45 protein-coding genes and 1 pseudogene (1 of these 46 running past the window's edge) are annotated in these 53,177 nt (G+C 52.9%); 5 read left to right on the forward strand and 41 right to left on the reverse strand.

Features of this window, described 5'->3' with window-relative positions:
• Nucleotides 1–778, forward strand: the 3' end of a protein-coding gene (gene fusA / locus ACMTNU_RS05090; protein WP_413934149.1) for an elongation factor G. The gene continues 1,346 nt to the left of window position 1, outside the view; the window shows 778 of its 2,124 coding nt (coding positions 1,347–2,124); the start codon falls outside the window, past its left edge; the stop codon is at nucleotides 776–778.
• Nucleotides 779–938: 160 nt separating this feature from the next.
• Here fusA and ACMTNU_RS05095 read toward each other — a convergent pair whose 3' ends face one another.
• Nucleotides 939–2,249, reverse strand: coding sequence for a Do family serine endopeptidase (locus ACMTNU_RS05095; RefSeq protein WP_413934150.1), 1,311 nt, complete (start codon nucleotides 2,247–2,249; stop codon nucleotides 939–941).
• 105 nt (nucleotides 2,250–2,354) lie between these two features.
• Nucleotides 2,355–3,023: a TrkA C-terminal domain-containing protein gene (locus ACMTNU_RS05100; RefSeq protein WP_413934151.1), complete on the reverse strand. Its 669-nt coding sequence runs from the start codon at nucleotides 3,021–3,023 to the stop codon at nucleotides 2,355–2,357.
• A gap of 442 nt (nucleotides 3,024–3,465) precedes the next feature.
• Between ACMTNU_RS05100 and ACMTNU_RS05105 the strand changes: the two genes are divergently transcribed.
• The 4 genes from ACMTNU_RS05105 (at nucleotide 3,466) to ilvD (ending at nucleotide 8,229) form a co-directional block, all read left to right on the forward strand.
• A complete protein-coding gene (locus ACMTNU_RS05105; protein ID WP_413934152.1) occupies nucleotides 3,466–4,404 on the forward strand; it encodes an ATP-binding protein in 939 nt (312 codons plus the stop codon).
• Nucleotides 4,405–4,490: 86 nt separating this feature from the next.
• A complete protein-coding gene (locus tag ACMTNU_RS05110; protein ID WP_413934153.1) occupies nucleotides 4,491–5,540 on the forward strand; it encodes a DnaJ C-terminal domain-containing protein in 1,050 nt (349 codons plus the stop codon).
• Between the two features lie 338 nt (nucleotides 5,541–5,878).
• Entirely contained in the window at nucleotides 5,879–6,538 is a 660-nt protein-coding gene (locus tag ACMTNU_RS05115; protein ID WP_413934154.1) for a Spy/CpxP family protein refolding chaperone, read from the forward strand.
• Between the two features lie 17 nt (nucleotides 6,539–6,555).
• Nucleotides 6,556–8,229 (forward strand): dihydroxy-acid dehydratase, encoded by a 1,674-nt coding sequence (gene ilvD, locus ACMTNU_RS05120; RefSeq protein ID WP_413934155.1) that lies wholly within the window; start codon nucleotides 6,556–6,558, stop codon nucleotides 8,227–8,229.
• Nucleotides 8,230–8,243: 14 nt separating this feature from the next.
• Here ilvD and ACMTNU_RS05125 read toward each other — a convergent pair whose 3' ends face one another.
• The 39 genes and pseudogenes from ACMTNU_RS05125 to ACMTNU_RS05315 form a co-directional block, all read right to left on the reverse strand.
• A complete protein-coding gene (locus tag ACMTNU_RS05125; RefSeq protein WP_413934156.1) occupies nucleotides 8,244–8,885 on the reverse strand; it encodes a class I SAM-dependent methyltransferase in 642 nt (213 codons plus the stop codon).
• A 188-nt stretch (nucleotides 8,886–9,073) separates the two neighbouring features.
• Nucleotides 9,074–10,252, reverse strand: a complete 1,179-nt coding sequence (locus ACMTNU_RS05130; protein WP_413934157.1) for a glycosyltransferase family 4 protein — start codon at nucleotides 10,250–10,252, stop codon at nucleotides 9,074–9,076.
• An 11-nt stretch (nucleotides 10,253–10,263) separates the two neighbouring features.
• Nucleotides 10,264–11,592 (reverse strand): protoporphyrinogen/coproporphyrinogen oxidase, encoded by a 1,329-nt coding sequence (locus ACMTNU_RS05135; RefSeq protein WP_413934158.1) that lies wholly within the window; start codon nucleotides 11,590–11,592, stop codon nucleotides 10,264–10,266.
• Nucleotides 11,589–12,635, reverse strand: a complete 1,047-nt coding sequence (locus ACMTNU_RS05140) for an MraY family glycosyltransferase (protein WP_413934159.1) — start codon at nucleotides 12,633–12,635, stop codon at nucleotides 11,589–11,591. Before ACMTNU_RS05140 ends, ACMTNU_RS05135 begins: the two co-directional genes overlap by 4 nt.
• 51 nt (nucleotides 12,636–12,686) lie before the next feature.
• Nucleotides 12,687–13,817 (reverse strand): glycosyltransferase, encoded by a 1,131-nt coding sequence (locus ACMTNU_RS05145; RefSeq protein ID WP_413934160.1) that lies wholly within the window; start codon nucleotides 13,815–13,817, stop codon nucleotides 12,687–12,689.
• Entirely contained in the window at nucleotides 13,807–15,174 is a 1,368-nt protein-coding gene (locus ACMTNU_RS05150) for a glycosyltransferase (protein ID WP_413934161.1), read from the reverse strand. Before ACMTNU_RS05150 ends, ACMTNU_RS05145 begins: the two co-directional genes overlap by 11 nt.
• A gap of 32 nt (nucleotides 15,175–15,206) precedes the next feature.
• The gene (locus ACMTNU_RS05155) at nucleotides 15,207–16,115 is read right to left on the reverse strand and encodes a glycosyltransferase family 2 protein (protein WP_413934162.1); all 909 of its coding nucleotides are present in this window, start codon (nucleotides 16,113–16,115) and stop codon (nucleotides 15,207–15,209) included.
• Nucleotides 16,116–16,120: 5 nt separating this feature from the next.
• Nucleotides 16,121–16,945: an FkbM family methyltransferase gene (locus ACMTNU_RS05160; RefSeq protein WP_413934163.1), complete on the reverse strand. Its 825-nt coding sequence runs from the start codon at nucleotides 16,943–16,945 to the stop codon at nucleotides 16,121–16,123.
• Between the two features lie 55 nt (nucleotides 16,946–17,000).
• The gene (locus ACMTNU_RS05165) at nucleotides 17,001–17,879 is read right to left on the reverse strand and encodes a class I SAM-dependent methyltransferase (protein ID WP_413934164.1); all 879 of its coding nucleotides are present in this window, start codon (nucleotides 17,877–17,879) and stop codon (nucleotides 17,001–17,003) included.
• A complete protein-coding gene (locus ACMTNU_RS05170; protein ID WP_413934165.1) occupies nucleotides 17,876–18,649 on the reverse strand; it encodes a TylF/MycF/NovP-related O-methyltransferase in 774 nt (257 codons plus the stop codon). The genes ACMTNU_RS05165 and ACMTNU_RS05170 overlap by 4 nt, the downstream gene beginning before the upstream one ends.
• Nucleotides 18,650–18,679: 30 nt before the next feature.
• Entirely contained in the window at nucleotides 18,680–19,360 is a 681-nt protein-coding gene (locus ACMTNU_RS05175) for a class I SAM-dependent methyltransferase (RefSeq protein ID WP_413934166.1), read from the reverse strand.
• Between the two features lie 19 nt (nucleotides 19,361–19,379).
• Complete coding sequence (locus ACMTNU_RS05180; RefSeq protein ID WP_413934167.1) at nucleotides 19,380–20,336, reverse strand: hypothetical protein; 957 nt, start codon at nucleotides 20,334–20,336, stop codon at nucleotides 19,380–19,382.
• A gap of 59 nt (nucleotides 20,337–20,395) precedes the next feature.
• A complete protein-coding gene (gene asnB, locus ACMTNU_RS05185; RefSeq protein ID WP_413934168.1) occupies nucleotides 20,396–22,372 on the reverse strand; it encodes an asparagine synthase (glutamine-hydrolyzing) in 1,977 nt (658 codons plus the stop codon).
• A gap of 6 nt (nucleotides 22,373–22,378) precedes the next feature.
• Nucleotides 22,379–23,338 (reverse strand): glycosyltransferase family 2 protein, encoded by a 960-nt coding sequence (locus ACMTNU_RS05190; RefSeq protein WP_413934169.1) that lies wholly within the window; start codon nucleotides 23,336–23,338, stop codon nucleotides 22,379–22,381.
• Nucleotides 23,325–24,383, reverse strand: a complete 1,059-nt coding sequence (locus ACMTNU_RS05195) for a glycosyltransferase family 2 protein (RefSeq protein ID WP_413934170.1) — start codon at nucleotides 24,381–24,383, stop codon at nucleotides 23,325–23,327. The genes ACMTNU_RS05190 and ACMTNU_RS05195 overlap by 14 nt, the downstream gene beginning before the upstream one ends.
• 117 nt (nucleotides 24,384–24,500) lie before the next feature.
• On the reverse strand, nucleotides 24,501–25,286 hold the full coding sequence (locus ACMTNU_RS05200) for an FkbM family methyltransferase (protein WP_413934171.1): 786 nt from the start codon (nucleotides 25,284–25,286) through the stop codon (nucleotides 24,501–24,503).
• A gap of 33 nt (nucleotides 25,287–25,319) precedes the next feature.
• Complete coding sequence (locus ACMTNU_RS05205) at nucleotides 25,320–26,171, reverse strand: glycosyltransferase family 10 domain-containing protein (protein ID WP_413934172.1); 852 nt, start codon at nucleotides 26,169–26,171, stop codon at nucleotides 25,320–25,322.
• 56 nt (nucleotides 26,172–26,227) lie between these two features.
• On the reverse strand, nucleotides 26,228–27,409 hold the full coding sequence (locus ACMTNU_RS05210; protein ID WP_413934173.1) for a glycosyltransferase: 1,182 nt from the start codon (nucleotides 27,407–27,409) through the stop codon (nucleotides 26,228–26,230).
• A 10-nt stretch (nucleotides 27,410–27,419) separates the two neighbouring features.
• Nucleotides 27,420–28,799, reverse strand: coding sequence for a glycosyltransferase family 4 protein (locus ACMTNU_RS05215; protein WP_413934174.1), 1,380 nt, complete (start codon nucleotides 28,797–28,799; stop codon nucleotides 27,420–27,422).
• 81 nt (nucleotides 28,800–28,880) lie between these two features.
• A complete protein-coding gene (locus tag ACMTNU_RS05220) occupies nucleotides 28,881–30,497 on the reverse strand; it encodes a glycosyltransferase (protein ID WP_413934175.1) in 1,617 nt (538 codons plus the stop codon).
• Nucleotides 30,485–31,438 carry a glycosyltransferase family 2 protein gene (locus ACMTNU_RS05225; RefSeq protein WP_413934176.1) on the reverse strand — a complete coding sequence of 318 codons (954 nt, stop codon included), beginning with the start codon at nucleotides 31,436–31,438 and terminating at the stop codon, nucleotides 30,485–30,487. Before ACMTNU_RS05225 ends, ACMTNU_RS05220 begins: the two co-directional genes overlap by 13 nt.
• Nucleotides 31,439–31,521: 83 nt before the next feature.
• Entirely contained in the window at nucleotides 31,522–32,238 is a 717-nt protein-coding gene (locus ACMTNU_RS05230) for a hypothetical protein (protein ID WP_413934177.1), read from the reverse strand.
• A gap of 137 nt (nucleotides 32,239–32,375) precedes the next feature.
• Entirely contained in the window at nucleotides 32,376–33,554 is a 1,179-nt protein-coding gene (locus tag ACMTNU_RS05235) for a glycosyltransferase family 9 protein (RefSeq protein WP_413934178.1), read from the reverse strand.
• 111 nt (nucleotides 33,555–33,665) lie between these two features.
• Nucleotides 33,666–34,421 carry a class I SAM-dependent methyltransferase gene (locus ACMTNU_RS05240; protein WP_413934179.1) on the reverse strand — a complete coding sequence of 252 codons (756 nt, stop codon included), beginning with the start codon at nucleotides 34,419–34,421 and terminating at the stop codon, nucleotides 33,666–33,668.
• Nucleotides 34,422–34,437: 16 nt separating this feature from the next.
• Nucleotides 34,438–35,328: a hypothetical protein gene (locus ACMTNU_RS05245; RefSeq protein WP_413934180.1), complete on the reverse strand. Its 891-nt coding sequence runs from the start codon at nucleotides 35,326–35,328 to the stop codon at nucleotides 34,438–34,440.
• A gap of 205 nt (nucleotides 35,329–35,533) precedes the next feature.
• Nucleotides 35,534–36,232, reverse strand: coding sequence for an O-methyltransferase (locus ACMTNU_RS05250; protein ID WP_413934181.1), 699 nt, complete (start codon nucleotides 36,230–36,232; stop codon nucleotides 35,534–35,536).
• Nucleotides 36,229–37,515 (reverse strand): ABC transporter ATP-binding protein, encoded by a 1,287-nt coding sequence (locus tag ACMTNU_RS05255; RefSeq protein WP_413934182.1) that lies wholly within the window; start codon nucleotides 37,513–37,515, stop codon nucleotides 36,229–36,231. The genes ACMTNU_RS05250 and ACMTNU_RS05255 overlap by 4 nt, the downstream gene beginning before the upstream one ends.
• Nucleotides 37,516–38,391, reverse strand: coding sequence for an ABC transporter permease (locus tag ACMTNU_RS05260; RefSeq protein WP_413934183.1), 876 nt, complete (start codon nucleotides 38,389–38,391; stop codon nucleotides 37,516–37,518).
• A gap of 15 nt (nucleotides 38,392–38,406) precedes the next feature.
• A complete protein-coding gene (locus ACMTNU_RS05265) occupies nucleotides 38,407–39,552 on the reverse strand; it encodes a glycosyltransferase (protein WP_413934184.1) in 1,146 nt (381 codons plus the stop codon).
• 30 nt (nucleotides 39,553–39,582) lie between these two features.
• Entirely contained in the window at nucleotides 39,583–40,347 is a 765-nt protein-coding gene (locus tag ACMTNU_RS05270) for an ABC transporter permease (RefSeq protein WP_413934185.1), read from the reverse strand.
• A gap of 1 nt (nucleotide 40,348) precedes the next feature.
• Nucleotides 40,349–41,281: an ABC transporter ATP-binding protein gene (locus tag ACMTNU_RS05275; RefSeq protein ID WP_413934186.1), complete on the reverse strand. Its 933-nt coding sequence runs from the start codon at nucleotides 41,279–41,281 to the stop codon at nucleotides 40,349–40,351.
• A 35-nt stretch (nucleotides 41,282–41,316) separates the two neighbouring features.
• Nucleotides 41,317–42,213 carry a hypothetical protein gene (locus tag ACMTNU_RS05280; RefSeq protein ID WP_413934187.1) on the reverse strand — a complete coding sequence of 299 codons (897 nt, stop codon included), beginning with the start codon at nucleotides 42,211–42,213 and terminating at the stop codon, nucleotides 41,317–41,319.
• An 11-nt stretch (nucleotides 42,214–42,224) separates the two neighbouring features.
• Nucleotides 42,225–44,168 (reverse strand): O-antigen ligase family protein, encoded by a 1,944-nt coding sequence (locus ACMTNU_RS05285; RefSeq protein ID WP_413934188.1) that lies wholly within the window; start codon nucleotides 44,166–44,168, stop codon nucleotides 42,225–42,227.
• 583 nt (nucleotides 44,169–44,751) lie between these two features.
• A pseudogene (locus ACMTNU_RS05290) lies at nucleotides 44,752–44,908 on the reverse strand (type IV pilin protein); the annotation flags it as partial.
• Between the two features lie 325 nt (nucleotides 44,909–45,233).
• Complete coding sequence (locus ACMTNU_RS05295; RefSeq protein ID WP_413934189.1) at nucleotides 45,234–47,057, reverse strand: tetratricopeptide repeat protein; 1,824 nt, start codon at nucleotides 47,055–47,057, stop codon at nucleotides 45,234–45,236.
• Between the two features lie 304 nt (nucleotides 47,058–47,361).
• On the reverse strand, nucleotides 47,362–48,714 hold the full coding sequence (gene dnaB / locus ACMTNU_RS05300; RefSeq protein ID WP_413934190.1) for a replicative DNA helicase: 1,353 nt from the start codon (nucleotides 48,712–48,714) through the stop codon (nucleotides 47,362–47,364).
• Entirely contained in the window at nucleotides 48,711–50,105 is a 1,395-nt protein-coding gene (gene hisZ / locus ACMTNU_RS05305) for an ATP phosphoribosyltransferase regulatory subunit (RefSeq protein ID WP_413934191.1), read from the reverse strand. Before hisZ ends, dnaB begins: the two co-directional genes overlap by 4 nt.
• A 22-nt stretch (nucleotides 50,106–50,127) precedes the next feature.
• Nucleotides 50,128–51,726, reverse strand: coding sequence for a phosphoglycerate dehydrogenase (serA, locus tag ACMTNU_RS05310; protein ID WP_413934192.1), 1,599 nt, complete (start codon nucleotides 51,724–51,726; stop codon nucleotides 50,128–50,130).
• A 17-nt stretch (nucleotides 51,727–51,743) separates the two neighbouring features.
• The gene (locus ACMTNU_RS05315) at nucleotides 51,744–52,886 is read right to left on the reverse strand and encodes a pyridoxal-phosphate-dependent aminotransferase family protein (RefSeq protein WP_413934193.1); all 1,143 of its coding nucleotides are present in this window, start codon (nucleotides 52,884–52,886) and stop codon (nucleotides 51,744–51,746) included.
• Between the last annotated feature and the right edge of the window lie 291 nt (nucleotides 52,887–53,177).

A 53,177-nucleotide genomic window follows, 5' to 3' on the forward strand; every position in this document is an offset into this window, starting at 1 on the left:
CCTCAGTGGGATGGGGCAATTCCATATCGATCTTGCGCTCGAAAAGCTCCACCGAAAGTTTGGAGTTGATGTCATTCTCCATACTCCGAAAATCCCTTATCGAGAAACCATCAAGACACTCTCTCAGGCGCAGGGGAAGTACAAAAAACAGACGGGTGGGCACGGACAATACGGCGACTGTTGGCTTGAGGTGGTACCGTTAGCCCGGGGACAGGGCTTTGCCTTCGAGAATCGAGTGGTCGGAGGGGCCATTCCTCGGAATTTTATACCGGCGGTTGAGAAGGGCGTGCATGAAGCGATGCATGAAGGTCCACTGAGCGGCTGTCCGGTGGTCGATGTTCAGGTCGCTGTATATGATGGGTCCTACCATGTAGTTGATTCTTCAGAGATATCATTCAAGATCGCAGGTTCGATGGCCTTTAGAAAAGCGATAGAGAGTGCCCATCCGGTACTGTTGGAGCCGATCATGACGATCGAAATCGACACACCGACCGAGACGGTTGGGGCCGTGATGGGAGATTTGAATGCCCGTCGAGGACGTATCCTCTCCGTGAATGCCCAGGATCATGTGGAGCAGATTACGGCGTTGGTGCCGCTGGCGGAATTACTTCGGTACGCCACTGCGTTGCATGCCATGACTGCCGGTCGAGGAAGTTATGCCATGGAGTTTGCGCAGTACGACGAAGTGCCACGAGATCTCGTGGGAAAGATTCTGGAGAAGCGGAAAGCTGAAGGACAGGCTGTTGCGTCCATGCAGCACACTAGCCCGCATTCGTAATGGGTGAACTGTGAAGCGTCTCGACCAAGGGTTTCACGTTTCATCTTTCAGGTTTGAGGTTGTGGTCTCTGCACAACGTGAAACCTGAAACTCATGATCAAAGGAACATATGACGATTCGTGGAGTACGTTGTCTGGGAAGGCTGTCTGAACAAAGCGGACTAGTCTGAGGTTTTCAAGACGACATAGAATGCGCGTGTTTCACGGAGTACACGGAGCAAGATCGTGTCGCCACGTCGTGATCGAGAAATGGCTGCACTATAGTCGGCGAGCGTAGCGGTTTCCGTACGGTTGACTTCTTTGATCAAGTCACCCTCGCGCAGTCCTTCCGCGTGAGCCAAGCTGTTTGACTCGACTCGCACAATCATGACGCCTTTCGTTTCTCGAAGCTTGAATTTTTCAGCAAGACTTGGTGTTAACTCCTGAACCTCCACTCCAAGTTTTACTTCGGCTCGCGCGTGAGGAGCCGTGGGTACGGCTGCCGCGTCGCGGCGTTCCGTGAGGAGAATGGTGAGCGTCACGTGTTTGAGATCTCGGATCACATCAATCTTGGCCTGCGCTCCAGGAGTCAGTGTTCCGATCAGTCGAGAAAGCTTGTTCGGTGAATCAACGATCGCGCCATCGATCCGGACGATGACATCACCAGGTCGTATTCCGGCCACGGCGGCAGGATCATTTTCAAACACTTCGTTGACCAAGACCCCTTCACCATCGGAGACGCCGAATTTCTTGGCGAGCTCGGTCGTCAGAGGTTGAATGCCGACCCCAAGCCATCCGCGAATGACTTTTCCTTTGGCCAGCAGTTGTTCAATGACGTGTTTGGCCATGTTCGAGGGAATGGCAAACCCGATGCCTTGAGCAAAATTGATGATCGCCGTATTGATTCCAATCACTTCACCTCGAAGGTTGAACAACGGTCCACCTGAGTTTCCAGGATTGATCGATGCATCGGTCTGAATAAAGTTTTCGTACCGGGAGAGATTCATGTTTTCACGACCGATGCCGCTGACGACGCCGAGGGTCACCGTACGGTCCAAGCCAAAGGGGTTTCCGACAGCCAGGACCCATTGGCCCACTTTGACCATGGAAGAGTCACCGAAATGCGCGCTAGGAAGTGGTCGATCGGCTGTTACTTTGAGCAGTGCCAAATCCGTATCCGGGTCCTTCCCGATCACTTGTGCAATGAGCTTGGTCTTGTCTGAGAAACGAACTTCAATCTCCGTGGCATCGCCGATGACGTGATTGTTGGTCACGATGTGTCCGTCACGATCCACGATGAGGCCTGAACCGGAGCCCGATGTATTCGGCGTCCGGTCTCCGGAGGTGTCGCGCAGCCTTCCTGCCGTGGTGATGGGGAAGAGGTTTACGACGGATGGCTTGGTCTGTTCAGCGAGTTCAGTAATGACGGTTTGAATTTCTTCGAGCACCCGAAGGCCCGGCGAGTCGGCGGAGACGGCTTCGACCGTCGGCACGAAGGAGGTTGATACCAGGAGGACGAGGAGGAACAGGGGGCCACCAGATAGAAGACGCGCTGTACGGAACGGCAGCAATCTCATGTCCGAAGATTGTAACTGATCTTAGGTCGGTGTGCCTACTACCTGCGGCGAACGTGTCAGCGCGGGGGTGAGGGGGCGCTGACCGGTCAACCAGTGCGTGAGTTGATCGAGTTCACCTTGAGGACCGATTGCGATCACGATATCGCCCGGGCGGAGGACGAGGTCACTCGTTGGCGCCAAGAGGAAGGGACCTCGCAGAACGGTCGCCACATAACGTACGAGTGGTTGAGGAATGGCACTCATGGGTTGTCCGGCTGCCTCGGCTTCACGCATGACGGTGAGCCGCTCAATCCCGGCCGATCGGACGGTCAAGTCGTGGTGCAGTAAGAGCAAATCTTGATGAATCGTTTCAAGTTTGAGTTCGCGGATTTGTGCGTCGACTTGCAGGAGGGAGCGCTTGAGTTCATGCACGCGGGCTCTGGCATCAGTCAAGGCCTCATCAACCGCGTACACAATTGAATCCGACTGAAGTCTGGAGTGGAGTCGATCGGATACCTGCACGGCAATGAGTCGTCCAACTCGAGCGGTCACATCGTCGATGCGTTGGAGCAAGGAGGACGCTTGCCAATGCAGTCGGATAATTTCAACCTTGCGGTTGACGACTTCAGAAATCGACAAGATGCCTTCATAAAAGGCATGTCCGGTAATCGAAAGTTCTTTGTGGACCCGGTCTAGCAGTTCAAATGCCATGTTCTGATAACGTATATTATGTCAACTTATAGATTATTCCGTCCACCTGTAAGTATCTATCGAGTTCCTACTCCAGGGCTCCAGGAACTGGAGTTACGTAGACGCTAATCGGACTATAGCACATTACTTCGCAAGAGCGGTGCGCGATCCTATCACCACGTCCCTTTGCATCAACAGCCGACCAATGCCGTTATTGAGCTATCAAAAATTCAAAGTTCTGTCATGAAGCAGCTGCGCCGTGCACCTTGCTGAAAAAGTTCATGCTATTGTTTGAGATATTGAGGCTGGGTGGTCCACTCGTCTCATTCTTGAGCCGGTGGAAATTAATTCGCTACTAAAGAATGGGGTGAAGGAATTCTCTGCCGAGTTTCGGGTTCCTACTCCCCCTTCAGCGGGACAACCTTATTTGCAATCGGTCGGCTTCGTCCGTATGATCAGGCCAATGAACTGCACGAAATGTAAGACTAAAGCCGTGCTGAAATTGCCGCGTCACAACGCGGCGTTCTGTAAGATCTGCTTTAACTCTTTCACGCAAGATCAAGTGGTACGGGCGATCAAGTCGCAAGAGATGTTTAGGAAGGATGACCGCATTCTTGTGGCTGTATCAGGAGGAAAGGATAGTCTGGCCTTGTGGGATATTCTCATGAAGCTCGGCTATAAGGCCGACGCGCTCTATGTGAATCTCGGTATCCCGGACTATTCGGATCGCTCGAAAGACAAAGTTCAGCGCTATGCCGAAACGGTCGCCGTACCCTATGGCGCTACACTGCACCTCCACACGGTTGAGCAAACCGAAGGCGCCGGGATCAAAGAATTGGCGCAGCTTGTGCGTCGCCCGACCTGTAGTACCTGCGGCACCATCAAACGCTATCAATTTAATCGCGTTGCGATCGAACAGGATTACGACGTGATGGCGACCGGCCACAATCTCGATGATGAGGCTGCTCGGCTGCTCGGCAACGTGCTCCATTGGCAAGAAGAGTATCTTGATAAACAGAGCCCTAACCTTCCTGCCTCAATCGAAGGCTTTGCCAAAAAGGTGAAGCCCCTCTATCGATTGACGGAGCGGGAACTCGCCGCCTACTGCGTGCTCAACGGCATTGATTACATCGTGGATGAATGTCCGATGGCGCAGGGCGCGCGCACCCTCCTCTATAAGGAGGTGCTCAACCGGCTGGAGACGGAATCCCCCGGAACGAAACAATACTTCTATTGGGGGTTTTTGGAGAAGCAGCGCAAGAAGGCACCGACCAACGCGACCATGACGGAGAAAGACCAAGCCTCGCTCCATCCCTGCCCCACTTGCGGGCAACCCACCACTGGCGAAACCTGCTCCTATTGTAAACTGATGGCGCGGGCCAAGGCCGCACCGGCACGCTGACCCATTCGGCTCTTGCAAACCTTGTGCGCACTCCGTAAGCTGACTAGCAACGACAGCTTTTTGAATTCTCCACTAACGGACATTGTATGGGGACGGCTCCGCAAGATTACTATCAGACACTCGGTGTTTCCCGCACGGCTTCAGCTGACGAGATCAAGAAAGCGTTTCGTCGGCTCGCCCGCCAATACCATCCCGACCTTCATTCTGGTTCGAAGAAGGCCGAGATGGAAAAGAAATTTAAAGAGTTGAATGAAGCGCAGGAGGTCCTCACCGATCCTGAAAAGCGAAAGAAGTACGATCAGTATGGGAGTGAGTGGGATCAAGCTCAAGCATTTGAAAAGGCGCGTCAGCAAGCTTGGACCAGGGGTGCGAGCAGTCCGTGGGATGTTGACCAAGACCCCAACAGTCGTGGTGGTTCGGGGGAGCACTTCTCAGATTTCTTTGAGAGTCTCTTTGGCAATCGCAAACAGGGGACGGGAGGGCGCGGTGAGAGCGGACGAGCTGGGCAGGATTTAGAGACGGAAGTGCAGTTAACCTTACGTGAAGTCCTGACCGGTGTCGTGAAGCGGGTGAATCTTCGGGAACCTCAAACCTGTTCCCCTTGTCAAGGGCATGGCACCGTTCGAGGGCGACCGTGCGGAGCCTGCCAGGGAACCGGGCGAACGATCGGTCACAAGACGATTGAAGTGCGAATCCCCGCTGGTGTGCAGGACGGAACTCGTGTCCGAGTCGCGGGGAAAGGTCAGCTGGGGAGCGATGGTGGCAAGCGTGGCGATCTCTATCTGCTGGTGAGTATGGCCACTGATCCGATTTTTCGTCGGCAGGGTTCGGATCTCCATGTCACCCTCCCCATCTATCCGTGGGAAGCGATTCTCGGCGCGGATGTGACGGCCCCCACCTTGACGGAGCCGGTGAAAGTCAAAGTGCCGCCTGGAAGCAAGGCTGATGCAAAACTTCGACTCAAGGGGAAAGGACTTCCCTCGGCTACCGGTGGAGCAGGAGATCTCTTCCTGGCATTGCAGATTGTGATGCCGACGATGGCCACGGAAGAAGAACGAATCCTCTACGAACGGTTGAGCAAACAACGGCATCCGGATCCCCGCGCAGAACTCCTCCATCAGGCACAACGCTATTAGCCGCATTCGCGTGAAGTGTATCTCGTGAAGCGTCATACGTTTCTTTAATTCCAAGTTTCAGGTTTCACGTTCAATGTTTCACCTTGTACGGAGACCTGAAACCTCAAACATGAAACGTGAAACCGTTGACCGAGGCGCTTCACGTTTCACGAACACCAGCTAGTGTTCTGGATGTGAAGCGACGGCCATCGAGGTCAAGAGGCGTGTCCCGCATCCTGTGAGAGACACGACAGGGCCACCACTTCGACACGCATGATGAAGTCGAATCGGTCGCTTGCGTTGGAGCGCGTGCTGTGGCAAGCTTCGGGCGAGGGGCTTCCAAACCAAGGAGGAAATGCATGAGGTCAGTTATGAAGACGGCAACGGTTACGGTTCTGTCGGCCTGTCTGTTGGTGTTGGGTGTACCCAGTCTGTGGGCGAATGATCCAAGCTATGGCCATGCAGGCGGTGGGCATGGTGCCGGTGGCAGTCATGGGTACGGGAAAGGGATGATGCATTCCGGGACCGGCCATTTGATACGACATTTGTTGAAGCATGAGAAAGATATTGGACTCAGTGCGGATCAGGTTACAAAGCTCAAAGAGCTGCAGTTGAACCTTGACCGTGTCCGGATCAAGACAGAAGCGGATATTCAGATTGCTGAACGCGAGGTCAAAGCGCTGACTGATGAGGAGAAGTCGGATTTGGGAGCGATCGAGGCCAAACTGAGACAGAGCGAAGACCTTCAAATCGGATTACGCATGGCGGCCATTAAGGCTCGCCGCGACGTGATGGCGGTCTTGACCCCGGAACAGCGTGCAAAGGAAAAGTCCGAGCATGAGAAAGTGATGGACCAACATAAAGGCTCAGGGATGCATCATGGCGGGGCCATGTCCTATGGGAGCAATCCCCACGGTGCGAGCCCTCATGGTGCCAATCCCCATGGGAGCAACCCTCACGGGAAGAATCCGCATGAGGTAGCACCTCCGACATCGCCGAACAACATGTCTGTGCAGTAAGAGGACCTCAACGACCGATGAAAAAACAAGTGAAGCTTCAGAGTCATGATCTCTTGGTGGGGCCCGGACGTGCCCCGGCTCGAGCAATGTTGAAAGCCGTCGGCTTTACGGACGACGACTTGACAAAACCAATTGTAGGCGTCGCTAACACGTGGATTGAGGTCATGCCCTGCAATTTCCATCTGCGCCGGCTGTCAGAACGAGTGAAAGCCGGTATCCGAGCTGCCGGTGGGACTCCAATTGAGTACAATACCATCGCCGTGTCCGATGGAATTTCCATGGGGACCGAGGGGATGAAAGCCTCACTCATCAGCCGTGAGGTCATCGCTGATTCAATTGAACTCGTTGCACGTGGGCATTTGTTTGATGCGGTCGTGGCACTGTCCGGCTGCGATAAGACGATCCCCGGCACGGTCATGGCCCTCGCCCGGTTGAACGTGCCGTCGCTCATGCTGTATGGCGGGTCGATTATGCCGGGGCAGTTTCAGGGGCATGATGTGACCATTCAAGATGTCTTTGAAGCCGTCGGCAAGCATGCCTCAGGAAAAATGACCGATGTCGAACTCAAAGATTTGGAGGACCACGCTTGTCCGGGGCCTGGAGCCTGTGGCGGCCAGTTTACGGCGAATACCATGGCCATTGCCTTCGAGTTTCTTGGGATTTCGCCCATGGGCCGCAATGGAGTACCCGCCATGGATGGGCGGAAGGATGACGTGGCGTTTGAGTGCGGCAAGATGGTGATGGAGCTGGTGAAGCAGGACCTTCGTCCTCGCCAGCTGATTACTCGCAAGTCACTGGAGAACGCCATTGCCGCGGTCGCCACGACCGGTGGCTCTACGAATGCCGTGCTGCATCTTCTCGCGATCGCTCGGGAAGCCGGAATCAAGCTGAGCATCGACGACTTCGACAGGATCAACCGCAAGGTTCCCCTCTTAGCTGATCTGAAACCTGGCGGTCGGTTCGCCGCGGCGGATCTCTATGCGGCTGGGGGTACGACCTTAGTTGCCAAGCGATTACTCGATGCCGGGTTACTCCACGGGAATCAGCCGACTGTCACCGGTCGGACGATCGGTGAAGAGGCGTCGCAGGCTCGTGAAGCCTCCGGGCAGCAAGTGTTGCGTCCCCTCACCCATCCGATCAAGCCAACCGGCGGCCTTGTCATCTTGAAAGGAAACTTGGCGCCGGAGGGCTGTGTGGTCAAAGTGGCCGGCCATTCGATGACGAAGTTTCAAGGACCGGCGAAGGTCTACGATCAGGAAGAAGACGCCTTTGTGGCGGTCAATGCCGGGCAAATCAAGGCCGGTGACGTCGTCGTCATTCGGTACGAAGGCCCCTCAGGTGGTCCCGGGATGCGCGAGATGCTCGGTGTGACGGCGGCGATCGTCGGCGCAGGGCTCGGTGATTCTGTTGCCTTACTCACCGATGGCCGTTTTTCCGGTGCCACGCACGGACTCATGGCCGGTCATGTAGCGCCTGAGGCGGTGAAGGGCGGACCTATTGCGGCAGTCAAGAACGGCGACATCATCACCTTTGATATTCCCAAACGCCGCCTTGATGTGAAGCTCTCGCAAAGGGAGATCACGGCTCGATTGAAGAAGGTCAAACGACCGACTCCTCGATACACGTCCGGAGTCATGGGAAAGTATGCCAGACACGTCTCTTCTGCTTCGGAAGGTGCCGTGACGAGTTGAGCACCGGGGAAGGCTCAAACTTGTGGTTTTTTGAGCCAGAGTGTGATGACACTGGTTACGGCATCCTCATATGTATATCGCTGTAGGTATGGAAGTGAAGGAAGCGCTTCGGCAATAACATGGCTCACCGTGGATTCTTGGTGTTCAATCACGAATCCCGCCCCGGTAAACAGTCTGATCCAGTCTGATTTTCTTAGCCTATTGGTGTAAGAGCTGCGGTTCGACTTCATCAGATTCCAGAGCCACTCAGGATAACGGAGGCAATCGAATAGCTTCAGTGGTTGTGGGGGGTGCAACCCGTAGTACGAATGGTCGCCGAGATCAATCAGAGCAACGAGGTGCCCACCGGTGCGTAGTACCCGAAAGCATTCTGTGACAGTCATAGCTGGGTGGCGCACATGCTCAAGAGCGGTATGGGACCAGATACAATCGAATCGACAAGAATCGAATGGGAGCCGCCGGCCATCATAGATGATATAACGAATCCGTTTTCTCTTCGCCAGCATCTCAGGAACGTACCTCAACACATCCACAGCCGTAGAATTGGCCGCTCCTGCCGTGAGTGCTTTTTCCAAGACATCCAAGGTCTGTCCGGGCCCAATCTCCAATACCTCCTTTCCAAGAGGCGGATCAAATCGGCTGTATATCTTAAACACTTCATCTACCTTTCCTGAATCGGAGTTGATTCCTGTCAGGTGGTATCGCTGAATCAAGTGAGAAATTGGCTTCAATCCAAGAAGCAGATTATGAAGGATCTCAAATGGGACAAACGTCATGATTCAATGGCGTCGAGGCGTGACGTGCGTGAGGAGGTCCATTTAAGTTGGTGTTCGCTGAATTATGCTCAGGCGGCTAGCCTGTGAGTCATTCCATCATGATCGGGATTCAGTAAACGATCATATAATTGTTCGTATTGCAGAACCGTTTCACTGATGTGAAACTCGCGTGGGAGCAAAGAGGGGTCTGCTCGACGAGATTCCGATGGTTTCACTGGAGATGACAATATGCGGATGAGGGTATTGGCCAATCCGGTAATGTCGCCTGCTTGACAGAGCTCTCCGATCGCCGGCCCCACCACAACCTCATCGGCCCCTCCGACGTTTGTGGCGACGATGGGTAGACCTACGACACGTGCTTCAAGTAATACTCGAGGTAGTCCTTCCCAATGAGATGTTGAGAGGAATACATCGAACGCGTGCATCACCGCCGGAATGTCACGTCTCCACCCGGTTAAGTGCACACAATCGTGAAGGTGATGCCGTACGATTATCGATTCGATCGTTGCGCGCAATTCTCCGTCTCCGACGAGGACGAACCGGATATTTGGTAGTGATTGGGTGACCAGCTTTGCCACCTCGATAAAATCCTCCGGAGCTTTTTGTGGTTTGAGACATGCTACGGTTCCAATGAGACGTGTTCCTGGCTCTGCGCCAAGTTCCCTCCTCAGCCGTTCACGGTCTGTGCTTACCAGCCCTTCCTGAAATGGTCTAGGATCAATACCCGGTCGTACCAACAAGACGTTGTTCCTGAACAGACGCCAGGCCCGTCCTTTCTCGATATCTGCCTGTGAGACGGCAATCCACTGGGTCGTGATCCATCCCGTGATTCGTTCCACCATGAGCAAGAGATGTCTCAACCAGCGAGGCTGTACAGGCGTGATGCCATATCCGTGAATCGTGTGAACGATGACCGGAACGTCGGCGAACCATGCGGCCCATCGGCCAAGAATGCCTGCTTTTGAACTATGCGTATGGACGATGGATGGGCGAACCCGGCGAAGGAGTTTGGTTAACTGAATGAAAGCGACGAGATCTGCGAACGGATGAATTGTCCTGCCTAATGCAGGAACAATAGTGACCTCGACGTGAGGTAACCGCTGGGCTTCCTCTGTGAGCAGTCCCCCTGGTCCGCTGATCAAAACTGCCCGATATCTCGTCGGATCGAGATGTGACACGACATGGAGTGCTACTTCCTGTGCCCCTCCGAGTTCAAGCTTGGTGATGATATGGCAAATCGTGTCCACGACACCTGCGACTATGCAGAAAGGGCGTGATCTTGTTCCAATCGGAGTCGTTCCGCCAGTTGCTTTCCCTGCCCGATGGCATCTTCCATTGAGGTATGTTCCCAACGGCCATACCGCCCGATGGAATAGATGCCACGCCGCTCGAGCTCGGAGAGAATGGCGGGAATGGCGGTCGCGCGATGGCGATCGAAGTAGACATAGGCGTAGTGCAAATCCTTCACATCTGAGACGACGATCTCGTCACTGCGCTGTAGGATACCAGCCTGCTCTAATCCGGCCCTGGCCTGGGCGGCAAGCTGGTCAGCCGATTGATGCTCCATCGGTCGGTGCGAGATCTCAACATACATCGAGCTACAGCCAGGTTGTCCCAACGACGGGGAAAAATTCATAGGAAATCCGACGCGATAAAAAGGAAATTCGGGTTCGGGGAAATAGAGCCAATGTTTGTCCGACACCTGCTCCCGTGCCACGGCCATGTTGAGGTTATACACCGACACCCACCGCAGTTCCTCAGCGGCTTCCTTGAGATACAGGGGCATATCGAGGCACCTGCGCACAAGTTCAGGAACCGGAATCGTCGAGACGAGCGCCTCGTAGTGTTCCGTTCGCGTCGTGCCGCTGAGCCGATCGTGGAATCGCGCGAGCCGACGTTTCGTATCGACCTCAAGGAGTTCAATATTGGCTGTGACATTGGTAATGCCAGGCAGGAAGGACTCCGGTAGGATGCTGATCCCGCTGGATGCAGGATAGAGGAACGATGGATTGTAGCCGAATGCCTTGTCCTTGATACCCAACGCCCCATTGATCACGTCCTTCAGCTCGGGCTTCGGCACCAGCCATGACACCCAATCGGATGTGAGCTCGTCCAGTGACACTTTCCACAGCTTTTCGTTGAATGGAACCATGAAATGCTTGGCCATTCCTTCTCCGAGGTTCTGCAAGATCCACTGTTTGAAGCCAAGATCTTTGGGGTCACGCGCAGGGGCTGGTTGCAGTAGTGTGGTGATGAACCCCATCACGCATTCCCGCACGACTTCAGGCGGAAGACCGTGGATGTTCACCTGAAAGGGGTATTCGGTATAGGTTCGATGTGAGTAAATAAACGACTTACGATGGTGTTTCTGGAGTTTGTCTGTGAGCAATTGCTCCACGAGTGCCTTGATCTGCGGCTGGCGGAAATGCAACAAGTGTCCCGTGTAGTCGAAGGTAAATCCGTCCTTGCGATAGGATCGGCACAGTCCACCGACCTCCGATTCACGCTCATAGAGTCGATACGGAATTCCTGCAAGATGATAGGCGGTGCTCAATCCGGCAAGGCCGGCTCCAACGATCAGGATCATGCCGCTCGCCTTCTTTCTTCTAGAGAGGTCTCAACCTCCTGGGGCTTGGGTTTCTTGACCTCAATTCGCTTCAACGTCAGCGTCAGGGTCAGGAGGAGTGCAACCGTCCCAAGACAGAGGCCCCATGCTATCTCATGCGAAACCATCATGAGCATGAGACCGATAGATCCAACCAACGCAGTGGCAACATAGCTGACAAGCACGATCGCCCTGGTGGACATCCCCCAATGCCGGAGTCGAATGGCAATGTGGTCCGGGCTGCCCAGGAATATCGGGAGGCCTCGTTGATACCGGATATACATGACGAAGAGTGTATCGAAGATCGGAATTCCCAAAATAAAGACAGGGGTGAGCAGTGAAAGTGGGTGTGTGCTTGGGAATTGTCCGATCATCGCCATGGCACCCAGCAAGAGGCCGATGAACATGGCTCCAGTATCGCCCATGTAGATCCGAGCCGGCTGCCAATTGTATTTCAGAAACCCGACGAGGCTTCCGATCAGGGCAGCCAGCATGAAGGCGATGATCTGATCGCCTTGGAGCAAGGCCGCCAGGAGCAAACAGGTGGCGCTGATGGCTCCGATTCCTGCGGAGAGACCGTCCATGATATCCAAGAGATTGAAGGCATTAATGAGTCCCACCATCCATAAGACGGTCAACGCGAGGTCAAGCCATTCCGGGAGTGCTGCGATTTGGATTTGAATGCCGCTTTTGATCAGGACAAAGACGGCGAGGAGTTGGCCGATCAGCTTCGTCGTGGGCGAGAGCACTCCGAAATCATCGATGAGTCCCAGCATGACCACGATGGTTGCGCCGAGAATGATTCCCAGGACGTCCTGCCTGAATTCAAACGTGAAGGCGAGACTCATCAAGAAGGCCAAGTAGATCGCGAGTCCTCCGAAGTACGGGACCGGTTCCTGTTGATGTTTGAGACGTCCGTCTGGGGCATCGACAATGCCGTATTTCAACGCAGCCTGTCGTGCAATGGGCACACCGTACAATGATAGGAAGAGCGCGACCAGGAATGTTAAGCTCAACAAGTACATGAAGTGACTTTCAAAGCATTATGATGGACGCATGCTATTGAGAGTGAGCGATTAGGCACTGCCGCACGAGGCCTGAGCAAGGCAAGCCGTATAGACCTGCTCATGCTGTCGTACGACCGTCGAGATGTGATAGCTCTCTCCTACGTGAATTCTTCCCTTGGCGCCCATGATCCGTGCCTGCTGTGGATGACTCAAGAGCCGGTCAATCGCATCAGCCAACGCTTCAACATTTCCTGGCTCAATTAACAGTCCGGTTTCTCCGGAGAGGACAAACTCAGGGATCCCTCCCACGGCAGTGGCGATCACCGGCTTTCCTGCTGCCATGGCTTCGAGAAGCGCAATACCGAACCCTTCGTATAACGAGGGAAGCACAAAGGCGTCCAATGCGTGCAGTATGCGAGGAATATCCCGTCTGGATCCTGCGAACACGACCCAGGAAGAAAGGTCCAATTGCTCACGCAGCAATTCCAACTCGTGACGTGATGGCCCGTCTCCGACTATCAACAATTGGCAAGGCGGTTGCCCATACTTTCTGGCCAACACGGCCATGGCTTGCAGGAGAAATCTAAGCCCCTTCTTAGGTTCGACGAGACGGCAGACTGTTCCGATCACTTTCTGGTTGTCTCGCAGACCGAGTTCACGCCTCGTTGCCGCTGCGGTAGCCTCAAATTGTTCGATGTCCACACCAAACGGGATGATGGTACAGTGTTCGATCTTTCCCCCAATTCGAGAGACGACCGAGCGACCGACTGCGCCGGAGCAGCAGACGATGCGGTCTGTCCAAGTTAGTGTGAGCCGATCCACCAAGCGCACCAGCCATCCTTCACTGACGACTTCGTCATGATAGGACGAAATAACCGGAAATGCCCGCAAAATTCGTCCACACGCACGGGCAGCGACATTCGCCCAGAAGAGAAATGCCTGTACGACATCCGGTTGCTCGGCTTGGAGGAGCTTGAATAGTCTCACGATGACACGGGCATCGAGTTTTCCGGTACCATCCAATGACAAAACCCTCACTCCCCTCTTTTCGAGTTCTTGCGCCATCGTCCCGCCGGATTTGAGGGCGCAGACCGTCACCGTAAATCGTGAGCGATCCAGTCTGGAAGCCAACTCGAGAATATGAGTTTCCGTTCCCCCTACTCCGAGCCCAATAGCCACTAACATGACCTTAGCAGGCATGAGCGCTTTGACCGGCTAGTTGTGATGAGTCAAGAATCTGCTCATACCAATCCAAATACGCTTGGACTTGCCGCTGAATTCCGAACGAACGAGATGCGATGTCTGCGGCGGTTGTCCCCATTGAGGTTCGCAACCCCTCGCTTGAAAGCAGTTGGATCACGCGACTGGCCATGGTGTCGGCATCTCCGGCCTGAACTAAATATCCGGACCGACTCTCTTCGATCTGCTCAGGAATGCCGTCGACTGCGGTCGCGATAACAGGAAGGCCGCAGGCCAGTGCTTCAAGCACGGTATTGGGAAACGTATCGGACTTGGCGGCATGGACATAGACATCTGCCGCTTGGTAATACTGCGCGAGAATGTTGGCATCTCTCTGAAAGGCAATAAACTGAACCTCACCGTTCTCAAAGACGAGCGGTTCCCCTTGTTCTCCTAGGACCAGTAAGAGGACTTTGCGATGCTGATAGCGGGCTGCTGTTGTGATGGCACACCGTTCGACGGTTCGGTAGTCTTTGAACATGTTGCTTTTGGCCAGATTGGCGACAAAAAGGAGGATTGCCGCATCCTGTGGAAGACCCCGTGCCGTCCGTGCCGCCCGTTGTGAACCGGGACAAAAGTGAGACAGATCCACCCCGTTTGGAATGACTCTGCCTTCAATGATGGCGGGTGCCAGTATGGATTGTTCGACTTGATGCAACAGCCACCGTGAGGGGGTTGAAACATAGAGACGGCAGGCCGCATAGATGTCCCGCTTACGCTGCCAGTTCTCAGCCGTGCCATCTCGTGAGATGGCTGGATAGATTGAAAGGTCCGGGCAATGGCCACACCCTGTTTTCCACCGTTCACAGCCAAGGGTATAGGCACAATGTCCGCTCAACAGCCAGGTATCGTGCAGCGTGATGATGGTCGGAATAGTGCGGCAGAGTTCTGGCAGCGCCCTCAAATCGAAGTAGCCGCCACGTGAGAGCCAACCGCCGTGCAGGTTATGGCAATGAAGGATGTCCGGGTCCGCAGGCGAGAGTTCAAGGAGTCGCCAGGTCTCAGGGAAGTGGAAGTGGTCTCTCCCGAGACAGGTCTCCCACCAATTATCTGGATGCGCCACATAGGCTTCGAGCCAGCGACGCATCCGCCAGATTCCACGAAGACGGCCTTCATACGAGGACAGTGTTCGGCTAAAACGGGCAATCGAGGAGTGGGTTTCATGATGCGCTGAAGCCTGAGAGAGAGGAATGACGTGAGGGTCCTCGCCGACTTTTTCACCGACCACCATGGCGGAGTCATGACCTCGGCGCCGATAGTGTTCAGAGAGCCGCCACGCAATGGATTCGGCTCCACCTCCCTGATCGTACGTGCTCACTTGGAGTATCCGCATTCATCTAGATTACACGGCTACACCACGAATCCAGAAATAATTCTCCATTCTGTGCCGTTCCTCACCACCACGTGGCTTGGAAAGCTAAGCCCTGACCCTTGTGCGATCTTCCGCACCCATGGCGGCATCGGTTTCAATGACAGATGTTGACAGAGTTTCCATACGACCCCGCGCAGAAGGGCTTCAGGCCATGGACAAGGTCCGCCTCCATGTCGTCTCAGCACCATTTCGGCTTCGGATAGGTATTGGTTCGCGTGTAAGACCGACCGTTGATTCCCATGAGATCGAAAGCCGCCCAATGGGGCCAAGACCCCATAGAGATCACTATGCTGGTAAAACCTCGCCCATAGTTCAAAGTCGGCTGCCAGGTGAAGGGTGGTGTCCAGCCGTCCGCCGGCCTGTTCCCACAATGCGCGTCGCCAGAACGTTGATTCCTGTTGAATGAAGCGTCGCTGAAATGAACCCTTCGTGGGCAGATTGCCCCCTTTCAAGAATGAAGTGCGATTGAATCCTCCACTGAAATTGATGGATGCCGCCTGGCCTGTCGCATCCCAGCCCAGTGGCTGTATGGTCGTCAGCCATTGTATTTCAGGAAACTGTGTGAAGACGTCTCGTACGATCGAAAAGGCCGATGGTGTGTATTTATCGTCGCTGTTGATCCAGGCCATAATGTCTCCCGTTGTATGGGAGAAGCCTTTATTGACAGCGTCATAGTGTCCACGATCCGGTTCACTGATCCAATATGTCAGCGAGCCGGCGTACTGTTTGATCACATCGACACTGCCATCGGTTGACCCCCCGTCGATGATGACATACTCGAGATGGGGGTCTTGCTGTGACAAGACGGAGTCGATCGTTTCGTGAAGAAACGTGACCTGGTTATAGGATGGCGTGACAATCGATATTGTTAACGGTGAGGTCTGCACGAGCGTTACTTCGACAAACCGCTCAAGATGGTGGATCGGAATTTCTGATTCTGCTGCTTTCGTTGCTCAGGGGTGGCATATGAGTGGATTTGTCGGAGCCTCCCGTTTTCTTTCACAAATACGACATCAACTTGTGACAACGCATCATCGATAGGGCGATATTGATGCCCCAGGAAATCATAGGGAACAAACCCCCTTGCCCACATATAGTCCAGCACATCATGGAAGACTGGCCCATGTTGAAAAAAATGGAAGAGAGAAACTTCCAGAAGCACAACATCTGCCTCCGCCAGTGTCGCCTGTCCTCCTTCGAGGACATCGAGTTCAGCGCCTTGTACGTCGATCTTCACGAGATATGGCGGTATCCCGCCCTGCGTTTTAACCCATTGATCCAACTTGATCGCCTGTACCTGTCGTGGTGCGCCGTTGACCTCCGATCCCTCTTCAGTTTCCTGGTACAAAGAGGATCCAAGGAGGTCCTGGTGTACATTGAGCATGGTTGGGCCATCACCAGCTGCGGCAACGGCAAGCTCAAATCGTACCCGTGGAATATCTTTCGCAACCTGCCGCAGTGACGGCAGGTATTCCTGTAGCGGTTCAATGAGGAGATAGCTGGACGTTGGAAATACTGAATGGCAGGTACGGGTAAACATCCCCATAGCAGCGCCGATGTCAATCACCGTGGCCGGATAACATCCCGCTTCACGGATTTGTCTCAGGACGCCTTCGAGGGAATCTCGATTCGGCCCGAGATGAGTCAGACACGTTCCATTGCGTTGGCGAACTTCCAAGCCAAAATGCCGAAAGAGTCGTTGAAGGAACCGCTTCATGATTGATCCGTTCCGAGCCGGGAACAGTAGAGTTCTCACTCCTCACGTCTGCAGGTCAGGGCTTGACGGCTTCCATAAAGAGTGAATCTGGTTTGCGCACCTCGCCGTTCACCACATCCAAGTGATACGAATCGAATCTGTCCATCATGCTTTCAAATGCTGTGCAACGGCGCACGTCAGAAAATCCGCACTGTTCGAGTAATTGCTTGAGTGAGAATTGGTCGTACATCCACCGATGACATTCACCAGAGGATCTGAACAATCCTTGTTGAACAGCTGATCGCCCGCGCCGTCCCAGTAGAAGGCTGCAGACCCCTGTCACGATCCGTTCTTGAAGGGCTGTAACTGTGTGTTGGAGCCGTTGTCCGCTTGAGTGACTCCATGAATGGTGGTGCGGTGCTGGTGCTTTGCCCTGGTTCTGGACAGCCTGCCTGAAATAGTGAGCGGCCTCAGATCCGATTCGTGCTGTGATATAGTCGGCATTTTGCGATGCCTGATTTCGAAGGTAGTGTGCCATCTCACCACCGGACTCCACACGTACGAGCTGGTCTAGTAGCTCGAGAGTGATCCATTCGTGCTGTTTCTTCGCAACCGGATCTCCGGCCTGCGCTCGGCCTAATACGTGGAGGTATTCCCCTACAATCACTTCGAGGTCTGGGACAGCCAACCGAAGCACACCACCGGAGCGAAGCACCCGGAGACACTCGATGAGCAATCTTCGAGCACCGTCTCGCGAAAGATGCTCAAGTAGATGGGAGGCATAGCATCCATCAACGGACCCGTCTTTGAACGGAAGTCCGTCATCCGCATCCCAGACTCGTACCTCAGCACTCACCGGGCGCATATCTAGATTGACCCAATCTGTGTGCCAGACCGAACCGCAGCCGATATTGACCAATACCGGTGGTATGGAGCCAAGCCCTTTCGTACTCAACTTGTCTTTACTCCGATTCGACCCGTATAGTCGATTGCATGGAGCTCCATCATGATCTGGTGTTGCTGCAGATACTCGTCAACCGCTCGACGAGCGCCCTGCCAATGACCATAGTCGTCGATAATCAACACTCCACCTGGGCAGAGCTTGGGAAAGAGCACCTCCAACTCATGCTTGGTCGATGCATACCAGTCGGTGTCTAACCGCAAAAGCGCGATCTGCTTCGGAGCTGATTCGGTCAGCGTCTGTTCAACCGGTCCAGGAATGAGCTGGATATGTGATTCGGGGTACTTCGTCAGCGACAGAGATTCAACAACCCGTTTCATCGGTGCATAGCACCAAAGTGTGTCTTCTTCCGTTCTTGCCGATCGCTTCAGAAGGGCCTCTGCGGAATCCCCGTTCAGGGAGATATCAAGCGGTCCAGGTTTGGTCATACCCTCAAAGGTGTCAAATAAATATAGTGTGCGATCCGTTCTTCCACAGTTGATGAGGGTCCTCGCAACTGCCATCATGCTTCCCCCACGCCAAACTCCACATTCAACCACGGCCCCTTCGATTCTCGCCTGTTCGACGTATCGGACTGCCGAGCACAGTGCATGAATCCGGTCCGGAGATGTCATGGTATAGGGCTGGACAAATTGAGCCGTTTCATCGTCCTCATGTTGCGTGTATTGAAGTGCGGGACATGGTTTGTGACTGACGATGTGTTGGTTGTTTGAGCTCCACTGCTCGACGAGGGTACGTAGAGGGTGAACTAGTCTGTTCAACACAGTGACCTCATCAATGAGAAGCGACGATGACTACGGGTTGCGCAGGAAGATGAGGGAATCTCGCTGGAGCAGGTTCAGGTCGGCGCAGAGTACGTCCCAACCAGCTTCAAGTGCAAGCTTTGTCATGGCTTGTTGATCATTGCGTGGCCACCAAATATTCTCGTCGCTCTGTGTCTTGAACGTCTGGGGGACACCTCCACGATTCCAGCCGAACCGCTCCAGTTTGATCCAGTCTCCATACTGATGGATCGAGACCCCTCCTCGCTTCATTGTGCGACGAGCAGATTGAAGGATTTCCAGGATCGAAGCCGATTCGTTATGGCAGAGCACCCCGAACGACCAGAAGAGGTCGAAGTATGCATCAGGTAGCTTCCGGAAGCTGTTGTCCTGAACGTGGTGGCAGGTCAGCCTTCCAGTATACGCATCGGGACTCAACCATGGGGTGACATCTTGGAAGTCAACCGTGTGCAATTCGCCATCAGGAATACACCTGAGAATCGCGCGAGACCAGGACCCTTTGCCTGGTCCAAGTTCAAGTACCCTCGAGCTTGGATGGAGATACGGCCTGACCGCTTTGTTGAAGACTCGTCGGTATGATCCCCCGCTTCTCCGTTCCTCGGAAAACCGTATCCTTCCAGGTATCCAGGACAGCACATCGCCACTGTCGTAGCCGTAACTAAATTCTCGTTGTAACCAGGCACGTGTCGGCATGATCGAACAATTGTCCCTTCTATCCGGTCTGCTTTCTGGCAGTAGAGATTGTCCCTTTCATTCTACCGGCCATCATACGGAGTCGCGAAGTCAATTCAGCTATCCCGCCTCTCTGACGGTGATCGAGTAACCGAACAAAAAACGAACGGATTTCGTTTCGTGCCGCGATCGATTCCTCAACCTGATCCGAAAAGCGCCAGGTCTGCGATTTGCTAAGGGAGACATCAAACTGTGACGAGCTGTTGCAATGCATGCCGCTGCCATCCATCCCAATGTTTTGCACCAGGGACTGACTGGGGTAGAGGCAGAGTCCCTTTGCAGCGAACATGGTGGCATACCATCGGACTCCCCATACGTCCAGTTTCCCTGAGGCATGGAGCTTGAGCTGTGTGAAATAGGGATAGGCTCCATCAACATCGAAGCGGTCTTGGTCGGATTTCGCGCGCAACCCGGTCAGGAGTTGAGTCGAGTCATGCTGGAACTGTTTCCATGCTCGATGCCAAGTTCCCCATCCCCAACTAGCCGGAGCAGAAAAAAAGAATGTTGAGGCCAGATACTCAGGGTGCTCAACGGGGAAGAGGTATCCTGATACCGCCATGACCCGTGAGGCATGTTCATAGTGCATAAGCGCTTGATTCATAAAGGTCAGAAATCCTGGTGCCACGACGAGATCGTCTTCGAGAACGATGACGGACCCGTATCGCTCAGATAACTCTGTCACACCCGCAATGATCGAACGTGCCAACCCCATATTGGCTGTCTGCTCATGAATGGTAACTTCCGCAAACCCGTCGGTTTTCCTGATCATGTGTCGGACCTGAGCAACCGCGGGTTCGTCATGTGACGTCTTCGGGCCATCGCTATAGATATGGAGCCTGCTCTCGTGAGCCAACGGATTGTCACGTAATGCTTCGAGCGTTCGAGCAAGGTGTGTTGGTCGATTGTAGGCAAACAGCGCAATCGGCGCAGGGGTCATGGCGCGATATCCTCTTGAGTCAAGACCGTAGACTTCTCACAATGTGAGATCCTGGAAGCCTAGGCGGCCTTCCCTTGATCAAGCTGCGTGCATGGGCCGGACCGCTGTGCTTCTGTTGTCACCGCGGCAAGTTTCCTGCTCCAGAGTTCAAGCGTGAGGGCTTTGAATGAAAGCGGCGCTCCGGCTCCTGCTGGATAGGGACCTTTGGAGAGTTCTCGTGCACACGAAGGTATCAGTACGCCGGATTCGACGAGAAATCCTTCGTCAAGCGTCGCCCCCTGAGCTGTGAAGATCGCTTTGTGCCATTCGTGCAGAGGAGGAGTAAAGCCTCTCTTTGGACGATTCAATATCCATTCTGGCACCATGCTGCCCAATGCCTGACGGAGCCACGCCTTCGGTGGGAGAGAGTGATCAGACGAGGCCTTGCGCAATCCGATGACGGTCTCCACAAGTCGGAAGTCGACGAATGGAAGCCGTAGTTCAACAGACGAGGCCATACTGAGCCGATCTCCCTGGGCAATGCCATTTTCTTGCAAGTATGTTTGGCAGATGAGTCGGGTCAATAGAATGTCAATCGCTGGCCAAGGGAGCGGGATTCTAAAAATGTCGTAAGCCGTTGTTTCTTCTAACTGTTCAAGAAACGTCTTGGGATACAGATTCGCGGCTCCCTTGTTGGCCAGTTGAAAGTCTGGCGTCAGGTCATAGAACACGACCTGTTCCTTTGGGCTGTACCGGTCTCGGGTATAGGCTCTCCATGAAGGGCGTAATCCCGCTCCAGATGTTAGCCATTCTTTCATCCCCCATAACGACCAATAGGCAGGCGTCGTCAGCGTCAAATACTCCTGCAAGTTAGAGGAGCCGGACATGTGGCTCTTCAACTTTCGCGTCGTCTCCGTTACCGCATCACGTACCCAGGGATATCCCCAAAAGAGTTCGTCGCCTCCATGCCCTTGCAGCATCACGGATACTCCGTGAGCTTTGGCCGCCTTCATGACCGAATAGTAGCCGAGTGCCGAAATGTCTGCGATCGGATCATCAAGCCAATACATCAACTCAGGAAAGAACGATGCGACGTCGTCGGCACATAACTGAATCTCATGAATGGGCATGTTGAGATGTTTAGCAAGCGCCTTGGCGTCGTCTCGTTCATCGAATGGACTCTCTTCCCGATACCCGACTGTGAAGGCCTGCATCACGCCTGGATATCGGTGAGCGGTCATCGAAGCAATGGCACTCGAATCGAGCCCACCACTCAGGGCGATTCCGATTGGAACATCTGAACGGATGATGAGTGAACTGATCGTCTCCAATTCATGTTGGATAGCTTCAATGGGATTCTCGGTACGTGCAGGAACATCCTCCATGCGCCAATAGCACCACTGCTTCTGTTCCCAGCTGCGAGCGTCTACTGTAAAGATATGGGCTGCCGGAAGCTTGCACACTTCTCGGATTGGCGTCATCGGTTCCGGCACATACCCATAGTGAAAGTAGAGGTTCACGGCTCTCGGATCCAGAGTAAAGGGGACAGAGCCGGCCGCCAGGAGTCCTTTGAGCTCGGACGCAAAATAGATCTCGCGTGGTCCGATGTGGAGATAAAGCGGCTTCTCCCCCATTCGATCACGTGCCAGCATTAACCGTTGGATACGGGCATCCCACAAGGCGAATGCAAACATGCCTCTCAGGTGCTTCACGCAATCCAGGCCATATTGCTCGTAGAGATGCACGATCACTTCGCAGTCACTACCGGACCTAAATCGATGTCCCTGGGATCGAAGCTGATCACGTAGTTCAATGTAATTGTAGATTTCTCCGTTGGCGATCAGTACCAGGGAACCATCCTCATTGAAGAGCGGTTGCTGTCCTCCATGAAGATCGATGATGCTCAATCGACGCATGGTCAAGGCGATCGGTCCATCATGAAAACTGCCTTCCCCGTCAGGCCCTCGATGGACCATAGCGGCACTCATGGCTCTGACACGGGATCGGTGATCTCGCGTCAGTGGTTCTGTGGCGATCAGTCCTGCTATTCCACACATGTCTCGTTAGCCGCCTTGTTTCGCGCGATGAGTGACTTGTTCGTACGTGCTGCCGAGTGTTTGGAGATGAACAAAGACCACTTCATAGAGATAGTTTTCGATGTAGGGATAGCGGATGCGATCTCTCCTCAGATAGCCGAGTAAGAATCCTTTGACCAATTCGAGCAGCGCGCGTACGGCACGAAGGCAAGAGAGAATCGCATGGATCCGTTCCGTCGTCGTGTCGTACACCACACGTTGCCAATCTCGTCCTGATACAAACATCTGCTTGGCACACCAGAGCAGCCGCATCTTTTCTGGTCTTACTAAATGGGACACCGTAAGTCGTGGCTCGTAATAGATCATCTCATTAGGTCGCTCTTGCCGAACTCTCCGTTGCAGTGAGGTCTCTTCGCCATATCCCAATCGGGTGCCTGTCATCCCGACTGCCGTATTGAAACCGCCGAGCTGCTCTAGGAGGGACCGTCGAATGAAGATGTTTGTGCCGGACAGATAGTGGTCTTCATCAAGTACACATGAGATCGACCCGTCATCATAGGTTCCGTACCGGTCGAGATACCATCTTGGTTTCAACGAATGATAAAATGGCCGGTACGGACCTCCAAAGATTGCAGGAGCCACGCGCACAATCACCTGATGCGCGATATCCAGCCATTCTTGTGGCACCGTGCAGTCGTCGTCGATGTATGCAACGTACAAGCCTCGAGCCGCTTGAAACCCGGTATTGCGGCTATGAGAGAGTCCTTGTTGTGCTTCAAAGCAATATCGGACATGCGGGTGCTGTCGACCGATGTCGGCGACGTGTTGTCTTGTTCCATCAGTAGAATTGTTATCAACAACGATGACCTCATAGGACGTCGGTGCGAGCGTCTGTTCACAAAGGCTTCTCAGTGCAGCAGCCATGAGATCGCAGCGGTTGTAGGTGCAGAGCACGACGCTCGTCAGTAGCGACTCAACTTGCGGCACGACCCATCCTCATGACTTTTGTATGGGGATCCTTCCGGATGAGACATTTCACGAAAAACTTTAGCTGTTGGATGGGGCTCCACGTCGCAGATGCCAAATGCGGAATACGCCAAAATTCCAACAGCGTCCGAACTCCTTTGTGAGTCGCCGATGCGCAGACCTCGCTCCATCGTCGACCCAAGACCATAACAAGCTCTTTCTCCGAGTAGACCTTGCATAATCTATTCGCATATATAAGCTTATCAAACCATGCACGAGTCGCCGAGAGAAATGTCGTTGATGACTCAAACCGCCATTGACTGAGATGATGATGCAGAAGTGCTTCCTCAGGTGATGGGTTGATACCGAGGCGAGCAAGCTGACTTGAGCGAATCGCTCTTGCGGACTCTTCGGTTTCCAATTCATACCGTCGACCAATTTGCTGTGGATGGATCCGATATCGCAGCAGGATGGTTGGTACATTGGCGAAACGGGTGTGCGGAGAGGCCCGCACCCACAAATCATAGTCTTCAGCGTGCACGGCCCGCTCATCGTAGAAGAGATGATGAGTGAGGATCAGGCTTCGCCGAAACATCGTCGCAGGGTGGGCTAATGATGAAGAGAAGAGCAACTGACAGCGGATGGTACCATCATCGATGGGATACTCCACCACTTCAGAGGTTTCTGCACCAAATGTTTCAATCCATGATCCGCAGACTCCAATGTCGAGATGCCGATCCAGGTATTCGAGTTGCATTGCAAAGCGATCCGGCATACTGACATCGTCGGCATCCATTCGTGCAATGTACTCACCTCTGGCCACCATGATGCCTTGATTCAACGACGCAACGAGCCCTTGCTTTGACTGACGGTAGACCCGCATGCGGGCATCTGTTTGCCGTAATTGATCGAGAATGTGTGGCGTGCGATCGGTTGACCCATCGTCCACTACGATCAGCTCCCAGTCGTGGACTGTCTGGGCCTGGATACTGCGAATGGAGTCCTGAAGATAGGTTTCCCCGTTACATACCGCTAAAACACAACTAATTCTGGGTGAGGTGGACACGTGATGACCTGTAGAACTCAGTCTTACGACTTCTACGGTAGACTAATAGGTGGTGCGAGTCTTCCCCAATGATCGTCTCTCCCCACTCTATGTGGGTGTTCGTAACCGCTCAGCCGGTCATTTTGCTAACACATACCAGTCGTCTTGTTTTGACACGCCTTCAAAGATTCGCTCGTACCCATTCTGAGACAGTAAGCTGAATATCTTGTCTCGGGCTGGGGTAAAGTTGTGCTCACATGTGATGATGCGAAACTTGTGCCGTTCAAAATCAAAACGGTTCAATATGTCAAACTCGCTTCCTTCAGTATCAATCGACAGATAGTCAACGAGCGTTGGAGCATTGTGTGTGATCAGTAAATCCTGCAGTGAAATGGTCGGCACGTCATACCGTTTGCCATGTGCACGCTTGTGTGTGTGAAGATCATCATCTCGATACATGTCGATCGTAGAGAGATCCGAGGTGTCAGTTTCGTAAAATGATACAGTCTGACTCGACTCTTTCCAGACGCATTGTGTGTCAATAGCGACTGAGCGATTCCTTTTTAGTGCTCCGTGCCAACAGAGTGCCGGTTCCGCCAGAATACCTGTCCAACCGAATTCTTTCTCCAATAAATATGTATTGGAATGATCGATGCCGTTGGTGGCGCCAAATTCCACAAAAAAACCAGCTCGCTTAAAATTGAGTTGTGAGAGGACGAATAGGTCCTGCCTGCTCTGGGCCGTGGACTGGGGGAGATATCTGATCAGATCCGGGGTGTACTCGGAGGGAGTCTTGATCAGGAACTCAATATCAGTATCACTGGTCGCGTTCAGTCGTTGCCTCAAGCGTTCAAGACGACTGTGTCGTGTAATGACCATGTCGAATCGCTTAAGTATCGTATTCAGCGTTGTCGCGACAGTCATTAGTCCAGAGCTCACGCTATGCCCCATAGGCTGTCATGGCTGTGTGATACGTTCAAAAAAAGAAATGAAGGCGTGTCGATCAAGATGGTATGATTTGGGTGTGGTAAAGTGTGGTTGCTTCAACAGGGCAAAGTACAAATCATCGTTCTGATCGATTTCCATGATGTGCTCGATGAGCTGCTTGTGGTTCGAAAACTCATAGGCATTGATGAATGCCTTCGTATTCCAGTCTTTATGAACATCAGGATTGCCCCAATAGATGGGAATGCTGTTGACTAACTTGGGGTGGACCAGTTTCTCGGTGGTGTAGCCAGGATATTCACTATTTTCAAATGCGATGGTGAATTTATATTGGCTTAGGAACTTCATCTTGTCGTCGACATAGTAGCCAAGATTATTGAGTGCTCGGCCTCCAGCGTCCACCCGTTTGTACTTTGAGAGTTTCTGGAATAAGGTATTTCTTTCACGAGCGTTTGGATTGGAAAACAGAAAATTACAAAATTTTATCTTCTCACGCTTGACCTGCTCACAATCGATGTGTTTGTCAAAGCCATCCAGAATACCCCATTCATACAACGTCACTGCCGATAATGGAAATCGTAGATGGCGATCATCGTTCAGATAGTCAAACGTCACCGCGTACTGACATTCTCGAAAGTTCGGTCTGATATTCTCACCGGTGTAAAACACTTTGGGGCAGGTATAACGTTTGTGATTGGAGCCGAAAACGCTATAGATTAAAAACTCGGGAGAGTCTGAGATTGTGATATCGAAGCGTTCTGATAGGATTTTATAGAACACATTGTCGAAATGGGACTTGCCCGTTGGGTTACACTCAAATCCTTCCCAGAAATCTGTGAATGCCAGGCATAATGGTTGTTTCATCGGCATGTCATGTTCCCATTGTCACGCGTTGAAGGCGAACTCCATTAGTTCTCTGTCTAGCGCACCTCTTGCGTCTGTCCGGTGACCACGCGTTGAGCACCGTCAATTCGGGCTGCAAGGTTGGCCAGGCCGATTTGCTCAAAGATCTCTTGGAATCGCTGGCGGTAGGTATGGTCTTTCAACGTCCGCCGATACCCAGCCTCTGCAATGGCTGTGCGCTCATCTTCATGTGAGAGGTAGTAGCGGACTTTCTCGATCATCTCCTCGGTAGAGTAGAAATTGACCACTTCCTCGCCGAGTTTATAGTAGTCTTCGAGATGTGCCGCATTCTCCGTCAGGAGAAACCCCCCGGTGCCGGGAACTTCGAAGTTGCGCCCCTTGATTTGCTCTGTGGTATGTCCTGCAGGCCCTGCTGGTTCTGTTACTGTAGGTTGAGTGAGTTCAGAGTTTTGAGAGATCTGTGTCCACCCGGTCGTACTCCCCTTCCTGGCAGTGGTGAAGGGGATGTACTCGAGCAGCCGCCAAAGAAAATGTGTCTTCTGTGAAGGGGCATCTGGATCGTCATGAGAATTCGCGTCGTATGCAGCAGTGAGATTGAGGTTGATACGGCTTGTGTTGAAGATCCTGATCATCTCATCTTGAGAGGCTCTTCCAGAGTCCCACCCCTGTCCCCAAGTTCTGACGTTAATACCTGCATCCCTCAACTGTTCGATTACCTTTCGTCGTTGCCCATAGGGTTGCCCGATAAATGTGACATCGTACTCCGGTGGAAGGCTCATCCGGCGATACAGGAAGGTGTTGCAAGCCCACTGGCTCTTGATGACATTGTGGTACCCGATCTGTGCATACTTCGGGAGGGCACTCTCTGCCGTCGTGACGACCCATCGGAAGCATGGCGCCCAGAGGCGGGAGTACCGTTCGAATCGCCAATGGTCGTCACAAAACCAGTTGATGGTCACAATTCCAAGGTCCTCTGTCACGTGACGTAGAGTCGATGCATGAAACTCGTCGGTGAAGAGTACGGTGAACATCAGGTCCGGTTTCTCGGTCTTGGCCACTTCCATCAGTCGGCTATTCATCCAGGTTTGGCCATGCTCTTGCATCAACGTCATGAAATCGAAATACACGATGTCATGCCCCATCTTGAGTAGGCAGTCGTAAAAATTGTAGTGCTCAAAACTTGGTCCCTGGTTGGGACGGCCGTAGTCATATTTCATCGCGACATATAAGATGCGCATACCGCTCCTGCTAGCACCTTGGGGATCCCCCACCTACGACGGCTGGAGCAGCGCAGACCTGGTGGAGTACGTTTTCATATTGCTGGGCGATGTGTTGCCATGTGAATCGAGCAGCCCAATTCCGTTTTCCATTTCTTCCAAGCTCACGGCGTGTCGTTCCATCATTGGAGAGGTGGACCCATCGTTCAGCAAATGGTTTAGAATCAATCCGGGTATAGCCTTTGTGATCGATCAACGAGGGACCGATCATGCCGGCCCCGGTCCATTCTGCAATTTCGTGAGCATTGCCGACTTGAGCGGAAAGAAACGCGGTGCCTGCTGCGGCAGCCTCAAAGAGCACCAGAGGGGAATACTCGATATGTGAGGCAAAGACAAAAAGATCGGCATTCATGTACGCTTGTACAAGCTCCGGCCGAGGCATATCCGTTACCACCACCCTCTTGTTGGTTCCCGGCTGATTTAGTTGTTTCAAGAGGGATTGCATCTCATCGCGAAACGGTGGTGGATTGTGATCTGGTTTATGCCTTCTGATGAAGTCGAGTAGACAATGATAGGTCTGTGACAATATGGCCCAAATGGTTGCCTCATCCTGACGAGATTCAGCGGTACTCCATTTGTGATGATGGGTCAACAGTTCTGATGAAGTTGCCGACGCTGCGGAAGTCCTCTTGTCTGGTTCAGCAATGTAAGCGTTCGCGTTCAAGAGCAATACTGAGGCTTGCTTTCCAAAATCACAGGTGAGGTAGGATCGCAGTAAGTCCGCATGCCCCTTGTCTACGGTAAAGGCACCTACGGTGAGGAAGAACCGTTCCTGATCCAAAATCCCCCACCGTTTTCGAAATGCAGGGTCGTTCTCGACGGCAAACTCTGTTTCACTCGCCCCGTTTGGAATGATGGAGAACCGTTTTACCCCACACTTCTTTGCGAAGCGGATGTCTCGATAATCGGAAGCATGAAAGATCAGATGATCAAATTGTTGCAAGATGTTGGGCATCTGAAGGAAATAGGCTGCATAGGATGGTTCATAGAGACATGAAAAACCACAGGGGATGAGAATTTTTCGAGAAGGGATCTCTTGGAGGATAGGTATCAATGCATCAAGGGTCCACTGTTGGGCCATGTTGATCAAGACAACGTCAAAGTCGCCTGCAGATACAAAATTCCGGTACTGTGTGACCTCGCCATCCAAACCCTTCACGAAGTTGCCGGATACATCAAAGCCCACCACGCGCACCCCATTGAGTTCCGTAAATGTGCGGGCCCGGAGCTGTGAGGTGGCAACTGTTACATCGTGTCCACGGGATACCAGCCGTTCGGCAACCTGTTGCATGACCTCTTGAATGCCACCGATGCTGGGCGCGTAGAATTCGCAGCAAAACAGGATGTTCACAATGTTAACTCCCTAGCCGTCGAGGTGGTCCGGCTGGCATCTGTGGTGAATTAGCCATGCAATTGAGGGGTGGCGCTGCCGTTAGGCAGCGTCTGTACGAACGCCTGTTGTTTTGAACTGCTCTATCCAAGTTTGAAGCATTCGTGTTTCGGTTGGGGACTCATCCACCAGACTCAGTCCCAATATTTCCTTCACTCGGCCAATCTGTTCTGCTTTTGAGACAATCGGACTCCCCTTTGTGCCAATGACCGTGATGTTATATGTTCCCTGCCATTCTCCGGCTGTGAAGGTGAGATTCCGATATCCCAACGCGGTCAGGACGTGAGTGAAGCGCTCCCGATACCAACCATCGTAGTGGACGGCCCAACTTGCTTCATGCGATCCAAAAAGATGACGGAGAATCTTGAGTTGCTCACCCAATACCGGAGTTCGGAGGTACTCCTGAACACAACGATGGAAGTCTGGCGTCTCGATCATGAGTCGCCCCCCTTCTTTGAGCCAGCCATACCAGTCAATCAATAATCGCAACGCAACTGGTCTCTCAAAATGTTCAAAGACGTGATGGAGCCGAATTTCGTCTATTGTTCCTGCAGGATAGTGAAGTTGTGATACGTCAGTAAAAATGTCAGCTTTCGAGTGTCGTTGAACTGAGTGTCGACTTGGATGGAAATCTACATTGATGTATCCAGGCAAGTAGACCTCGCCACATCCAAGGTGAAGCTTGAGGGGCTTATCGGGTGAAGATGCTGTGCTAGTGGCGTTTGAACGTTCACGCCTACCAATAAGGAGCTGCTGACTATTTTTTCGAATCCTCCTTAGCGCAGCTTTCCCCATTGCCAATGGATCATGGGCACAGAGCGTCATAACATGTGGGAGGGTTGCCAGATAGCGATGGTCCGACAAGAGCGCTTTTGTGTATGCCTTGCGAAGCATCGTCTCTTGGCGCTGCAGGGTGTTATCAGTAACTACCTGAGTACTTGTTCTGCGCCGTAGGAAGCGACGTAGACGGTTGATCACCATCAGCCGTGAATCCCAGTGTTGTGCGACAGGAATTGCTCCCCGAATGCTGACGGATGGGATATCGCGGTATATGGCAAGAAGCGCTTCTAGATATACAATCGCTGACTGAGTGGCCACTCTCAGCCAAAGGTCATAATCCTCAACTGCCCGTAGAGCGCGGTCTTCACAAAATAGGCCTACCTGTTCAAGTGTTGAGCGTCGGACCATTGCCGTTGACGTAATGATAAAATTATTCTCAAGCAATGCTGGCAAGACCAGCCCGCTATGTCCTTGATCATCCTTTAGGTAGGGTCGACTGGGTTTTTCTTCATGCTGGCGAACAACAAAGGCGTTGGAGCAGACCAATCCTACGGTGGGGTGTTTGTGAAACACTGAGACTTGTTGAGAGAGCTTATTGGGAAGCCACTGATCATCGGAGTCTAGGAACGCAATCAATTCTCCTTTGGCGAGCCTGATGCCAGCATTTCGCGCGACAGCAGGGAGCCCTGAATGTTCAACCTTTACATATCGGATAGACGAAAACTGCCGAGGGAATAAGATTGGCGTGTCATCTGTAGATCCGTCGTCAATCACGATGATTTCCACATCACCGTGAGTCTGGTTCAATACCGAATCAACCGCCCGGCAGAGCAAGGGAAAGCGATTAAAGGTTGGGATGATGACGCTTACGCACGCCATAGGTTTCTCAATGTGAACCAGGAGCCCGTACCATGTTGCAGTTCTATCGTGGTCGGCATGCCGCCATGCGCCCGTGTGAATCCCTCTGCTGTCTTAGTCCGGTCTTCATAGGCCAAGTAAATCCAATCACGTTGATTCGGCTTCTCTGGATCAAAGAAGATCCCACGCCATCTTTCCTGATAGGCGGTACGGTCGTTCTGTTCGCTCTCCAGGTTCGAGGTCCTGACTGCCAGATTAGCATGCGAAAAATGCTCAACGAACGACGTGGGACAGTCTACGACTTCATACCCTTGCTGCCAGAGCTTGAGGCACACATCGCCATCAGCACAGTAGAATTGGTAGCGATCTTCATCAATCCAAGCCACTTGTTGAAGCGCAGCGCGCACGTAGAGACCATGATTCACGAACATCTTCTCACCATGGGTTAACCCCACCCAGTATTCTTGCTGCTCCGGCCAATTCCTCCAGTAAAATGCAACAGCACCTATGTTGTGCCCTTGCTGCCGCAAGGTTTCACAATGTTGAACACCGTTCATGACAGCGCCAGGAACAAGGAGTGAATCATCGCTGATCATGACGATGTATTGCCCCTCTGCACATTTGAAGCCCAGGTTCATGAAGTAGCCCCAACTTCTGCGCTTGCTCACTTGGTCAATGGCGCTAGTTCGGTTGTGCTGAACGATCGTGATAATCTCGGATTGATCGATAAGCCATTCTGTGGAGCCATCGGTTGATCCGCCATCGACGACAATGATTTCATAGGGCAGAGTGATGCCATTCTGGCGAATGCTCTGAATTGCCTCCTGGAGAAAAGTTTTGCGGTTGTAGGTGCCGAGCACGATGCTCACGGTCGCTGATGCCGAGTGTCTCGGAATCTGCTGCACAGCTGGAGTCTGATGGCGGCCCACTGTTCCATCGAATAGACGTGTGTTTCCCATCATCTAGCCTGTTCACTGCTACTCGGGTGACTCTGTAATGTTTCTGCCTCGATCAGATAATGCAGCCTTACATGCCTCATACGTCTTTATACATTGGTGCGGATTGACTCTTCCGTACCCTTCTGCGCGCAGATGAAGAAGCTATGCATTGCATCAGGCCCTGTATTGAGGTGTGTGATGTGACATCCCATCTCCTCTACGGCCTGTTGGATCACTGGTGGAGTTGGAATCCATTTGTGACCATCACCAACAAACGGTGACCCAGGATGCCATATGGCGCAATTGGGATGTGGGAGGTAAAGGAAGATCATCCCGCCAAGTCGCATGCGATCTATCCAGTCTTTGAGGATTTCTTGCCACGCCTCAATATGCTCAAGGCAATGTGAGCTAAACACATAGTCCAAGGAACCTTTCTCGAAGTCAGCCACGCATCGGTTCGTGCCAAGCCCTCGCCACAGATCGACAGGGGTGGCGCCGGGCAGAGGCCACAGGCCAGCACCAACATCAATGCCGTTTCCCCGACAATGCTTCAGTGCTTCTGGGAAAATGGCATGTGCAGCTCCTCCTACCGTGAGATAGTCAGGGTAAAATGCGTTCTGATAGATCCATCCTCCAGGCCTACGCGTTAACTCAGGATGATCGAGCAACGCCCGATACTGGAAGAAGAGGTCCGGCACATTCGGAAGTGATTCGAGGGGCTGTTGAGCGGAGTTGCCTGGCCCTGGAATCCTTTCCGAACACAGCCGGAGGCCTAGCGCTTTGGCTGAACGGATGGGATGAACGAGATGGCGTAATTGAAACATCGTATCCTGTCACCAACGCAGCGCAACGATCAGATCACCGTTCACGTTTCTGGAACGTGTAGTGATTCTGATCAACGTCTGCCCTTCGATATCGTATTGAAACCCAAGTAAGAACAAGATGTCCCCCAAGTCGAGCGTTACGCGACGGCCTGCTGGTATCGGTTTGACACACTCATTCGGACAGCGTCTTTTACACGTTCGATGTCTACACGACGGATACAGTGGGCGTCCATTGATGCACAGTATTCCTTGCAAGGGGTCACAGCCGTGTCAGGCTGGAGCACTTGGGAAGGAACTCCCCATGGACCGAATCGCAGTGGGGAGTTCGACCAGTAGGGGTTCCCATTGGAAGGATGGCATGAAATCTCGATAACCGGGGCCCCTGCGGCTGCCGCCACATGCATTGGGCCTGAGTCATTTCCGATGTACAGATTACAAGATCGAAACAGCGTGCCGAGCTGAGGCCAGGTCGTCATGCCGACGGCATTGATCACATCTTTCCCCAAAGACTGTGCCACAGTGTGTCCAGTCTTGACATCAGATGGTCCCCCTACGATGACGATGCGAGCATCGTATTCCTTCGTGAGCCAACGTCCCAGCTCAACATAGTGCTCCTGCGGCCATTGCCGTGTTGCGGATGCCGCTCCGATTCCAAATGCGATCAAGGGTGTGTGATGAGAAATGCCGAGATCGCTCAGTATATTGGATAGTGGTTGTTCTTCATGTTGTGGTTCCCATAAAGCGAGGCAATCGTTCTTAGGGTTGCCTCCGATAAAGCGGATGATGTCCAACCCTCGGTCGACCTCATGCTTGAGCGAACTGTCCATAAGGGCATGGCTATAGAGACTATCAAACCCGTTATTCATAGCTTGTTTGTGCTGAACGACGTGCTCAGAGTACCCCACGCGCCACGCCGCACCGCTCCAATAGGCCAGGTGGGAGGCATGGTAGAGATCCGCATCCCATCGAGGGACTATCGCTAAATCAAACCTGCGTAACCAAAGATGCTGTGCGGCGAACAGAAAGATCCTCCTCATCCGATCAAGGGTTGGGGTATAGCCGAGTGGACCGGGGTCATAGACCAACACGTCATCGATGAAGGGACAATCGGCTGCAAGTTCTGCCACAGTGGGTTTCACAACGAGCGAAATCTTGGCTTGTGGTATTGCCTGACGAAGCTCGCGTAGAAACGGAGTCGATAAAATCATATCCCCTATATCATCTAGGCGAATGACAAGTGCACGATCCACCGTCTTGAGGTTTATGATATCCACTTTTTTGCGGTATCCCATTATCTGAAACAGCGGCTCGCTCAATCTGATTGCTCCTCGGGGTGACGATATTTCTCGGATAGCCTGGTTCCACATTAACCTGTCCTCCACGTCAAGCAGAGAGAGCGAGAGGTTTACTTCACCGCAATGGCACGCTCAATGTTTCTGGCCGATAAATACGTATGTTCCGTAATGAGCAGAAGGGTTGCGACCTTCATCTCGACTCAAGATCTTGTAGTGAACCTTCCGAAAGACCTGTAGTAATTCGTTATCGAGTGTTTCATGATCAATACGAATAGGGTGTCCGATATCGTCTCCGATGCGCTGCACATCATCAAAGTTGCTCAGGTCTTGCCCAATCACCAGGAATCCCCCGGGCTTGGTGATGCGAACAGCCTGCCGGATGCACGCTAGGCTGTCCCGACAGTGATCGAGCACGTTAATAACGACGACAAGATCAAAGTAGTCTGATGCAAAGGGACATTCCTCAAGCGGATGATCGTCGACATGCACCTTTCCCTCTTGCCACATTCTCGCCAGCCATTGTCCCCTAAAGCGCAGGTACTCGTTGACTAAGGGATCACTGCAGATCAGATGGGAGGCTGATCGACCTTCAAGTATCACACGAACATTTGTGTATGGACCTGACCCCAGCTCAATGGCATTGCTAAACCTGGAAGGTAAGGCTCGATATTGGTCAAACTGCTCTGCCCACCAATGATTCCAGTCATCACCCGCAGATGGCAGATCAGCTTCTTGTCCCAGTTTGTTGAGCACCTTTGCAGTAAGCCTCTTGAGAGGGGTTGTCAGGACGTGAGACCGATCAGGATGCTGAGCACGCCAGTACGCTCCTTCCCATTCTTGGGCTTGTTGCCAACGCTCGAGGCTCACGCACAGCGGAAGTTTTTCCATGGTCTGCATCCAATTTCTAGCAGGTATAGGGTTTAAGACCATTCCATACGGTCGAACAGAACCGATCCCATGAATAGTGTGTTTCGATCAGCCGTCGTCCTTCCTGGCTGATTTCCTGTAAGCGCTCTTCTGGAGCAAATTGAAGAGCGAGTAAGATGTTCACGTTGTGCTCGATATCAGTCGAGCTCAATGTGGTGATGGCAGGAACATTGTGGTAGCCCGATCCAGGTGTGCAAGCAACCGGGAACCCCCAGGCCATTGCCTCAAGAATGGTGGTGGGGTTTGCATCAGAAATGGAGGTGTTAATAAAAAAATCAAACTGATTGGCGAGTGACACCATAAACGACGGTGTGAGAGAGGCATAAGTAGCAATTCGTTTCATGCCTGAAAGTTCTCGTCCACCGCCGATCCATCCATTGGGAAATCCTGATACCTTGGCCATAGTCTTTTCTAGGATGTCACACCCCTTTTCAGGCCTATCACTGCTGCTTCCAATGTAAAAATACCCACGCCGTCCAGGTGGGTTAAAGTGTTTCTTGAGGTATGGATACTCAGCCCCATCAATAGCCATATCGAGGCTTGTGATTTTGTGTTTCCACGGCGCAAAACAGGATTGACTCAATGTCTCCTTCCAGTAGGGACCCATAATGCCGAAGACCTGGTCCGCTTGGTCGAGCAGAGGGAGCGAAAACTTGTTGATATCAGGCATGGCATGATGAATGGGAAAAATGAGTGCCTTGTGCTTGCAGGGCGCAGTGGAAGAAAAGGCCCGCTGGATAATGGTGTCTGGATTTGGGTGTGGGTGACCCAAGATAATATCATCGGTCTTCCAGTCGATGTGACCGGTTTCTTCTAAACTATAAAACCGAATAGGGTGACGTTGCTGTAGGTAGGACAGTAACCGCATGGTGATAGAACCAGGTGCTGGTAGTGGCGTAGGAGTTTCAGGAAACCATCCATACCTATACCAGTGAGGGAACGTCGTTGAACCATTTCCCAAGTTTGAATAGCGAGACAAGAGCTGTGCGAACATTCCGGTTTTGAGAAGAGGCAGGGCGTAGGCAAAATGAATCACAGTGCACCCGACAGTAGCGCTCTGTCTATGCGAGACATCATTCTGATCCATGCATGGAATGTAATGGTTCCGCGCGACTTGGTATATCTGTGACCACCACGTGCCGTACGACCGCAAAACCGACCGATTCCGGTGCTGTAATGGTCTGCTGTATGCGCCATTGACTGGATCGCTCCAAGGCGGGTCGGAGCAGAGCCATTTTCTCGTTGTCCCAATCATGCATTAGTACCACACCGCCGTTATGTAAGAACGGTGCAAACATCTCGAACTCTCCATAGGCTTCTTGAGGATCTGCCGAACCATCCAAGAAGACCGTATCGACGCACCCCAATTGGCGAAGGAGATGAGGATAGACCTCCATAGCTTTGCCCGAATGAAATTCCACGTGCTTCAGCAAGTGCGGGAGGTATGTTCGATAGTTCTGTCGGACAATGGCATGAATCTGGGGATCAGCCTCAATGGTATGGAGGACGCCGAAACCGTTGTCATAGAGCGCCTGGCTGATAAAGTAGGTACTGCCTCCGCCTTGCCAAGTCCCTACCTCGAACACCGTCTTTGGTTTCACCTGGCGGATCGTCTTGTACAGCAGCTTTCGATCTGCCACCCATAATTGCCCTGGAATCTGTAGGCATCCTTCAAAAAACCAGCGGAGACGGTATGGGATGATCCAACGTATGGTTCTCCACAGACGTTGGTTCTGTGGTGACAAGGCATGATAGGAATGGGCAAAGTTCATGTGTCCACCGTCGATAGGCTTGTGGCACTCCACTTGATGGTCGGCGCGATGATACCCCGGCGACCTTGAGCCAGCTTATGTTCGACGCTCCCCGTATCGACCACTTCGAAACTAATTGCATGGGGAGCCTCATCGAGCACGCGGATCCCTGGGACACTCGCTCCCAGACTGATCCAATACCGTCCTGCACGGAACCATGCAGAATCCAATTTGCAGGAAACACGGTAGAGACCGGGCAGCCGTGGAACAGATTTGGACTCGGGACAGGAGTCAAGATCCGTCGTGCAAAGGACACAGACCCCCTCCCCGTTCCATAATTCCAGGCTGACTTGTCCCCCTCGAATCTTGCGATGGACCATGTAATCCACCTCGACCATGCAGCCTTGCACGGCGTCGATGGAACCGGTCACGCGGCCACGGCTATCACGGATTCGAATGGCTTGAAGCGAAAGCTCCTGCCTTGGCTGGACCTTGTGTGGTGCATGGAGTTGCGTTTCTCCCAGTATAGGAGTGTTCCCACTCAAGTAGTGATCGACTACGTCCTGTGCGGTACCATAGGCCTGAACTTCGCCGCCATCCAGGAGCATCGCGGTGCTGCATAAATTTAGAATGGATGCAATGTTATGGCTGACCAAGAGCACCGTTCGTCCCTCACGAGATACATCATCCATCTTGGAGAGGCATTTCTTTTGAAATGCCGCGTCGCCGACTGCCAGCACCTCATCAACAAGAAGAATATCGGCTTTAAGATGGGCTGCGACGGCAAACGCAAGCCGCATATGCATGCCGCTCGAGTATCGTTTGACCGGCGTATTCAGAAACTTTTCAACTTCTGCGAATGTCACAATGGAGTCGAATTGCTTATCGATCTCGCGTTTCGTCATTCCAAGGACAGCACCATTCATATAGATATTGTCTCGTCCGGTCAGGTCAGGGTGAAAACCTGTCCCGACTTCGAGTAATGAGCCAACGCGCCCGACCAGTTCTGCCCAGCCAGTCGTCGGAGGAGTGATGTGCGAAAGGATCTTCAGGAGAGTACTTTTCCCCGAACCGTTCCGCCCAATGATTCCAAGCACCTCTCCTTGCCGAACATCGAACGACACACCTTTTAATGCCCAAATCAGCTCGCTATTGGCATTGCACGTCCGTGTCGCTTCTGCCTCTCGATGAGACAACAATGAGTCTCGCATCTGAGCGTGCAATGTCCGACACCAGCTCTGTCCATCGCCAAGTGTGTACTGCTTCCCGAGATTGTTTGCTCGAATGACAACGTTACTCATCATCTAGGCCACATCGGCAAATGTTTGCTCTGTTCGTCGGAAGAAGTAGAGGCCGGATATCAAGAGTGTCGATGAAATCAGGAGAGACAGGATGAACATCAACGCGATATCCACTCCATTTCCAAACAAGGCCCATCGGAATCCTTCCACGACGCTCGCCATGGGGTTGATGCCGTACCACGCGCGCCACGATTCCGGGATCAGCGAGCTTGGATACGCCACCGGTGTTACGAAGAACCAAAGCTGCGTGACAAAGGGAATGGCATGCCCAACGTCTCGATGCCGGATGTTCAGCGCAGACGCCCATAACCCGACTCCCAGTGCGCTGGTGATACCCAGCATCATAAATGCTGGTAGCGCCAGTATTTGAGGGATGATGGGTATGTGGTAATACAGCAGCATGACGAACAACACGAGTAGCGCAATCCCGAAATCTATGAGCCCAATACCCATTGACGAGATGGGAATGATGAGTCGTGGAAAATACACTTTGGTGATCAAGTGTTGATTGGCTACGAGACTATGACTCGTCGCTGACAGTGTATGGGCAAACAATTGCCATGGTAGCAGGGCAGCAAACACGAAAATAGGATAGGGTAATCCGTCAGAAGGAATTCGCCCCAGCCATCCAAAAAATACACTGAATACGATCATCATAGAGCAGGGCTTAATAACTGCCCAGAGGATCCCTAGAATTGTCTGATGGTATCGAACTTTGAGATCTCGCCAGGCCAGAAAGTAGAGAAGTTCTCGATAGATCCAAATCTCCCTAATTCCAAGCGATGGAAGTGTCTCGAGCGGTACAATGCGTAGGGCGTCCGCGCTGATTGAATCGGGGCCATGACGATCCTTCATGACAGCACGAGAGACGCTTGCCATGTCATGTACTGGGTCTCATGAGTGAATATGGGCAAACAACCGGTCAAATCGATGTTGCCACGTATGATGTTCAAGAACTCGCCGTTGTCCTGCGCGGCGGATGCGATCTGTCACAGCAGGATGTTGTGTGTAGTAACGTGCTTTCTCAATCAACTCCGCAGGCTCAGTCCAGGTCACGATTTCGTCTCCGATCCGGAAATACTCATGATGATCAGGTGCTTCTTGTACAAGGTAGAATCCTCCGGCCATCGGCACCTCAAAATCGCGAAGCCGACATTGCAAATTTTTGGAATCCCGTACCTCCGTTCCACTATGCCACCCCGTGTCTGAAAAACCCAGATTTACCTGACTTTCTGCGAAGATACCGGGGAGTGTGTTCTCCTCGCAGGGTCCTCTTAAGTCAGCCCCGCTCAAGAGTTCAAAAGAATATTGCCGTGAATACTTGCGTTCTAGTGGTCCCAGTAGGCTTTTGACACCGTCTGCCTTCCAGCGTGGAACGGCGTAGTAACGAAGATCGTGGCACACCTTATAGGCATCCCATGAAAACGTGTAAGGGCTTGGTGCTGCCGCTGTCCAACCTCTCCCATAGACAACCGGAGTGATGCCCTGACTGATACAGTCAGCCAACAACGCGCGGCGATAGGGGTTAAAACTTCCGACAAATGACACGGAGTGCTGGTAGGTCGATGTCTGATGCCGATCACGGAAATAGTATTGCGGATTGGCCGCCATCGGCATCCAGTGAATCTGCTGGACATAGGGTCTGAGATGGTCTGCGTTCGTCATTTGCGCCACGGCCAACACATCGAAATAGGGAGCGGTGCGAATGACGCGATACCACTGAAAGGCCATATCTACATGGTAGTTCACCATGGGGACGGCGAGTTGCTGCAATTGCTGCGCGGTGTCGACGAGAAGAAAATCGTCGTAGACGACACAAAATATGAGATCGAGGCGGCCTGTTGTTTGAAGCTTGCGGGCAGTTGAAAGTAGGTCATGGTTTAGCTGCTCTCGTATGCGGCGCCAACCGGCGGAGCCCAGCTGCCCCATCCCACCGGGGTAGTTGAAAATCTGAAGGCTGTCACAATAGTGCCGGCGTAATGGATCGAGGAGATTGATCTCCATCCACCGATCTGGGGGGAGCACAGCCAGGACGTGCATAGAGCATGTACGCGCGAGGGTTCGATACCGCTAAAAGTCTCGCCGTTGAAAGATCAGGCAGGCTCCGACGAGGAGCAGGCCTGTGTAGAGCAGTCCGTAGGTGGTCGCGATCAGTTGGAATCCCAGATCAACTGAGATCCCTGCAGCGGACTGACCCTTGATATTTAACGTTTCAAGGTTGGGAAAGGCATAATACAAGGTCGTTGTGAGCGACTTGATCACACCGGAGGCATTCTTTTCCGCGATCGTCTTTAGATCGCTGGTGAGATGGCCGATCACATAGATGCCAAGTGTGAGCGTTGCGCTGAGGATCGACGAGCTAAACGTGGAAAATAACAAGGCAAAGGCCATGACCAACAAGGCCTCAACCATCATCAACTCGACGGCCTGAAACAACGACGCATGGATCGGATGGCCGCTCAGCTTGACGGTGGCTAAGAACATGGCGAACATAATGCCGATGTTCACGAGGATGACCAGTGCCAACCCTAGATACTTTCCGAGCACGAACTGGGCTCTGGTGATGGGTCGGGCAAGAAGGGTATAGATGGTTCGTCGCTCGATTTCCTTGGAGACCAGGCCGATCCCGACGAAAATGGCGATGATGACCGCCACCAAATTAATAGCGGCTAATCCCAGGTCGTTGACGATACGGGCCTGCTCCCCAATGGTCAATGTTCCCAACAGCACTGAGGACCCGATAAGAAGGACGGCAAACAGTACAAGATTGTAGAGGATCTTGTCGCGAAGGGTCTCTCGAAATGTGTTCACGGCCACTGCATAGAGACGTTGCATGCTATCCCTCGCCGTGACTCTTGAGGACGAAGAGTTCCTCGAGCGACCCCTTGTGCGGAATAATAGAGACCAATTTGGCACCGGCACCACGAAGTGCCTCAAGGATTTCATCGAGGCACTCGTGTCCTGGGAGCACCATCAGACAGCGCGCTCCACTTTGTAGTGTTCGAACAGCCAGCCGCCGGACCGGCTCGATCTGTGTCCCGATCACTCCATCGCAGACGACTTCGATGGACTCGGCAAGTTGCCCGTCGACTAATTCTTCCACTGTCCCCAGTGCAAGCATCTTGCCCTTTGCCAGTATGCCCACGCGGTCGCAAATCATCTCGACATCGGACAAGATGTGGGTACTGAAGAAGACCGTCTTCCCTTGTTCGCGAAGAGTCAAGATGAGATCTCGTACTTCCTTCCGTCCCATCGGATCGAGTCCTGACATCGGCTCATCGAGCACGACTAATTCAGGGTCCTGGATGAGGGCCTGAGCCAGACCAATTCGTTGCAGCATTCCTTTGGAGAATTTGCGTAATTGGCGATGCCGGGCCTCGTGAAGACCGACCTGCTCCAGCAAGCTGGGGATACGACCGTGAATCGCGTTCTGGGACATTCCTGCAAGTTTCCCGTAAAACGCAAGGAATTCTTCTGCCGTGAGATAATCGTAAAAGTATGGCGACTCAGGGAGGTATCCAAGCTTGCTATGGGTTGCCACGTCGCCGGCTGGTGCGCCTAATACTTCAATCCTACCGCTCGTCGGCCTCAAGAGCCCGAGCAGAATTTTCATGGTGGTCGTCTTGCCGGCTCCGTTGTGCCCTAAGAATCCGAAGATCTCTCCTTTGCTGACGGAGAAGGACACATCCGACAGGACAGTCGAGGAGCGGTGCCATGGCCACCGTGGCTCGTAGACTTTTGTGACCTGTTCAACGGCGATGGCATCCATGCTTGATCCACTCTCCGAGCAAACTGGGTGAGAGTTTATTGATACTGTCCTCTTTTCCGAAGCGTCATTCGCATTCGTTCCTTGACTTCACTACTCCGCACCTCGCCCGTTTCAGCATTGTAGTGATAATGCCCGCCGAACGGCTCTTGTGGTAATTCCCGCAAGAGTCCTGCCTGGACCAACTGATCAAGTCGAGCCGGTCGTTGTGAATGTTGTGCTTGGAACCGTTCGATCGCATCCTCAAACTCTGCGAGATCCCGTTCGACGATGGCCTCGCGCAAGCGCTGCTCCAGTAATCTTTTGACATTCTCATCCGAGGTGCCGTCATAGATCTTCGCCAGTAACTCAACGGCCTGTTGTGGTGACTTCGCAGAGACCAGTAATTTGGCCGCAAGCCGTGTGATAATCTCCGGCGCACCGGGAATTCGTGCTGCCAGGGTCATGGCTTCAGCCGCTTTCTGGTTATCACCCAATTCGAAATAAAGATTGAAGCCCAGGAGAAATGGCAGACGCCATTCCTGGGGATTATGTCGAATGCCCTTTTCAAGCAGCAGGTTACTTTCCTCAGGCATCACCACAATCGTACAGAGTGCGTGTGCGCCCGCCTCGTAGGCTCGCACAAACGTAGGGTCTAACGTCGTCACCACATCCAAGGCGCGATAGATCCATTGGCCTGTCTCTTGGGAGACATGCCTGTCACCCATGGCTTGAATGACTTGCAGCCAGAGAACATCCGCGGCGACTTCTCGATAGCCGAGCGCTGCCACCTTGAGAATCCGTCCATCAGGGAGATACGACATGCGCTGAAGCTTTGGAATTCCTGCGCGTGTAGTGTCCAGAACGATTTGAGTCGTCACAATACCGGCGCACAAACCCATCCCGAGTAATGCCAAGAGGATCCACTGCTTTGTTAGACGTGCGACAGGGGGCATGTGCAATGCTGCTAGGGCCTCGGTGGCTGTATCCCCAGGAATTGTTGTTCCATAGACGTCAATGTCCAGTCCTGAAACTTCCACCGAATTGTTTGGATAGCGGTCAGTTGCATACTTGCGACGTCTGTGTGTCCGCTCTCTCGTGCCAAATCCACCAGTGCCACCCGAGCGGGTATGAAATTCGGCTCGTAAGTGATCGCTTGTTCAAGCAGTTGCTGAGCTGAGGTGCGATCTCCTTTCCCGCGATATAGTTTGCTTAATTCAAAATATCCGAAGGGCGAAAAAGGGTCCACACTTATCGATTTTTTGAATGCCTGTGTCGCTTGTGCGGTCAGTGAGATTTTATGAGCAGCCCAGGTCTGCTGCTCGAGTTGCAAGAGATAGATCGTCCCTAGCCGATAAGGTGGCCGACCATCGAGTGGGTTGAGGGCCATAGCGACCGCCATTTCACTGGCAGCCTGTTCAAGCCATTCAGGAGCACCGGTCTCCCTGAATCGCTGAATGCACAACCGTGCGAGTCCGTCCCGAACTGCTGTGGCACCAGGGTCAGCCATTGAGGCATAGCGATACCACTTAATAGCCGACATGTTGTCATGTTCGGCTTGTGCGCTGTTGCCTTGCTTGACGAGGAGCCATGCTGCGGTTGGTTGGATGGCGAGATATGCCATGGCGCCCAATGACACCATAATAAGTATCACCCGCGTAACATGGTATGGCGGGGTGAAACACCACGGTTCGGCTTGTGTGCCACGCACCTGTTTTCCTAAGGCCACAGCGAGACCTCCCTCTAAAATAAGGAGAAGCACCAGGGCCGGTTCGTGGAACACAGAGTCCACCGTGGCATGGACGATCGAGGCCAGGACTCCGGCGCAGAGCCCGACCAGTTGTCCTCTGGACTGTTGAGGAAGGTCCGTCTTCCATATCCGTTTAATTTCCGCCGTCCACACTGCGATACTCAACAGAAAGCACGCCAACCCAGCTATTCCCAATTCCACGGCCAGCTGAAGATATTCGTTGTGTGCCGTCTCGGCACGTTTTCCATAGTGGATAATGGCGTCATCTATGGGGAAACGATATTGAAAAGAAGCGTACTTATACATGCCAAGCCCAATCCCCAGCGGATGGTCACGAAGACGTTTCGTCGCATCTTCCCAAATTTCTATCCTTGTATAGGCGTAGGGATCCTGCTTCCCTACCTCCAGCACTCGCTGTTTCAGGGGGTTAGGCAACAGGATTGTGCCGAGAATCAATATGAGAAGCAGGAATAGGGTGGACTTTCCATATTTGAAGTATCCGATGGCTGTAATGGCGATGAGAAAAGCCGCTGCTCCTCCCCTCGATTGCGCCAGTATCACTGCGGTACCGGATATTGTTGCGCACAGGATCAAGAGTAGGTTGCCTGTCTTTCCGTACTCCGCGCCGAACCACAGGAGACTAATCGCCAGCACGGCAGATACCGTCTCATACGTTGAGAAAAAGTTAGGGTTGAAAAACGTTCCCTTGGCCCTCGATTCTCCGCCATACAGGTATTGGATAATCCCAAGTCCTCCTTCAAACATCCCCATGAGTAAGATGAGGAGGAGGAAGCCTTGCAACCGTTTCTCGCTGTCTGTCCCAAGCAGGATCATTAAGAAAAAGACGGCATAAAGCAGGAGGCTCAGAAACCATTGAAGACTGACATTCGTATAGGGTGACCACAGGAGGGAAAGGCCAGACCATCCTAAAAATGCTGCAATCGGCCACCAGAGGTCCGTTCGAGGGATGACTAATGTGGAGTGACAGAGCCCAGCCATAAGCCAGCTCCCCAAGGCGACCAAGAGGATGAGCCGGATGATCAGAACAGGGAGCTGTGTGGTTCCTCCCTCGATCAATGGGGAGAATACCGTCAAGCTTCCTATGACCAGGCAGGGTCCCGTCAGAGAAACCGGGATTCTCTCAGTGAGGAGCTTGTTCATGCCACGAGCCAGGGGCCATGGTGAGACGCATTGTAAGGCATTTCACGAACGCATAGTAAAGCAACCTATTGCGTGCACATAGCAGCAAGTTTCGATTTCTGAAGTCTGGAAGAGGGCAGCCGTAGAAGATCCTCATGACCCTTAGAAATAGGAAAGGGGATCGGGTTTGCCGATCCCCTTTCTTGGACACACCTGCCTAACTTGGATTAGGCGCCGACATCGTTACGGGTATTGGTCAAGCTGCGCTGGTCGTTAATAAACCAGTCATCGCAGGTGGCATCGGAGTCGACGTTCCCCTGCGCACCTGCTGTAAACCCAGCCGGTGTCGTTCCTACCGTTGCACTTGCGGCTACTGCATTACTTCCAGTCGTTGGTGCCGATGTACAGCTAGTTGGTGCTACTACGCTCGAAGGAAGGGTAAACGCCGTGGCCGCAGATGCTGAAGCAGCACCGACCGCGCCCGTGGCATAGAAGTACGTATAGCGTGGTTGTCCACTTGGCGACCAGCCGATGGGATCGAGCGTGGGGCCTGGAACATACGTCGGAGTTGCCTGTTCAGCCGCAAATGCGGTAGCCGACGTAAAGATAGCGCCAAGGTTGATCTTGGCCTCCGACTGCCGCGATTTCGCCTGGTAGGCAACGAAGTTGGGAATGGCGATGGCCGCCAGGATCCCGATGATCGCCACGACGATCATCAACTCAATGAGGGTAAAACCCTCTTGTTTACGAAGCGTCAACATTGTACTGCCTCCTTGTTGATGGTTCACTGACGGCTCGGTTCATAACCTGCGGCGCCTTTGTTGCCGCCTACCGGTTCTCATAGCAGGTTCAATGCCGGTCAGTGACCACGCTCAGGGTACCACTAATCGCTGATGTTGCAATGAGTTATGAAAAAGCCACCATCCGAACGGCCTTCCCTGGACGGTTTTTCGACCGTAATATGTTCTGAACGGCCAAGAATTGGCACATGCGAGGTTCGGAAGCAGGCTGAAACGGGGTAGAGGAAATCAGACAATCGGCCGCTTAAGAAGCACAACAGATCAGGGATTGTGAGAGAGGAGAAATTTAAGGGATCGCTTGTTGACTCTGTGTCTTCTCCGCAACACGGCGCTTGGCCTGCTGGATTCGCTCTTCATAAGCAGGATTGGTCATGCCTTGCTCGCGGAAGCGTTGGAGCAGTTTATCGTTGGACGGGTCCAGCTCAAGTGAGTGAAGCCATGCGTCACGTGCGTCACTCGCCTTCTGTTGTTTGATATAGATGTCCCCCAAATGTTCATAGATCACAGGATCATCGCCGACCAGCGAAACAGCCTTCTTGATCTCGATGAGGGCCTCTGCGAGCATACCGGACTTATAGAAGGCCCAACCTAGGCTATCTACATAGTACCCATTTTCAGGTTTCAGCGCGACCGCCCGTTTCGTCAGGGATAGAGCTTGGTCAATCTTGATCCCGCGGTCGGCATAACTGTACCCGAGATAGTTCAGCGCATCGGCATGATGCGGATCCAGGGAGAGCGCTGTTTCCATCGCCTGTTCCACGTCTTCGAAGCGATTCAACTTGTCGTACGCCGTGCCAAGGTTGAAATGAAGGTCGGCGTTCTTTGGATGATGCCGAATCCCTTCTTCAAAGGCTTGCGTGGCCTTTTCAAACTGATCACTCTGCACATACGCCAATCCCAGAACAATGTAGGGCTCCGGTTGTTTCGGCACCAGCCGCACGGCTTCACTGAGATGCGTCACGGCTTCTGGAAACTGTTTGAGCCGATAGAGAAGCACGCCGAGATGGATGTGGCTATCCGAGAATTTGGGATCCAAGTGAATATTGTACCGATAGGTTTCTATGGCCTTTGGAAAATCCTTTGATTCTTCGTATAAATATCCAAGGTAGTCACGCACCTTGAGCTCCGCCGGCTTGGCGTTCAAAATCTCGGTCAATCGACTGATTGCCTTGGAGAACTCTTTTTTTTCTCCGTAGATCAGCGCCATCCGCAATTGGGCATCAAGATCGCCGGGATTATCTTGCAATATCGTTTCAAGTTCTGCGAGACCTCCGGCATAGTCTTTGGTCGCGATATATAACTGGACCAAATGTTGCCGAATGTCTCGATTGCGTGGATTGACCTGTTCAAGATACCGCTTCAGCACGACGATGGCTTTGTCTTTTTCTTGGCGTGATTCAAGCACCGACGCTTGTGCGAGATAGGCCGGTTCAAATGCTGGATTGACTGTGATGGCGCGATCAAAACTTGCCAGGGCTTGGTCGGTGTTTCCGGCTTCCAGTGAGATGCGACCCAGGTAATAGTGACCGATCGGGGAATCCGAGGTGTACTGCAGGCCCTTTTTCACAGCCTGCTCAGCCTCGGCGATTCGCTTCTGGTTTAAGAGGATCAACCCTTTGGGGAAATAGGACTCTCCTCTCTCTGGGGCGCTCTCGATCGCCTTGTCCAGCAGTTCCAGGGCACGTTCCGGTTTCCCAGCACTGGCAAGGATGCCGGCCATCTGCGTGAGCATCTGTGGTTCGTGTCCTGTCCCCTGGCCCACTGCTTCGGCGAACTGAACGGCCTGTGGAAAATCTCCCAATGCAAAATAGATGGCTGCCAAACGCGCTTGGACTTCTCGTGATTTCGGGTCGATCTTTAAGGCGGCGTGATACTCCTTGAGGGCAGTTTCAATATCCTGGGAGAGCTCCGCCTGGTGTCCCATCATAAAATGATAAGTCGCATCGGATTCAGGCGCAGCCGGGGAAGGCGGCTGGGTTGCAATTGGTGGCTGACCGGTCTTGTGGGGTTGTGGGGCCGCTGCACAGGCAACAAGGACACATGGGATGAGCCAGCTTACCCCGAACGGAACAACCCCAGTTCTCCTAGGTGATTTGCTACCAAACGTCATGATTAGTTCCTGCCTACTGTGTTGATTAGGTTGGGTGGGCATCGGTACAGGGAGATTATACCGAGTGACGGAAGGATGCGCAAACCGCTCGATGTCTCGTTAGGAAGTAGAGGAGGTTCTCTAGTTTGGTGGTTGTCTTGCGTGCAAACGAGTGAAGCGTCTTTCCTGAAAGGGACTTACGATTGTGGAATACGAGCACTGAGGGAGGATGACAATGCCGTTGCGCCAGGCTCCCTGTTGGAACGTCCCGGATTGCCTATAAGTGAAGTTGGTTAAAGTCGTAACGGAGCTTCTCAGCGGTCTGTTAGGCTTCACGAAGATCCAGGCTTTCAAATTTGGCGTAGCGATCCTGAAAAAACAGTTCTTTCTTTCCGATGGGTCCGTTTCGATGTTTACTGACAATAATATCAGCAATTCCCTTTCGTTCTGAGTTCTGGTCATACACATCTTCGCGGTAAATGAACATGACTACATCGGCATCCTGCTCGATCGCTCCACTTTCCCGAAGATCGGCCAGCATGGGAATTGGTGGCTTGCGCGCCTCCACGGCGCGACTCAGCTGAGACAGTGCGACCACTGGCACATTGAGCTCTTTTGCTAAGGCTTTCAACGAGCGAGAGATATCGGAAATCTCCTGTTGGCGAGATTCTGAATCGCTTCGGCCCTGCATCAACTGGAGGTAGTCGACGATGAGCAGGTCTAGTCCTTTTTCCGCTTTGAGGCGACGGGCTTTCCCGCGCATCTGCTGGACAGTGATTCCTCCGGTGTCGTCGATATAGATTGAGGCCTGTTCCAACCGACCGGCTGCCTCCGCCAGTCTCCACCAGTCTTCTTTCTGCAGTTTGCCCGTGCGGAGCGCATGTGAATCGACTCGTGCCTCAGAACTGAGCATGCGCAGGACGATTTGGGGTTTGGACATTTCCAAACTGAAGATGCCGACGACCGTGTTGGCGTGAATGGCGGCATGTGTCGCAAACCCTAACGCCAGACTTGTTTTTCCCATACTTGGTCGCCCTGCTACGACGACCAAATCCGAAGCCTGAAGCCCAGCGGTGATGTCATCAAGATCATAATACCCTGTCGGTACACCGGTGACATGTTCTTTTCGTTTCGACAGTTTATCGATGACATCCAGACTTTCTTTAATGACCTGGCTGATTGGGCTAAACGATCGCTCTAGTTTCCCTTGGGCAATGCTGAACACTGACCGTTCGGCGAAATCGAGCAAGTCATCAATAGAGGCGGTTCCCTCATATCCTCTGGTGAGTACCTCTGTCGATGTGCTAATCAGTTGACGGGCGACGGCTTTATCTCGAACGATTTTGCAGTGATAGCGAATGTTGGCTGAACTTGGGACGATCTGAACCAATTCCGCGAGGTACGCGGCCCCTCCAACTGCTTCGAGCTCTTTCCGAGCCTTGAGCCGCTCGGTCAACGTGATGTGATCGATGACTTCCCCTGTGTCGGCCAGCTCAAGCATTGCTTGAAAAACTTTCTTGTGAGCAGTGCGGTAGAAGTCGTCCTCGACTAGCAGCTCCATCGCCTTCGGCATGGCGGCGTTATCGAGCAAGATGGCGCCGAGGACCGATTGCTCTGCTTCCAAATTTTGGGGTGGGAGCTTCGGTTGAGAGAGATCAACTGAACTGCCAGCCATCATGGTGCCTCTTCGTGGCTGACCTGCAGCATGCGAACAAGGTTCTGTCTCAGCACCGTTTGTCTCTGAACCTTGGCCGTACTCGTCGTGTCTCTGACTCGTTGCGGCGTCCTCGGTTGCAATAGCAGGACATGATCCTCGTGAGATCGATCCGTACCGATCACGATCGTTGTGGTGGCATCTGATTCACGACCAGCATCCGTAGCCATACGGATCAAGTCTTGGCCAGAGGCTGCAATGGATCGTTGCAGTACTCGAAGACCAGCCTGGCGAAGTTCCTGGGCGAGGGAAACCAGGTCATGGGACGAATTCGTAGGGCCTACCACAAGGATCTTGGAGTCAAGAGGCTGCATGGCTCCGGAAAGATTGAGGCTTCGGAAGAGGCGATCGACATTGAGTCCAAATCCTGTGGATGGTAGGTCACGGCCAAACCGCCCGATGAGGTGGTTGTAACGCCCTCCTCCGCCTAATTCCATTTCGATCCCCTCCGAGAACACGTCAAAGACCACCCCATCATAGTAATCGAATCCTCGAAACTCACCCAAATCAAGCAGGAGCAGGTCCTTGAACCCTGAGGCGCACAGCATTCTATAGACACTGGCCAATCGATCTAATGCCTCCAATAGAGCATTCTCACCTTTGGCGAGAATGCGTCCTTTGACTAAGACTTCAGCTGTTCCGCAGAGCTCAAGGGCGTCTAGGATTCGACGGGCAGAACGCTTGCTCACGCGCTCTTGCAGGAGAATTTCTTCGAGCCGCGGCAAATCCTTTCTGGCGGCGGCCTCTTCAGCCCGTTTCTTCCCTTCGGCGGAGAGTCCAGCGCACACCAAGAGACCCTTGAAGAACCCGACATGCCCCAGCGATACTTTGAACGACTGCAGCCCAACCTGACGAAGTGACTCGATCATCAGGGTGATCATCTCGCAATCTGCAGATGGATCGTCCGTTCCAATCAGTTCGGCACCGACTTGAAAAATCTCGCGGTCCCGGCCGACATGCTCTGGTTCATAGCGAAATACTGTGGCGCGATAGGACAACCGTAAAGGAAGACGAGCTCCGACCATCCCCATGGCGACCGTTCGAGCGATTTGTGCGGTGACATCCGGCCTCAAGAGCAGGATGCGGCCGGTCGTTCTATCGATGATTTTGTACGAATTTTCCGCTAATCTTGGTTCCAGACCTGGCGCCAACACGTCGAGATACTCAAAGGTCGGCAGGATGATCTCGTCGTAGCCGGCTCCATAAAACCCTTGGAGTAACTGGGATTCCAGATGACGAACATGGCGGGTTGCTTCCGGGAGAATGGTCGCCATTCCAACCGGAACAAGTGAGTGTTCGCGTACGAGGGACACCTTCTCCGAAGAGAGCGCGCGCGCCGGAGGAGCAGCAGCCATAATAGCCTAGTGACGACGATAACTATGACAGATTCGCGACCTTGACGGAGAGAATATTTGAGCTCGCACGAATCTCGTTCAGTGCCGCAGCAGGAAACTCCGTATCCGACCCGATGATCAGAAGGGCATCGCCTCCACGTTTTTCCAAGGCACACTGCATGCGAAGAATATTGATCTCCCGATCACCGAGGACTTTCCCCACTGTTCCGATGACTCCGGGACGGTCCACGTTATGTATGAGCAGCATGTGTCCTTCGGGGACAACTTCAACTTTGAATTGGTCGATCTCGGTAATTCTGGCTTCTTTTTTATGATACAGCGTACCTGCGACCTGGTGGGATGCTTTCCCAGCTTCGACACGAACCCGTATCAGGCTCGTGAAATCTCCGGCATCAGTACTCTTAATCTCTTTGACTTCGATACCGCGTTCTTTTGCCACGATAGGAGCGTTTACATAATTGACTGGGTGCTCCATGATGGGATTAAGCAGACCTTTTAGAACAGCAATGGTCAAGGGCGCAATGGAAAGACTCGTAACTTCGCCGCTGTACTCCACTGTCACTCGTTCGAGACCGGCCTGCACTAACTGGGTCTGAAGAGAGCCAAGCTTTTCAGCTAATGTGAGGAAAGGTTGCAGGCGAGGCAGCAGCTCTGGTGCGACGGAAGGAATATTGACGGCCCCTTTTGCCACGCCTTTGGTAAAGTAGTCGACGATCTGTTCGGCGATCCCGATGGCGACGTTTTCCTGCGCCTCCGTGGTCTGGGCACCGATATGCGGAGTGCAGATAAAATTATCCAATGTCAGGAGTGGATTGTCGGGCTTCACGGGTTCTTCTTCGAAGACATCAAAGGCGGCAGCAGCCACTCGTTTTGTTTTTAACGCGTCGTATAAATCCTGTTCGTTGATGATTCCACCACGGGCGCAGTTGACGAGGAGTACTCCAGGCTTCATCTTGGCGATGGCTTGGGTGTTGATGATGCCTTTGGTTTCCGGAGTCAACGGCGTGTGAACGGAAATGATGTCCGCTCGACGGAACAGCTCATCAAGGTCCAACATGGTCACGCCCATCCGCTCGGCTCGCTCAGGTGTCAGGTAGGGATCAAATGCGACAACACTCATGCCGATTCCCTGCGCCATCTTGGTCAAGTGACTGCCGATCTGTCCCGCACCGATGATGCCGAGCACCTTGTTGTAGAGCTCGACACCCATGAACTTATCTTTTTCCCACTTTCCGGACTTGACCGAAGCGGTGGCTTGGGGAATGCGCCGGCTCATGGCGCAAATCATGGACATCGTATGTTCGGCAGTCGTCACGGTATTACCGCCAGGGGTATTCATGACGACGATGCCGCGACGAGTCGCCGCAGGTGTGTCGACATTGTCGAGACCGGATCCAGCCCGACCAACCACCTTGAGCTTTTCAGCTGCAGCAAGCAGTTCCTCGGTCACCTTCGTGCCTGATCGGACGATTAATCCATCGGCATCCTTGATTTCTTTGAGCAGCTCATCCTTCGGCATTTTGGACTTCACCACCACGGTGAACCCCGCCTTTTCCAAAGCTTCAACTCCTTGCTTCGACAAGCTATCGCTGATCAGAATTTTCATACCTGCTGCAGCCATGTCTCCCCTCACTCTGGTTACTTTGCCATCAAAAGCTCTTGGGCTTTCCCGACGCCACTGCCTAATTTGACGGGATGGCCAAGCCCTTTCAGTACCATTTCTGTTGCAGCCAATGCGGCGATGACATCGAACGAATCAGCATATCCCATGTGAGAGAGGCGGAATATTTTGCCCTTGAGGTGATCTTGCCCACCCGCTGCCGTCATACCGTATTGGACACGGAGGTTCTTATAGATGGCCTGTCCATCCACTCCCTCCGGGGCGCAGACTGCGGTCAAGGCATCGCTTGGCGATTCTTTTGGAAAGAGTGCCAAACCGGCAGCTTTGACTCCTTCGCGCATGGCTTGAGCTAACCGCCCTTGTCTGGCGAACATCTTGTCCAGTCCTTCGGCTTTCATGATTCGAAACACTTCTTGTAATCCGATGATCAATGAAACGGTTGGAGTGAAGGCGGTCTGATTCTTGACTTGATTCTCACGTTCCTTCTTGAAATTGAAATAAAAGGCCGCATTCTTGGCTTTGTCGGCTAAAGCCCAGGCCTTATCGCTGACACTTACGAATGCCATGCCGGGAGGGAGCATCAGCGCCTTTTGTGAGCCGGTGATCACGACATCCAAACCCCAGGCATCGGTCTTAATATCGAACACGCCAAGTGCCGTAATCGCGTCAACCACCAAAATGGTGTTCTCGTAGCCTTTGACAATTTCACCCAGTGCTTTGACATCGTGAGACACTCCCGTCGAGGTCTCACTGGCTTGTATATAGACTGCCTTAATCGATGGATCTTTTTTCAGCGCATCAGCGACCTGTTGGGGATTGATCGCGTGGCCCCATTCAACTTTGATCTCAGTGGGCTGTACCCCAAAAGTTTTACAGAGCTTCCCCCAGCGCTCTCCAAATTTGCCGGCATTGATGCAAAGGGCCTTGTCCCCAGGTGAGAGGAAGTTGGAGACGGATCCTTCCATTCCGCCGGTGCCGGATGCAGCCAGCATCAAGACGTCATTCCTGGTCTGAAACAGCCATTTTAGCCCCTCGCGCACCTCGGCAAAGATCGGGTCGAATTCGGGGGCGCGATGATGGATCATCGGACGAGCCATCGCCAACAACACCTCCGGGGGTACTGGTGTCGGGCCTGGAGCTAAGAGATAGCGCTTCAGCATGGATCAAGACCTCCTCAGAAATAACAATAGTAAATTCGGCAAGATAGCTCTCTGGAGAGGGGCTACGCTACCATTTGCCTGAGGAGCCTGTCAAGGAATTGAGCGACAGGATTGCCTGCGTGATTTAGTCTTTCCCTAAGACGCAGCTGATGCCCGTTGTGAAGGGATTCTTTAATGGCAATGGGAAGCAATGGGGCTTGCAGGCCAACCCTGAGCGGTGATGGTAAAGGACTGAGTGAGCCCAGTCGTCAATAGTGGACGCCATAGGTTACAGCCTCATGCCGCTGGCTG

Origin of the sequence: Nitrospira sp. BLG_1 (assembly GCF_047338595.1) — a bacterium.
Classification (GTDB): domain Bacteria; phylum Nitrospirota; class Nitrospiria; order Nitrospirales; family Nitrospiraceae; genus Nitrospira_D.

Bases quoted from the DNA above. Each gene is read 5' to 3' on its own strand.
- ACMTNU_RS05100 (WP_413934151.1), bottom strand. From the start codon at position 3,023: ATGGCATTTGAACTGCTAGACCGGGTCCACAAAGAACTTTCGATTACC.
- ACMTNU_RS05105 (WP_413934152.1), top strand. From the start codon at position 3,466: ATGAACTGCACGAAATGTAAGACTAAAGCCGTGCTGAAATTGCCGCGT.
- ACMTNU_RS05110 (WP_413934153.1), top strand. From the start codon at position 4,491: ATGGGGACGGCTCCGCAAGATTACTATCAGACACTCGGTGTTTCCCGC.
- ACMTNU_RS05115 (WP_413934154.1), top strand. From the start codon at position 5,879: ATGAGGTCAGTTATGAAGACGGCAACGGTTACGGTTCTGTCGGCCTGT.
- ilvD (WP_413934155.1), top strand. From the start codon at position 6,556: ATGAAAAAACAAGTGAAGCTTCAGAGTCATGATCTCTTGGTGGGGCCC.
- ACMTNU_RS05135 (WP_413934158.1), bottom strand. From the start codon at position 11,592: ATGATCCTGATCGTTGGAGCCGGCCTTGCCGGATTGAGCACCGCCTAT.
- ACMTNU_RS05140 (WP_413934159.1), bottom strand. From the start codon at position 12,635: ATGTACTTGTTGAGCTTAACATTCCTGGTCGCGCTCTTCCTATCATTG.
- ACMTNU_RS05145 (WP_413934160.1), bottom strand. From the start codon at position 13,817: ATGCCTGCTAAGGTCATGTTAGTGGCTATTGGGCTCGGAGTAGGGGGA.
- ACMTNU_RS05160 (WP_413934163.1), bottom strand. From the start codon at position 16,945: ATGAAGCGGTTCCTTCAACGACTCTTTCGGCATTTTGGCTTGGAAGTT.
- ACMTNU_RS05175 (WP_413934166.1), bottom strand. From the start codon at position 19,360: ATGCCGACACGTGCCTGGTTACAACGAGAATTTAGTTACGGCTACGAC.
- ACMTNU_RS05180 (WP_413934167.1), bottom strand. From the start codon at position 20,336: ATGACCCCTGCGCCGATTGCGCTGTTTGCCTACAATCGACCAACACAC.
- asnB (WP_413934168.1), bottom strand. From the start codon at position 22,372: ATGTGTGGAATAGCAGGACTGATCGCCACAGAACCACTGACGCGAGAT.
- ACMTNU_RS05200 (WP_413934171.1), bottom strand. From the start codon at position 25,286: ATGACTGTCGCGACAACGCTGAATACGATACTTAAGCGATTCGACATG.
- ACMTNU_RS05205 (WP_413934172.1), bottom strand. From the start codon at position 26,171: ATGAAACAACCATTATGCCTGGCATTCACAGATTTCTGGGAAGGATTT.
- ACMTNU_RS05210 (WP_413934173.1), bottom strand. From the start codon at position 27,409: ATGCGCATCTTATATGTCGCGATGAAATATGACTACGGCCGTCCCAAC.
- ACMTNU_RS05220 (WP_413934175.1), bottom strand. From the start codon at position 30,497: ATGGCGTGCGTAAGCGTCATCATCCCAACCTTTAATCGCTTTCCCTTG.
- ACMTNU_RS05225 (WP_413934176.1), bottom strand. From the start codon at position 31,438: ATGATGGGAAACACACGTCTATTCGATGGAACAGTGGGCCGCCATCAG.
- ACMTNU_RS05230 (WP_413934177.1), bottom strand. From the start codon at position 32,238: ATGTTTCAATTACGCCATCTCGTTCATCCCATCCGTTCAGCCAAAGCG.
- ACMTNU_RS05240 (WP_413934179.1), bottom strand. From the start codon at position 34,421: ATGGAAAAACTTCCGCTGTGCGTGAGCCTCGAGCGTTGGCAACAAGCC.
- ACMTNU_RS05245 (WP_413934180.1), bottom strand. From the start codon at position 35,328: ATGCGGTTACTGTCCTACCTACAGCAACGTCACCCTATTCGGTTTTAT.
- ACMTNU_RS05250 (WP_413934181.1), bottom strand. From the start codon at position 36,232: ATGAACTTTGCCCATTCCTATCATGCCTTGTCACCACAGAACCAACGT.
- ACMTNU_RS05255 (WP_413934182.1), bottom strand. From the start codon at position 37,515: ATGATGAGTAACGTTGTCATTCGAGCAAACAATCTCGGGAAGCAGTAC.
- ACMTNU_RS05260 (WP_413934183.1), bottom strand. From the start codon at position 38,391: ATGGCAAGCGTCTCTCGTGCTGTCATGAAGGATCGTCATGGCCCCGAT.
- ACMTNU_RS05265 (WP_413934184.1), bottom strand. From the start codon at position 39,552: ATGCACGTCCTGGCTGTGCTCCCCCCAGATCGGTGGATGGAGATCAAT.
- ACMTNU_RS05270 (WP_413934185.1), bottom strand. From the start codon at position 40,347: ATGCAACGTCTCTATGCAGTGGCCGTGAACACATTTCGAGAGACCCTT.
- ACMTNU_RS05275 (WP_413934186.1), bottom strand. From the start codon at position 41,281: ATGGATGCCATCGCCGTTGAACAGGTCACAAAAGTCTACGAGCCACGG.
- ACMTNU_RS05280 (WP_413934187.1), bottom strand. From the start codon at position 42,213: ATGCCCCCTGTCGCACGTCTAACAAAGCAGTGGATCCTCTTGGCATTA.
- ACMTNU_RS05285 (WP_413934188.1), bottom strand. From the start codon at position 44,168: ATGAACAAGCTCCTCACTGAGAGAATCCCGGTTTCTCTGACGGGACCC.
- ACMTNU_RS05295 (WP_413934189.1), bottom strand. From the start codon at position 47,057: ATGACGTTTGGTAGCAAATCACCTAGGAGAACTGGGGTTGTTCCGTTC.
- dnaB (WP_413934190.1), bottom strand. From the start codon at position 48,714: ATGATGGCTGGCAGTTCAGTTGATCTCTCTCAACCGAAGCTCCCACCC.
- hisZ (WP_413934191.1), bottom strand. From the start codon at position 50,105: ATGGCTGCTGCTCCTCCGGCGCGCGCGCTCTCTTCGGAGAAGGTGTCC.
- serA (WP_413934192.1), bottom strand. From the start codon at position 51,726: ATGGCTGCAGCAGGTATGAAAATTCTGATCAGCGATAGCTTGTCGAAG.
- ACMTNU_RS05315 (WP_413934193.1), bottom strand. From the start codon at position 52,886: ATGCTGAAGCGCTATCTCTTAGCTCCAGGCCCGACACCAGTACCCCCG.